The organism is Halococcus hamelinensis 100A6, from assembly GCF_000336675.1.
Taxonomy (GTDB): domain Archaea; phylum Halobacteriota; class Halobacteria; order Halobacteriales; family Halococcaceae; genus Halococcus; species Halococcus hamelinensis.
This window is the reverse complement of sequence record NZ_AOMB01000022.1, coordinates 55,820-108,468: the sequence shown is the minus strand read 5'-3', so window position 1 is coordinate 108,468 and position 52,649 is coordinate 55,820. Positions and strand designations below refer to the sequence as shown.

Genomic DNA, 52,649 nt, shown 5'->3' with positions numbered 1-52,649 from the left:
TCGGCGAGTTCGCCGACGCGACGGTGGTCGCCACCCCCGAGCTCGCGGCCTACGTCGAGGCGGAGTTCGGGGTCGCCGAGACGATCGGCATGAACATCGGCGGCACCGTCGAGTGCGACGACGCCTACGTCACGATGCATCGCGCCGACCACACCAACGGCATCGGAATGGACTACGAGTACGAACTCGGGATGCCGACGGGTGTCCTCGTGAGTGACGACCAGCCGGGCCCCGACGGCACCGGCACGTCGTTCTACCACGCCGGCGACACCGGTCTGATGCCCGAGATGCGTGACGTAATCAGCCCGTTCCTCCAGCCCGACGCGGTCGCGCTCCCGATGGGCGACCACTTCACGATGGGGATCTGGCAGGCCTCGATCGCGGCCGACTGGCTCGACGCGCCGCACGTCTTCCCGATGCACTACGACACGATGCCGCCGCTCGAAGCCGACCCCGAGGCGTTCGCCGACGCGGTCGACGAACGCGCCGCCGACAGCGAGGTCCACGTCCTCGACGACGACGGCTCGTTCACCCTCGACTGAACCGCTTTCGACCGCCCCACCCTCGACCGTCCCGGTCCTCCGTGGGACAGGGACCGCCACGCACACGAGTGGGACAGGCTTACGTCGCCGGCAACCCAACCCGCGAGCGCAATGGCAGACATCACCGTCAGCAGTACGTCCGAAGAAGGGTTCTCGACCACCAGCCGCGTCGGCGAGTTCGAACTCACCATCGACGCCACCAACGAGAACGGCCCCGACCCGAACCAGACGCTCGTGGCCGACTACGCCTCGTGTTACATCCCGGCGTTCCGCGTCGGTGCCCAGCAGAACGACTACGACGACCTCGGGAAGGTCGAGATCGACGCCGAGGCCGACCTCGACGACGACGACGACCTCTCCGCCATCCGCTTCGACATGCGCGTCGAGGCCGACATCGACGGCGACGAGGACACGCTCGTCGAGACCGGCGAGGAGATCTGTCACGTCCACTCCGCACTCAAAGAGGAGCTCCACGCCGACATCTCGGTCGACGGCGACGCGTTCTAAAGCCCACTTTTTTCTGCGTCGGGTGCGCTTCGCGCACCGCTCCTTGAAAAACCTGGACTAAAAAGGCCGCTCGTTCGGCCTGCGGCCTCACTCGCGGTACAACGACTAACGGACCCACGACCGCAAACCGCACAGCACCGACTCCGCCGAAGCCCTCACTCACCCCTCCGGGGTTCGTTCGCCCTTCATCCACCAGGAACCGCGACTACCACCGGAGGCCGCGGCAACCGCACCGCGACCGCGCCGCTCCACAACCGTGCCGCTACCATCGCCGGGCGGCAACCGATCTCGCTGCTCCTCAGACCCGTTCGGGTCGCCAGCCGCCGTCGACGGCGAGGTTCTGCCCACTCAGGTAATCGCTTCCCTCTTCGAGGAAGACCAACATCGCCTGGGACATGTCGTCGAACGACGCCGGACGGCCGCGCGGGAGGTCCTCGGGAAACACCTCGGAGTTCTGGACCACGTACGGCGAGATCGCGTTGGCTGTGATCCCGGTGTCCTGGGTGTCGGCGGCGAGCATCCGCGTGAACATCACGACCCCCGCCTTGGCGACGAAGTACGGGAAGTTCTTCGGCGCGACCAACAGCCGGTCCGCACTCGCGTAGCCCACGTTGACGATACGGCCCCAGTCGTTCTCGCGCATCCCCGGCAGCGCCCGCTTCGAACAGAGGTACGTCCCGTTGAGGTTGGTTTCGAGCACCAGGTTCCACGTCTCGAAGTCGATCGCCTCCCAGTGTGTTGGCGCGAACGCTCCCACGTTGTTGACGAGGACCTCTACGCTCCCGAGGTCGGCCTCAACCGCCGAGAACAGCTCGTCGACGGCACTGGGGTCGGTGACGTCGCCCTGCACCGTTGTGGCCTCGACGTCGTGCTCGCGCGCAGCGCTCGCGACCTCCTCGGCCGCGTCGGGGCTGGTGTGGTAGTGGACCGCGACCGACGCGCCGCGCTCGGCCAACGAGAGGAGCAGTTCGCGCCCGACACCTTTCGCGCTGCCCGTCACCAGTGCCGTCCGCCCCGAGAGGTCGGGTTCGATCATGTCACCGATCGATCCCCGAGAACCATACGTGGCCCGAACGCGGCCACCTCGTCGAACGTGCAAGCACGTGACACCCCCGGCGACGAACCGTGATGAACTAAGTCGTCGGCCCGCACGATCGAACTATGGCGAGCTACGCCGGCGTCGACCTCGGTGGCACGAATCTCCGGGTAGTCGTCGCCGACGCGGACGGGAACATCGACGGGTCCGACAGACGCGAGGCCCCGCGGGGACCGAACGGGCTCGCGGTCACCGAGGCGATCCTCGAAAGCCTCCGCGAAGCGACGGACGCGGCGGGCGTCGACCCGACGGCGATAACGGCGGTCGGCATCGCCGCCGCCGGCCGCCTCGACCTCACCGAGGGGCTCGTCGAGCCGACCAACATCCCCGTCGGCGAGGTCCCCCTCCGTGGCCCCGTCTCGAACCTCCTCGACACCGAGGAGGTCTACCTCCACAAGGACGTCGCCGCGGGCGTCATCGGCGAGCGCTACCACGCCGAGCGCAACCCCGACGACATGGTCTACCTCACGATCTCCTCGGGGATCGGCGCGGGCGTCGCGGTCGACGGCAACATTCTCGGAGGGTGGGACGGCAACGCCGGCGAGGCCGGCCACCTCACCGTCGATCCCAAAGGACGAATGGACTGCGGCTGTGGCAAGGAGGGCCACTGGGAGGCCTACTGTGCGGGCACCAACATCCCCGAGTACGCCCGCCTGCTCTGGGACGACGAGGGCCAGCCCGAGACCGCCCTCCCGATCGAGACGGAGGGGTTCACCGCGGTGGACGTCTTCGAGAACGACGACGACGAGTTCGCGAACCACGTCGTCGGCCGGCTCGCCGACTGGAACGCGCTGGGGATGGCGGACATCGTCCACGCCTACGCGCCGCTCGTGGTGTCGGTCGGCGGCGCGGTCGCGCTCAACAACGAGGCCCGGGTCGTCGACCCGATGCGCGAGCGCCTCGACGACCTCGTGATGACCAACGTCCCCGAGATCCGGCTCACCTCGCTCGGCGACGACGTGGTGGTCGAGGGCGCGCTCGCCAGCGCGCTCACCGGCGGCACGGGCGACGCGGACTACGGCCGATAACCGATAACCGACAAACGACGACCGACCCGCGACCCACGACGGTCAGTCCGGTGTGTAGCGCCGCCCGCCGACGTAGAGGTCCTCGCCGTCGAGTATCATCGACCCCGAATCGGCGTCGAACGCGGTCGGCGCGTCGACCGAGCAGCTCCCCGAGAGCCGGTGTGTTCCGGGACCGTTGGCGCGTATCGCGGCCTCGCTCGCCGTGAGGTGGCAGTTCACCAGCCCGTAGGACTCCATCAGCGTGCTCCAGATCGCATAGCGGTCGTCGGGCGAGCCGATCCGACACCGTTTGGCGAAGACGCGCCCGTTCTTCCCCGAGATCGCGGCGTCGCCGTTGCCGTGGAGGACGCAGTCCCGGAGGTCGACCGGCCCGGCGAACTGCGAGAGCCCGTCGAAGGCGACCCCCTCGATCGAGTAGTGGGACTGCTTGCCCGCGTACGTCGAGTTGATACCCGACCCGACCGCGACGCGTTCGGGGTCGTCGGGGTCACCGAGGAGACGGAGCGTCGACTGGGCCTTCTGGACGAGCGGCCCCGTGTGGATCGCCGGATCTTCGTCGGTGTACGTCCCCGGCCGGACGCGTATCGTGGTGTCGTGCTGGACGAAGACGGGAAGCCGGTTGAACGCCTCCTGAATCGTCGCGAGCGGGTCGTCCGCCGTTCCCGACCCCTCGTCGTCGCCAGCGGGGTCGACGACCAGCTCACGTTCCCGCAGGGTGGTCAGCGGTCGACTCACCAGCCCCCACTTCGGGATCGTTTCGTCGATCCGTACCCACTGGCGGTCCGCGTTGGCCCCACCCTCGACCTGGCTCACCGCAGCGCCTCGCGCGAGGCGGCGAACTGCACGCGACCGTCGACCGTCGGGCCGAGCGAGAGTTCGACCAGATCCGTCGAGAGCACGCGCCCGCCCTCGACCGGGACGCCCCAGGTCGAGAACCGGAGGTAGCCCCGGATGTCGTTCGCGTGGGTGAACAGGTCGAGGTACTCGACCTCGTGTTCGGGGAACTCCTCGGCGCTGTGGGCCTGGTCCATGTCCGAGTAGACGGTTTCGAGGTCCGCGAAGAAGGCCCCCAATTCCTCGGCGTCGTCCTCGGTCGCCTCGACGACGCGCTTCGAGGTCTCGCGGATCTCGTCGGTCGAGAGCCCCGCCTCGCGGAGCGCGCGCTGGGTGCGCTGGTCGAAGTGCATACCTGAGGTTCGGCTTCGAGAACGAAAACCCCGTGGTCAGTAGGGGAGTTCGGGTTCGTAGCCGACCGCCTCGACCGCCGCGTCGACGAGGGCCTCGATACCCTCGTCCTGCTCGACGCTGAGATAGTGGTCGGCGTCGAGGTCGTCCGAGCGGTCGGCCTTCGTACAGACGGTGAGGACGGGTACCGAGAAGCGCTCCGCGACGCGGTCGCGGAGTGCGATCTGTTGGTCGAGCGGGAAGCCGCAGGCCTCGCTGGCGTCGACGAACACCAGCACACAGTCGGCGACGTGAGCCAGCGCGCTCTCGGCCTGAAGTTCGACCTCGTTTCGGGTGCCGTCGTCGCGGTCGAGCAGTCCGGGGGTGTCGACCAGCTGGTAGCGGATGCGCTCGCGCGAGAGGTGGCCGACGCCGATCCGGGTCGTCGTGAACGGGTAGGAGGCGACCTCGCCGCGGGCGTTCGTGACGTTGTTGACGAAGGTGGACTTCCCGACGTTCGGAAAGCCCGCGACCACGATCGTCGGTTCGTCGGGGAGGATGGTGGGGAGGGTTCGAAGCTCGTCGCGTGCGGCTCCCAGCCGTTCGAGGTCGGGTTCGACCTCCTCTACCACGTCCGCGAGCCGCGCGAACGCCTGCTTTCTGAGTTTCCGCGCCGTCTCGACGTCGCCACGGAGCCGGCCCTGGTACTCGCTTTTGAGTTCGGCGGTCTTCTGGCTGGCCCACCGGACCTCCGAGAGGCTCTTTCGGAGCTCGTCGACCTCGACGAGCGCGTCGGCGAGTTCGTAGTAGAACGGGTCGACGGTGTCGAAATCCGGCCAGCTCGTCACGACGTGTTCGAGGTTGTCCGAGAGGACGTTCGCCGCGGTCTGGAGCATCGATTGCTGGCCGTCGGTGCCCGACTGCGCCCGCCCGGCCCGCGCCGCCCGCGAGAACGCCCGGTCGATGAGTTCCTCCGCGGTCGGCGTGGTGGGGAGGTCTTCGAAAATCATGCGCTCCGTACAGCAGGGATACGTAAAAACGCGTTCGTCGGTGCGCGCGAGCCCGCACCCGGGAACGGGCAGTCGATATGAATATACCATCCCGCCGACTACTCACGGGTATGACCAACTGGCGGGCGGTCGGGGTCGGATTTCTCATCGAACTGGTGTTGAGCATCGTCGGCGCGATCATCCCGGTGATCGGACAGCTGTTCGCGGCGCTTGTCGGCGGGTTCGCCGCCGGTTACATCGCCGGCGGGGGGCTCGGCCGCGGGTTCTGGCACGGCCTGCTCGCGGGTGCGCTCGGCGGCATCATCGTCGCGGTTCTCGTCGGCCTGCTCGTCGCCGTGTTCGACGTCGCGCTCGGGTTCGGCGGGCTGCTCGGCGGGAGCGTCCTCGTCATCGGTGTCGCCCTCGCGTTCGTCATGGCCATCCCGAGCGCGATAGCGGGAGCCGTCGGCAGCCTCCTCGCGTAACCGAACGGGGACCGAGCATCCGATTCCTTTTGCACACCGGCCGCGTAGCCCGCGCATGGCACAGATCCAACCCGGCGACCTCCTCCCGAACGAACACCTCGAACGCCTCGTCGCCGACGGCACCGTCACCCAGCTCCACCGCGGCCACCAGTACGCCGAGGAGGGCGACACCTTCGAGGTCGGCGGCGAGATGTTCGAGGTGCTCGACGTCGAGGCCAGAACGCTCGGTGACCTCACCGACGAGGACGCGCGGGCGGAGGGCTCGGCGGACCTCGACGCCTACCGCGAGCGCCTCGACGCCGTCCACGACGAGTTCGAGTGGGACGACGACAGCGAGGTCGTCCGCCACCGCTTCGCGCCGCGATAGTTCGCCCCGCCTACCGCCGGGTTTCGAGTTCGGCCCTGAGTTCGTCGAGGCTCACGTCGTTCATCGAGAGCGTCACCAGCAGGTGGTAGACCAGGTCCGCGCTCTCGGCGACCAGGTCCTCGCGGTCGTCGTCCTTCGCCGCGAGGATCACTTCCGTGGCCTCCTCGCCTACCTTTTCGAGCACCGCGTTCTCGCCCTTCTCGTGGGTGAACAGCGAGGCGGTGTAGGACCCTTCGGGCAACGTCTCCTTCCGGTCCTCGATGACCGCCACGAGGTCGTCGAGCACCGGGTCGGCTGGGTGGTCGGTCCGTCGAGCGGAGCCGTCGCTCACAGGTCCGCCACCTCCCGGATGTCGTCGAGGTCGTCGAACGTCGTGCGTTCGCGACGGCCCTCGTCGTACACCCCGGGGTCGACCTCGATGTCGGCCCCCGTCCGGGCCGCGAGCGCGAGCGAATCGCTCGGCCGGGCGTCGACCACCGTGGTGCCCCGCGGCGTGTCGAGATGGAGGTCCGCGGTGTAGGTGCCGCCATCACCCTGGCTTTCGAGCGAATCGACCACCACCTTATCGACCCGACCGCCGAGCTCCTCGACCACGTCGAGCAGGAGGTCGTGGGTCAGCGGCCGGCCGATGTCGACCGCGTCGAGCCCGCGGGCGATCGCGGCGGCCTCGTCGAACCCGATGAATATCGGCAGGAGGTCGGGTTCGCCGTCGGGGGCCAACAACACCACCGGCACCGGGCCCGACGGCGTCCCCGCGACCCGCACCGCGTCGATGTGGGCGTTCATACCCCACCGACGACGCCGATGCGCAAAAGGCTGTCACCGGCGAGGTCACTCGGGAGCCTCGAAGAACGCCAGCCCGTGGATCCGGGCGTCGTCGGTGAGTTCGGGGTGGAACGCGGTGCCGACCACCGGGCCGTCGCGCACCGCGACCGGGTGGCCGTCGAACGTCGCGAGCACCTCGCACTCGCCGACGCTCGCGACCTGCGGCGCGCGGATGAACACGGCGGGGAACGGCTCGTCGAGGCCCTCGACGTCGAGCCGGGTCTCGAAGCTGTCGCGCTGGCGGCCGAACGCGTTCCGCGCGACCGTGGCGTCGACGAGGTCCAGACAATCCACGCGGTCGTCGCCCGCGTCGGTACACGCCACGATGAGGCCGGCACACGTCGCGAGCAGCGGTTTGCCCGCCGCGACGTGCTCGCGGATCTCTTCGGCGAGACCCTGGCGCTGGAGGTGAGCCGAGATCGCCGTCGACTCGCCGCCCGGCAGGAGGAGCAGGTCGCAGTCGGGGACGGTCCCCGAGGTACGGACCTCGACCGGCTCCGCACGCTCACCGTGGGCGCGGGCCGCACGCTCGATGGCGCTCGCGTGTTCCCTGAAATCACCCTGAACGGCTATCACGCCGGCGGTGAGGCTCATAGTGGATCGAGACGACCGACGGAAAAGAACCCCTGGTTACAGCATGACCGACAGCGCCATCACGAACAGCCCGAACGCGACGCCGAAGGCCACGACCGACTCCGGACTGATCCGGATCGCGTTCTGGTCCTCGGCGTCGAAGTACCGCACGAGTCCCGCGCTCGACATCAGCCCGCCGGAGTTCTGTCCGCTGCTCATACCTCCGCTGGAGCGGGGAGACGCCTAAGCCTTTCGTCGGGCGATGGGCGGTGAACAACGCTTATCAGTGACGATGACGTAACCAGAGGTGAACAATGAGCGTCACACTGAAGGATTTCTACGCCGACTGGTGCGGCCCCTGCAAGACACAGGACCCGATCCTCGAGGAGATCGAGGCCGACCGGGATGGCAGCGTGGAGTTCGAGAAGATCGACGTCGACGAGAACCAGGAGACCGCGAACGAGTATCAGGTCCGGTCGATCCCCACTCTCGTCGTCGAGAACGACGACGGCGTCGTCGAACGGTTCATCGGCGTGACCCAGCGCGAGGAGATCGAGTCCGCGCTCGACGAAGCCGGCGCGTAGGTCGACGACCGCGAAACGAAGCCGCTTTCTCCCGTTTATCGGATCCGCTGGTAGGCCCGGATCAGGATCTCGGCGATAGCGCCGACGATGCTCGATCGGTACGCGAGGACGGCCGCGCCGAGATACAGTGCGGCGACGTCTTTTTTACCCTTGTAGAGCGCGATGGCGGCCTCGACGAGCATCGAGAGCGCGCTGAGCTGCCCGGACCGTTTCGAGGTGAGGAGGCTGATGAGTCCCATGTCCCCGTTTGCGTCGCCGGGGGCATAAGCCTGCGCCCGGCGCGGTCAACGCCCGGCCCGGTCGACCGCTGAGCGGTCAGTCGGCGTCGGCGTGACCGTCGAGTTCGTCGAGCCCTTCTTCGACGACCCACTCGATGAACGCGGTGACCCCCTCGGGGTCGGCGAGTCGGTAGGTCGCCGCGGTCTCGTCGTCGCCGACGTGAACGCTGATGTCCTCGTCCGAGAGCGCCCGGAAGGCGGCCTCGTCGGTCGTGTCGTCGCCGATATAGACCGCGAGGGAGTCGGGGTAGTCCTCCATCAACTGTGAGACCACGCGCCCCTTGTCCCACGCCACGGCGGGCGTGAGCTCGATTATCTCCTTGCCGGTCGAGATCTCGAACCCGTCGGGCGCGACCCGTTCGACGGCGGTCTCGACCGCGTCGTGGACCGCCTCTTTTCGTTCGGGGTCGTTCCGGTAGTGGATCGTCGCGCTCACGGTCTTGTTCTCGACGAAACAGTCGGTGCCGGCGAGGTCGTCCTCGACCATCTCGACGATGCGTTCGAGGTCGCGTTCGCGCTCGGCGGCCTCCGGGTGGACGGACGTCTCCTCGCCCTGGTAGAGTTCGAGCCCGTGGTTGCCGGCGTAGTCGACGCCCGCGATCCCGACACGCTCGCGGAGGTCGTCGAGTTCGCGCCCGCTGATCACCGCGACGCGGACTCCGGGGTGGTCGCGGAGGGTTTCGAGCGCGTCGCGGTTCGCGGTGCCGATCGCCGGCGCGTCGGGGTCGGTCTCGATGCCCGCGAGCGTACCGTCGAAGTCGGTACAGAAGAGGAGGCCGTCGGCCTCGCGGAGCCGTGCGGCCATCGCCGACCGGAGGTCGGAGTCGTCGCCCGTGGTCGAGTCGGAACCGGACCCGCCGGAGTCCTCACCCGTCATTGGCGACCTTCTTCTCCCTGAGTTCGTCCGCCGTCGCGAAGATGTCGTCCATCCACGCGAAGAGGTCCTGGGATCCGACCTGCTCGCGGAGCGCCGCCATGCGGTCCCCACGGTCGTCGGGGTCCATCGTCAGCGCGGTCTCGATCGTCTCGGCGAACGCGTCGGTGTCGTAGGGGTTGATCGTCAGCGCCCACTCGCCGAGTTCCTCGTACGCGCCCGCCTGGTCCGAGAGCACGAGCACGCCGTCGTCGTCGACCTGTGCGGCGACGTACTCCTTCGAGACGAGGTTCATGCCGTCGCGCACCGCGCTCACGAGCATCACGTCGGAGTAGCGATAGAGCCCGCAGAGTTCGTCCTGGGCGATGAACTCGTTGATGTAGACCACGGGCTGCCAGTCGTCGGTCCCGAACCGCTCGTTGATACGCTCGATCGACTCCTGAACTTCGGTCTGGAGGTCCTGATAGTCGGGGATCAGCGACCGGCTCTCGTTGGCCTTCTGGACGTAACACACCTCCTCACGCCACTCGGGTCGGGTTTCGAGCAGCCGTTCGAACGCGTCGAGGCGCTCGACGATGCCCTTGGTGTAGTCAAGCCGGTCGACGCCCACGACGACCCTGGTGTCGGGCTCGATACCGTGGTCGGTCTTGAACTCGCTCCAGAACGCCTCGTCGGCCGATTCGCTGTGTTCGCGGATCGAATCGGCGTCGATACCCATCGGGAACGCGCGGACGGTGGTCGTGTGGCCGTCGTAGTTGACGCGGTTGCCGTCGTAGTCGATGAACGCGTCCTCCAGGGCCTCGTCCACGCAGTCGAGGAAGTTCTTGCAGTAGCGCTCGACGTGGAACCCGAGCAGGTCGTTGCCGAGCAGCCCCTTGAGCAGCGCCTCCTGATTCGGACACGACCGGAAGGTGTCCCAGCCGGGCCACGTGATGTGCCAGAAGTGCATCAGGAACGTGGAGTCGGGGACCGCCTCGCGGACCTGTCGGGGCGCGAGCGTGAAGTGATAGTCCTGGAACCAGACCAGCGAATCCTCGCTCGCGGCCTCGATGGTGGCGTCGGCGAACGTCCGGTTGACCTGCTGGTAGCGCTGCCAGTAGCGCTCGACGTACTCGGCCTTCATCGTGCCGCCGTGACACAGCGGCCAGAGCACGCGGTTCGAGTAGCCGTAGTAGTAGCCCTCGACCTCCTCGTCGGTGAGCCAGAGACGTCTGAGGGTGTACGCCTCGCTCTCGGGCGGCATTCGAACCTCGTCGTTCTCGTCGGTGACGTCGGCGTCGGCCTCCCCGTCGCCCCAGGCGATCCAGGTGCCGTCGGTCTCCTGCATCACCGGGTCGAGCCCCGCGGTCAGCCCGCCGGCGGGCCGACTCACCGTGATCTCGCGTCCGTCGTCGGTCGCCTCGTAGCTGTGGGTGTACGGCTGGCGATTCGACACCACGACGAGGTCGCCGACCGACGACACGATACCCCCGTCGGTTTCGCGGTCGTCGTTACCCATGTAGTTTGGCCACTCCTGTTCGTCTCCCTATCGCCCCATTCAGTCGCATCGGTTATAGGTCCGTTGTCTTCCTGGATGGTGGCTTCGTGGCTTGCGAATGCATGGGATACGTCCGACCCGACCGAAAACCCTCGCGGGACGTTCCCGAACGACCGACGAACCGACTCGGGACACCGTAATGTTCAGTATGGATCGACACGGATCCGGGGTATGGACACGACCGACGCCGATGCGCCGGTGAGCCGACGTGGGTTCCTCAGGGCTGCAGGGGGGACGGCGGCCGTCGCCGGCGCGACCGGCACGGCCGCGGCACAGGAGGGGAACAGTTCGGGCGGCGGGGAGACGGTGGCGGTGGGTTCGGGTTCGGGGCTGTCGTTCGACCCCGAGGAGCTTACCATCGCGCCCGGGACCACCGTCACCTGGGAGTGGACCGGCCAGGGTGGCGCGCACAACGTCGTCGCCGACGACGGGGCCTTCGACTCCGGCGACCCCGAGGACGGCGACGACATCACGTTCAGCCACACCTTCCCGGAGGCCGGCGAGTTCCCCTATCACTGCGCACCCCACGAGGAGGTCGGCATGGTCGGTACCGTCATCGTCCAGGAGGGCGGGGGGTCGAGCGGCGGTGGCGGCCCCGGGTTGACGGTCCCGAACAGCGCGAAGAACCTCGGGATCGCCGCGATGAGCCTCATGCTCTCGACGCTGGGGCTCGCGTACTTCTTCATCCGCTACGGTGGCGACTACGAAACCGGCCCCGAGAGCTGAACCGCGCTCAGACCTCGTCCTGCTGGTTGAGCGAGAACAACACGCTCTCGCCGAGCGCCGTGAGGCTGAACACCCGAAGTTCGTCCGTTTCGAGGAGCTCGACCAGCCCCCTCTCCTGGAGCTGTTCGGCCGCCGATTCGGCGCTCGACGTGCTCGTACTGCTCGTGCTCGCCGTGTTGCCGTCGATGGTCACCGAGCGGTCCTCGGCGATCTCCCCGGGCGTGGCCGGGCCGCTGACGAGCTGGGTGAGCACCGCCGTTCGGGTCGACGACTGCTTGACGAACTCCGCGAGTTCCTCTTCCGTCGCCGACTCGGTATCCATCGTCGGGTCGTCCGTTTCGGATCCGCTCATGAGTATCTGTGTCCAGACTCAGACGGGATGTATATAACTCTATCTCCGTTCATTTGAGAGGTGCTCCGGGCAGGAATTTAGTCGTAGCCTCGAATCGATATCGCTCGGGTGGATCACTGGTAGTCGACTTCGCCGTCGCCGTCACCGATTCGGGCCCCACGGTCGGGTTCACGGGATTCGAGCGGGTCGATGTCCTCGCGATCCCACCTTTTTCCCGTTCGGGATCTCTCGCTCGCGTCCGCTCGCTTCGAAACCGCTCACGGCAAAAACGTGGATGAAAAAGACCGCCTCCCTTCGTTTGGACGGTGAAACGACTCGGGTGCTCACGGGTCTGGAGCCCGTTCGCATCGAGGTCTTGGTCAGTTCGAGTCCGCAGTGTCCGCCGAGGGCTACTGGTAATCGACTTCGCCGTCGCCGTCGCCGATCCAGACCCCACGGTCCGGTTCGCGGGATTCGAGCGGGTCGATGTCCTTGTACCACGGCACGTTCTTCAGTTGCTCCTTGTTGAGCGCGAGGTCGTCCTTGGTGTCCCCGGTGAACTCGAAGTTCTGGGTCAGGATGATCGCGTCGACGGGACAGACCTCCTCACAGAGCCGGCAGTAGATGCACTGGCCGATGTGGAGGTTGTACTGCTCGCCGTTTCGCTGGTCGTCTTGGACGATCTGGATCGTGTCGTTGGGACAGACCTTCTCGCACTGGCGACACCAGATACACCGTTCCTGACTGAACTTGTGGATCCCGCGAAAGCGCGGGCTGACCTCGGGCGGGACGTCCGGGTACTCGACGGTGAAGGTCTCGCCGTCGAGCGCGTGTTTCATCGTCGTTGCCATCGATTTGAGGACTCCTATCATGTGTTGGTCTCCGGGTTAGGCGATCAGTCCCACGATAACGGCCGTGAGCACGAGGTTGGCGAAACTCATCACGAGCAGTCCCTTCCAGCCGATCTGGATCAGCTGGTCGATCCGGATCCGGGGGATGGCCGAGCGCATCCACTGGGTGAACAGATAGACCGCGAGGATCTTGATCAGCATCCAGACGATGCCCGGCAGCACCGGCCCGGCGGGTCCACCGAGGAACAGCGTCGCCACGATGGCCCCGCCGAGGAAGATGTGGAGGAACTCGCCGAGGTAGAGCAGGACGAAGTACGCGCCCGAGTACTCCGTCATGAACCCCGCGACGAGCTCGCCGGGCGCTTCCGGCGTGTCGAAGGGGTTCCGGCCGACTTCGGCGAGGTTCGAGATCATGAACAGCACGAACGCGAAGGGGTTCACGAACGCGAACCACGACGGGATCGAGACCCCGGCGACCGTGAACAGCGGCTCGGCCTGTGCGGCGACCACCTCGCTCATCTGGAGGGTGCCGGCGAACAGCACCACCGAGGCCGCCGTCACCACGAGCGGGATCTCGTAGGCGAGGTTCTGGGCGAGCGCGCGGAGGCCGCCGAGAAGCGAGTACTTGTTGTTCGAGGAGTAGCCCGAGAGCAGGAGGCCGAGCGAGGCGAGCGACGAGGCGGCGAAGACGAAGACGAAGCCCGTCTCGGGGTCGGCGAGCTGGAGGTTGGTGCCGAGCGGGATCACCGCGAAGCCGAGGATCGCCGAGAACGGCACGATCATCGGCCCGATGTCGAACCCCGGTCGGTCGGCGTCGTCGGGGATGATGACCTCCTTCGAGAGGAGTCGGACCGCGTCGGCGACCACGATCAGGAGGCCGAACGGACCCACTCGGTTGACCGCGATCCGGTCGGTGAACGCCGCGGTGATCTTCCGTTTGCCCCAGATCCCCGCGACCGCGACGATCGAGAGGAAGAGCACCGAGATCAGCGCTGCGCCGACCAGCCCGAAGAGGAACTGGAGACCGGGGTCGGGGTTGGGACCGAAACCCAGGGTCTGACTCAGGAGTTCGGGGAACGTCGTGCCGCCACCGCTCGCGCCCGCGGAGGCGTTCGTCGCGTTCGTGGCGTTGGTCGCGTTGCCCTGCTGGAGGAGTACACCGGATCTCATCTATCGACCTCGCCGAGCACGACGTCGATGCTCGCCAGCGCCGCGATCAGGTCGGGGACGTAGCCGCCCTCGGCCATCGCGGGCAGGGTCTGGAGGTTCGAAAAGCACGGACTCCGGATCTTGAATCGAGCGGGTTTGTCGGTGCCATCCGCGCGGATGTAGATCCCGAGTTCGCCCTTCGCGCCCTCGACCGAGCGGTAGATCTCGGTGTCCTCGTCGGGCCGGAGGGTTCGCGGCACGTTCGATTGAACCTCGCGGTCGTCCTCGGGCCAGTCTTCGAGGAGGCTGACACACTGTCCGATGATCCGCGCCGACTGCTCGACCTCCTGCATCCGACAGAGCACGCGGGCGTAGTTGTCGCCCTCGGTGGCGGTGATGACGTCCCAGTCGAGTTCGGGGTAGTAGCCGTAGGGGTCGTCACGTCGGACGTCGAAGTCCACACCCGAGGCGCGGCCCACCGGCCCGGTCGCGCCGTACTGTTTCGCGGTCTCGGTGTCGAGCACCCCGGTGTCGACACACCGGAGCTGGAACAGCTCGTTCGAGGTGATGAGGTCGTGGTACTCGTCGAGCTTCGCGGGCATCCCGTCGAGGAAGTCCCGGACCTTCTCGAAGAACTCCTCGCGGGGTTCGGGGAGGTCCCACGCGACCCCGCCGAGCCGGAAGTAGTTGAACATCAGGCGCTGTCCCGTGAGGTCCTCGAGGATCCCCTCGACGACCTCGCGGTCGCGGAAGGCGTACATGAAGGTCGCGGTGAACTCCCCGTAGACGTCGAGTGCGAACGTCCCGAGCGCGAGGAGGTGGGCCGCGATCCGACAGAGCTCCGCGCCCATCGTCCGGATGACCTGGGCGTACTCCGGGACCTCCAGACCGGCGAGGTCCTCGGCGGTTCGCGCGTAAGCCCACTCGTTGAGGAGCCCGGCGGAGACGTAGTCCCACCGGTCGGGGTAGGGCATTATCTGGTGGCGGTAGGTGCCGTTCTGACACATCTGTTCCTCACAGCGGTGGAGGTAGCCGATGTCGGGCTCGACGTGGGCGACCTGCTCGCCCGAGAGAACGGTTTTGATGTGGAGCACGCCGTGGGTCGCGGGGTGGTGGGGCCCGATGTTGAGGAACATCGTGTCCGCGCCGTCCTCGCGATGGTCCTCCTCCAGCGGGTTGGCGTGGGATTCGAGGGTGACGACCTGGGGTTCGTCCTGGTCGTAATCGAGTCCCAGCGGGTGACCCTGCCAGGTTTCGGGGAGCAGGATCCGCCGGAGGTCGGGGTGGCCCTCGTAGCGGATACCTACGAGGTCGTAGGCCTCGCGCTCGTGCCAGTCCGCGCCCGCGTAGACCGGCACCGCGGTCTGACTCACGGGGTCGTCCTTCGCCGCGGGCACCACCACCGAGACCTCCTGGGTGGGGTCGGCGAACTTCTTCAGGTGGTAGATGCTCTCGTAGCGGTCGGCGTACTCCTGGGCCGTGACGTTCGAGAGGTGGTCGAAGCCCGCCTCGTCCCGGAGCGCGAACAGCGCGCTCTGGACCTCGTCGGGTCGGATCACGAACGCGTCCGCGTTCAGGTGGCTCTCTCGACTGACGACCGTGTCGCCGAGGAGGTCCGCGAGCGCGTCGTAATCGAGGCCGTCCTCGGTCGCGCCGACGTGGCTCGACTGTTTTGGCTTCTCCAAGCTCATGGCGAATCAGCCCAGTTGTACCGCATGACGAGGGTCTCCTCGTCGATGTCGTCCGCGAGCTTCTGGATGAGCTCGTCGCGTTCGAGGTCGCCGAACCGTTCGAGCTCGTAGGGTTTCACCGTCACCGGCGCGGACTCGCCGTTCGTGATGCGTTCCTGGAGCTTGGCGACGCCGTAGACCAGCGCTTCCGGGCGCGGCGGGCAGCCGGGAACGTGGATGTCCACGGGAATGACCTGTTCTGCGCCCTTGACGACGTTGTAGCCCTGCTGGAACGGGCCACCCGAGATCGTACACGAGCCCATCGAGACCACGAACTTGGGTTCGGGCATCTGGTCGTAGACCCGCTTCATCCGGGGGGCGAACTTCGAGACGATCGTCCCGGGGACGATGATGACGTCGGCCTGGCGCGGCGAGGCCCGCGGCACGCCCGAGCCGAACCGGTCGAGGTCGTGTTTCACGGCGTAGGTGTGCATCATCTCGATGCTACAGCAGGCGATGCCGAACTGGAGCATGAACATCGAGGAGCCGCGCACCCAGTTCATGAACGAGTCGAACTTCGTGAGGATGAACGGCGAGGCACCGAACGTCTCGCGGAGTTTGGAGTTGAATCGGTCGTCGGTGCCGCCACCCATCCGCGCCTCCTGGGTCGTCTGTGCGTCCGGCGTCGAGGTCTGGTTGTCGCTACTCATTGTCGTGTCCGTTGGGTGTTCGGCTGCTCGTTACGGACCCACTCGACCGCGCCGTTGCGCCACGCCCACGCGAGCCCGAGCACGAGCACCGCGATGAACACCAGCATCGGGCCGAGCGCCGAGGCCAGCCCGAACTCCGCGACCGCGTCGCGGTAGATGACGGTCCAGGGGAAGATCAGGACCGTCTCGATGTCGAAGACGAGGAACAACAACGCGACCATGTAGTACTGGATGTTGAACCGGATCCGGGTGTCGCCGGTCGGGACCTCGCCCGACTCGTAGACCGCGGTCTTTCCTTGTTCGGGAACGCTTGGTCGCAACAGGCTCGAGATCGCGATGAACGACAGCGGGATGGCGATCGCGACCAGCGCCAGCGCCCCGACGGCTATCCATTGATTCATGTGGTCTGTCTCGTGTTCGGGCTTGGGAACCCACTCATATAAGGATTGATTCTTTCCCACCGATGTCGGCCCGAAACCCGGTCGCATCCCACGTTCGACCGGCTATCCGTCGCGCTCGCGGAACCCCTCGATCCCCCGGTCGTGGAGCGCCCGCGAGACGTCCGCGACCCCGCTCACGAGCCCGTCGTGGTACTCGACCAGGCGTTCGGCCAACTCGTCGTGTTCGCTCGCGAGGATCTGGACCGCCGAGAGGCCCGCGTTGTAGGACTTCCCGGCGTCGACCGCGACGATCGGCGCGCCGGTCGGCATCCCGATCACCGAATCGACGGACTTCTCCTGGACCGGGACTCCGATCACGGGCACCGGAAACGCGATCGAGGCGGTCATGTTCGGGAGGTCCGCGGATTTCCCACCCGCGCCCGCGATGATGACCGAGAGCCCGCGGTCGGCGGCGGTCTCGCCGTAGGCGTACATCAGTTCAGGCGTTCGATGGGCCGAGACCACGTAGCTCTCGAAGGTGAATCGGCCCTCGGGGGAGCCATCGACGGTGACTTCCTCGAACCCAAGCTCCGAGAGCGCCTCGTAGGCCCCGGCCATCGTATCGAGGTCCGAATCGGAACCCATCACGATGCCCACGTCGGGCGTCTCCGCGTCGGAGCGGTCCTCGTCGGCTTCGGCGTGTAGCTCGTCGATCAGCGAATCGATGTCGTCGGCCATGCGAGGGGATGCGGTCGGTGGCCCTTCGCCGTTGTGGTCGCGGGACGTCCGACGGTACGTTACTCCGTTCGCCAGCCGTCGAGCAACCGTCGTGTCGAGGGCGACAGCCGTTCCGGTTCCGGCGGGTCGGCGAACCACACCGCGCCGTTCAGTTCGCCGGGCTGGATCGCTATCGACCCGTCGACGTAGTCGGCTCGAAAGAACACCCGGAGGACGTGAAGTCGTTCGTCGTACCCCTCACACGTGCTGACCTCGTGGCGCATGTGACCGATCCCGGTGAGGGAGATGTCGATACCGACCTCCTCCGCGACTTCCCGCCGGACGGTTTCCGCCATCGTCTCGTCGTCCTCCTGGCCGCCACCCGGAACGCCCCAGTCCGATCCGCCGCGACCGAGTATCAACAGCACGCGCTCTTCCTCCTCGCCGTCCACCGCCATCGATTCCGTGAGCGAGGGGAGCCTCTCGGGCGGTCGCCTGACGAGGGCGTACGCGCTCCCGATGTAGCCGGTCTCGGATAGTTCGATCCACTCTTCGAACACGTCGGCCGCCGGCGTGTCGCGACGCTCGATCACGGGTGCGTCGCCGAACCGCTCGGTGAGGCGGTCGCACCGACGCTCGATCTCGTCGCGGTTCACGTCTCGCCGGGCCATACGACGCACTCGTCGCGATGCGGGATTAACCCTTGCGCGACTCAGCGAAACGTCGTCGAGCCCACGAGGTCGCGGGCGTGGGCCAGCAGGTCGTCGGGCGAGCGCTCGCCGTCGGTCAGCGTGACGTGCCCCATCTTCCGGAGCGGGCGCGCCTCGCGTTTCCCGTACCAGTGGACGTTCGCGGCGGGGTCTTCGAGCACTGCCTCGATCCCGTCGAGTTCGGCGGGTTGGGGCTCCTCGACGTCCCCCAGGAAGTTCTTCATGACCGTCGTCTCGCGGCGGTCGGTCGCGCCGAGCGGCCAGCCGAGCACGGCCCTGACGTGCTGTTCGAACTGGGAGGTCCGCGCGCCCTCGATCGTCCAGTGTCCGGAGTTGTGCGGGCGGGGCGCGATCTCGTTGACCGAGATCTCCCCGTCCGTCTCGAAGAGTTCGATACCGAACACGCCGCGTCCGTCGAGGAAGTCGAGCACGTCGCGCGCGACCGACTTCGCGCGCTCGCGGACCTCGTCGGAGACCCGCGCCGGGATCACCGTCTCGCGGAGGATCTCCTCCTCGTGGACGTTCTCGCCCGGGGTGAACACCCGGTGCTCGTCTTCCCCTCGAACCCCGATCACCGAGAGTTCGCGGTCGAACGGGACGTGTTCCTCTATCATCGCCGGGCCGTCGATCGCCACGAACGACTCGTCCACGTCCTCGGGCGAGTCGACGGGGACGTTTCCACGTCCATCGTAGCCTCCCTCGCGGGCCTTGAGCATCCCCGGGTAGCCGAGGTCGTCGAGGGCCGCCCGGAGGTCGTCGGCGCTCTCGACGGCACGGAACTCGGGCACTGGAATACCGGCCTCGCCGAGCCGTCGTTTCTGGGCGAGTTTGTCCTGGATCGTCCGGAGGGTCTCGGGTGCGGGGTGGACAGGTATATCGTACTTTTCGCTCGCGCGTTCGAGTCGGTCGGGGTCGGCGAGTTCGATCTCGTAGGTCAGGACGTCGGCGCGTTCGGCGAGTCCGTCGATGGTGTCGGGGTCGTCGAAATCCCCCTCGACGGTCTCGCTCACCGCGGGGCTCGCGGGCGGGTCGGGCGTCGGGTCGCTCGCGATCAGTTCCACGCCGAGCGGGCCGGCGGCCTCGCCGAGCATCCGTCCGAGCTGCCCGCCGCCGACGACGCCGACCACCGGACCGGGGGTGCTGAGTTTCATGGCTCCGGGTTCCGCCGCGCGGGATTAAGGCGTATCGCTCGCGTTCGACGCCGTGGATCCGTCGACGAAGACCGTAACGTTGGTCCGGCTCGTGTCCTGGGTCCGGATGACCGCGGGATAGGCCTCGTAGCCAGCGAGCCGGGGTTCGAGCGAGTCGGCGTCCGAGCTGAGGCTCACCACGACCGGCGGTGCGTCCCCGTCCATCGTCGACTCGAACGCCGCGTCGTCCCGAGCGCACGCCACGCTCACGTCCTCGGCCTCGAAGTACCACGGCAGCGGGAGGACGTTGAACCACTCGGCACAGCCGGGATCGCGGGTTCCGGTGGTGTTGGCCACGAGGAAGTCGCCGTAGAGCAGGACGTCGGTTCCCGAGTGCGTGGCGCTCACCGACGCCATCTCGCGGAGTGCGGGATGGAGGTCGTCGGCGGGCTGGGCGTACTGCACCAGGGGATTGGCGTCGGACTGGTCGTCGAGGTAGACGTTCGTGGTGGCGACGAATCCGATCTGGGCCACGACGAGGAGTCCGACGACCGCGACCGCGGCGACGGCGGGGCGGTTCTCGGTCGCGAGCGCGGCGTAGCCCCGGCGATAGAGCGCGCCCGCCCCGACCGCCGCCGGCACCGCGAGCGGGACCACGGCGTGAAGGACGGTCCAGGGCGCGGCGATGTCGGCGATGATGGGGTAGCCGAGCACGCTGACGAACCCCCAGTAGAAGCAGAAGGCCACGAGGTCGCGCGGGCCATCGTCCGCGTAGCGGTCGACGAGGAAACCGACGACCGAGAGGACCGCCAGCGCGCCCGAGCCGACGAAGAGGGTCTCGGCGGCGCTGCCGAGGAACGGGAGGTAGGCGTGGTCCTGATGGCCGCCCCCGACCCAGAGCGAGACGAACGCGTTCCAGGATCCCAGGGTGGCCTCGCCGACGACCGCCGGCAGCACCGTCGGATCGGCGAGGAGGTCGTCGAAGCCCGGCCCGGCGTTCGGGCCGGTCCGCGGGGCGTAGAAGGAGACCACGACGACGAGAAACGCCACGAGGCTCGCGAGGAGGTGGGGAAGCCAGCGCCGGAGCGCCGGTCGAACCGTTCGAGTTCGGGTGCGGAGCCGCCCTCGCCAGTCGTCGGGGAGGCCGCGAGCGAACAGTCGGTGGTCGACGAGGAGGGCGAGCGCGCCGAGCCACGTCACGACGTAGACGAGGACGTACTCCTTGGTCGTGACCGCGAGCGCGAACGCGAGCACGCCGGCGTGGAGGTAGCGCGGCTTTCGGGTGTCGAGCGCGCGGACGAAGCAGCCGAGCGCGAGGAGCGCGAAAGCCGCGAGCGGGAGGTCGCTCCGCATGAACCGCGAGTAGTAGAGCACGAGCGGGTCGAACGCGAGGAAGCCGGCGAGCGCGACGGTTTCGACCCCCGAGAGGCGTTCACGGAAACAGAGCGCGACGAGCGGAAGGCCGGCCCCGAGGAGCGCGACGACCAGTCGCATCGTGAAGTCGTTCGGGCCGAGAACCGCGAACACGACCCGGTTGACCTGCTGGAGGAACGGCCCGTGGATGATGGGCCGGTACTCGAACAGTCCCGTATCGAGGTAGTGGAGCGTCCAGTAGGCGACGCGGGCCTCGTCCCAGTGAGCGGTTCGGTCGCCGAGGAAGGCGAGCCGTGCGAGGAGGCCGAGGAGGGCGATGGCGACGACGGCCGAAGCGACGCGACGACCGGACCGGCGAGCGGCGGTGCCGTCGGTCGGTGCCATGCCCGTTCGACCTCGGGGACGGAATAGGAGTGTTTCGTTCGACGGCGGGGATACTGGCGTGGAGCGGTAGGTCTTTGAGGGGCGCTCGCCACCCGGCGAGTATGCCCAGTTTGGGATTGGTTATCGCGCAGTTTTACGACGAACTCGCCGCGGAGATGGAACGGAGCGCACGCGGGGCCGCCGCCGACCGCGGGGCCGAGATCGGGGAGACGATCCCGGTACCGGGCGCGTACGACACCCCGCTCGCCGCCGACCGCCTCGCCCGGAAGGACGCCATCGAGGCCGTCTGCGTTCTCGGCCCGGTGGTCTCCGGCGACACCGACCACGACGACGTGATCGTCCGCACGGCCGCGCGGGCGCTGACGGACGTGAGCCTCGACCGCGACACCCCCGTCTCGCTCGGGGTCTTGGGCCCCGGCATGAGCATGGCGGAGGCGCGCGAACGGATCGGCAAGGGTGCCGAAGCCGTCGACAGCGCGCTCGACCAACTGGAGGCCCTGGCATGAACTTCGCCGACCGGGTCGAACGGGTCGAGCCGAGTGCCACCCTCGCGATCAGCGACGCCGCGAGCGAGCTCGAAGCCGACGGGGTCGACGTGGTCGACCTCAGCGTCGGCGAGCCCGACTTCCCCACCCCCGAGAACGTCGTCGAGGCCGGAAAGGACGCGATGGACGCGGGTTATACGGGCTACGCACCCACGAACGGCGTGCCCGAACTCCGCGAGGCGATCGCCGAGAAGCTTCAGGACGACGACCTCGACTACACGGCCGACGACGTCATCGTCACGCCGGGCGGCAAGCAGGCGCTCTTCGAGACCTTCCAGAGCCTCATCGACGACGGGGACGAGGTTTGTCTCCTCGACCCTGCGTGGGTCTCCTACGAGGCGATGGTGAAGCTCGCCGGCGGGTCGCTCTCGCGAGTCGACCTCGCGGCCCACGACTTCCAGCTCGAACCCGCGCTCCCCGAACTCGCCGAGACGGTCTCGGACGGGACGGAACTCCTCGTGGTGAACTCGCCGTCGAACCCCTCGGGTGCGGTGTTCTCGGACGAGGCGCTCCGCGGCGTCCGCGACCTCGCGGTCGAACACGACATCACCGTGATCTCCGACGAGATATACAAGGAGATCACCTACGGCGTCGACCCCGTGAGCCTGGGAAGTCTCGACGGGATGAGTAGCCGTACAGTGACGATAAACGGCTTCTCGAAGGCCTACTCGATGACCGGCTGGCGGCTCGGCTACCTCGCCGCGCCCGAGGGCCTGGTCTCCCAGGCGGGCAAAGTTCAGTCGCACTCGGTCTCCTCGGCCGCGAACTTCACCCAGCGTGCCGGGGTCGAGGCCATCCGGAACACCGACGACGCCGTCGTCGAGATGGCCGAGGCCTTCGAGGAACGCCGCGACCTCCTCGTGGACCTGCTCGCCGACCACGGGGTCGAGGTTTCGGCCCCCGAGGGGGCGTTCTACATGATGGTGCCGGTCGGCGAGGACGACTCCGCGTGGTGTGAGGCGGCGATCGACGACGCCCACGTCGCCACGGTGCCCGGCAGCGCGTTCGGGACGCCAGGCTACGCGCGGTTCTCGTACGCGAACAGCGAGGAACGGCTTCGAGAAGCGGTCGATCGGCTCGTCGCGGAAGACCTGTTCTGACCGGGCTCAATCCTGGCTCGCCGGCTGCGCGCCGCCCGGAGTTTCGGCGGCGGTCGCGTGGGTCTCCTCGACCTGTGAGTAGACGAGGAGCGCGCCGAGCGCCGAGAGGACGGCCCCGAAGGCGAACGGGACGACGTAGCCGAAGCTGATGAGGTAGCCCGCGAGCAACGGGCCGATGGCGGTCCCCAACGTGAAGGCCATCGTCAACACCGAGAAGGTGGTCCCGGAGTTCCCGTCCTGGGCGATGTCGCCGGCGAGCGCGAAGCCGGGCGCGAAGGCGGTCGCGGCCGCCGCACCCTGGACGAGTCGCGTGGCGATCATCCCGATCGGGGTCGTCACGAGCCCCTGGGCGAGCATCGCCGGCACGAGCACGATCAGCCCGCCGAGGATGAACGGTCGGCGGCCGTAGCGGTCGCTCGCGGTGCCGATCGGCGTCTGGAGGAACACCTGCGCCACGATGAACGCCGAGAACTCGATGCTGAATAGCTGTGCGCCCTGGTCGAGGTGGTTGTTGATGTCCGTCTGGAGCGGCTCGATCAGCGCGATACCGATCGCCACGGTGAGGAGCGCGAGCCCGAGCGCGAAGACGGGGTCGATCAGCGTATCGTGGTCGTGGTCGAAGACCGCGAACCCGATGTCACTGCCCGCCTCCGCGTCCTGTTCGTCGGGGTGTGGGTCCTCGACGAACAGCATGATGAGCACCGCGCCGATCAACGAGCCGAGGGCGGCGATGTAGAAGGCGGTCTCGAAGCCCGTCATCGCGAGGCCGGCGACCCGGTAGGGGCCGCCGTTGACGACGCTCCCGGCGAGGATCGGTCCGGCGGCGAAGCCAACGAACCGGAAGGTGTTGAAGATCCCCATGTCCCCGCCGCGCGAGTCGTCCGTTGTGACCTCGTTGACCAGCGCGACCGTCGACGGGATCGTGATCGCGACACCGATACCCTGGAGGCCGCGGATCGCGAGCATCAGGGCGTAACTATCGACGAGCGAGTAGACGAAGTTCGCGACCGTGAGGATCAACAACCCGACCACGATGAAGATCCGGCGGCTCCCGGTACGGTCGGAGAGATAGCCCGCGATCGGCTGGAGGGCCGTGCTGAAGAAGCCGAACGCCGAGAGGATGATCCCCGTGACCAGCGCGACACCCAGGCCGAACGTCTGGCCGGTGACGACGCCGCTCCCGATGTAGAGCGGCAGAACGATGATCAGAAACGAGTTCCCGATCGAGTCCGCCATCCGCGCGAACGCGAGGGTGAGCACCCGTCGGTCGGTATCGAACAATCTCATTCGACCACTCCCCTTTCGGGCGGGCGGTCGGTCTCAGTGAACGGCTTCGTCGGTTCGGCAGTCATCGTTGACTATTCAGTCAGTCAGCCGTTTAAACGTGTGGGTATCGACGCGAACGACGGTGTCGGCGCGAACGGTCCGGCGGGTCGCCGAACGGTCGTGAGCCAGGTGGGGACGGTCTCAGTCGCCGGGAACCGGAGTCCTCGCGGGTGTGGGGTCGACGCTGTAGAGCGCGACGAAGACGCCGGTGGCGAGGACGATGAGGCCGGCGGCGACGAAGAAGGCGACGAACACCGAGGTGGCGTCCCAGAGCACCCCGACGGTGAAGGGGCCGACGACCTCGCCGACCTTCCAGGCGACCGAGCGCAGCGAGAGGCTGGCGGCGACCGCGCCGAAGTGCTCGCCCTCCTCGACGAACAGCGCCATGCTCGCGGGGAGCCGGAGGCTGTCGGCCACGCCGATCACGGCGTAGGCGGCGAACAACACGAAGAAGGCCGGCGCGAGCCGGACCGATTCGCCGAGCGCCGTGAACGAAATACCGGGAAGTACCCCTGCTGCGCTCCCCGCGAAGGGTATCATCGCGGTCCCGACCGCGTAGACCAGCGCGCCCGCCACGACGAAGTGGTGTTTATGACCCACGCGATCGGTGTAGCCACCGACGACGCCCTGGAAGAGCGTCTTGGTGAGCTTGCCGCCGGCGAGGATCGCCGCGACGAACAGCGGGTTCATCCCGAACTCGGTGTGGGCGTAGATCGGGAGGAAGGTGATGACGGCCATCTTACCGAAGCCAAAGCCCAGTCGGAAGACCACGAGCGCGCGGACCGCGGTCCGGTCGAGGAGGGTGCGGAGGGTTTCGATCCCGGTGGCTTCCTCGGGGTCGGTTTTCCCTCCTGGATTGTCCCGGAGGTAGGCGAAGACGCTGAGGGTCGCGAGGACCGTGACCGCCGAGAGCACCGCGTAGGTGAGCGTGAAGCCGTAGGCGTAGAGCAAGAATCCGCCGACGACGTCGCCCGCGAGGCTCGAAAACGCCGCGACCTGGTTGTAGGTCCCGAGCCACCGGCCGCGCTCGGCGTCGGGGCTGAGTTCGCCCACGACCGCCGAGCCGGTGATCCAGAGGAGGCTCGCGCCCGCTCCTTGGAGGATCCGGACGAGAATTACGTCGGTCGCGTTGCCGACGAGCGCGAACCCGACGAACGCGAGGACGTTGACCCCGAGCCCGGCCACGAGGAAGTGCTTCGCGTTGTGGGTGTCGACCAGCCGGCCGAGCGGGAGGACGACGACGAGCTGGATCAGCGCGAACGCCGTCCCGAACAGCCCCTCGACGGTGCCCGAGGTCTGGAAGATATCCGCATAGAGCGCGAGCGCGATCAGGATGGTGGAGTAGGCCTGGCTCCGCGCGAACGCGGTGCTTGCGAGCGCAACGAATTCCCTGTTTTTGAAGAGACTCAGCGACCCTCCTCCTGGTTTCGTCACTGGAAAGAGGTCGCCGTTGGAGATTCAAAAACCCGACTTTCCGCGGGCGTTTTGCCGGGGGGTATCACGCCAGCACCCGTCACGGTGAGCTCCGGTCGAGGGTCCCCGGTACGAGGTGAACCGGCCGCGGTGCGGCGACGCGGCGGAGCGGTGCGGCGCGGTGCCGGTGCCGTTGCGAGAGCGGTGCGGGCCTGGAGGGCGAGCACGACCGAAGGGAGTGCGAGGGCTTCTACGGTGCTGTGCGATTGCGGTGCTGTGCGGTAGGGGTAGTGATTGTACCGCGAGCGACTGAAAGGAGCGAGCGGGCCGACGACTGACCACCGGGAAGGAGGAGGCTTTTGATCCACATTTTGCCAGCGAGCGAGCGGCGCGAGGTTCGACCGAAGGGAGAACCTCGGATGTGAACGGGGAACGAAGTGACCCGTGAGCGAAGTGAGCGAGCGCAGCAAAAGGTGGGGCCTCAAAAGGTGGGGCCTCAAAAGGTGGGGCCCCAAAAGGTGGGTTCCGCAACCCTTTTTCGCTGCGACAGGTTGCCGACGGTATGGAGGCGGGAGCCGTGATGAGCTGGGTACTGTCGGCGGTGATGCAGACGGGGCTCCCGACGTCGGTCACCAACGCCACCGACGAGAACAACTCGAGCAGCCTCGAGCAGGGTTCCGAGCAGACCGTCCACTTCTTCCGGGAGCTGCTGCCGGGCTGGGTTCCCCCGTGGACGATCCAACTCGCGCTCGCGATCCTCGTGCTCATCCTCGCGTGGTACGGCTCGAAACGGCTCGTCGAACTGCTGGGCCGACGCGTCGCTCGCCAGTTCCGCCGACCCAGCGTGAGTCGGGCGGTCCTGCGGACGATACGCGCCATCGTGATGTTCTTCGCGCTCCTGATCGCGGCGGGCTTTCTCGGCGTGGGCCTCGACAACATCTTCCTCTCGGTGACGGTGCTCACGGCCGCGGTCGCGGTCGTGATCTCGCCGATCCTGGGTGGGTTCGTCAGCGGGCTGTTCGTCCTCACCGACCAGTCCTACGAGATCGGCGATATGATCGAGATCGTCGACACCGACGAGGGGACGAGGGGGTTCGTCGAGGACATCACCTTCCAGTACACCAAGATCTTCACGCTCGACAACACCTTCCTCGTGATCCCGAACGGCACGATCCGCGAGCGCGACGTGATCAACTACTCGGCCGAGGACCCGCGAACCAGGCTCTCGCTCGACATCCTCGTGACCTACGAGGGCGACCTCGACGTGGCGCGCGACCTGATCGAACGCTCGGCCCGCGACGTCGACAGCGTGATCCGCGGCGGGCCGGACATCCGGATCGGGAGCGCACGCTATCCCGCCGCGCCGACGTGCTACATCAACGAGTTCGCCGACAACGGCGTGCTGTTGACCCTCCGCTACTGGGTCAAGGAGCCCTACAAGCTCCTGACGGTGCGCTCGGGGGTTCAAGAGAACGTCTGGGAGGCGTTCGACGGTGCGGGTCTGGAGTTCCCCTACCCGCACACCCACGTGGTGTTCGACGAGGACGACGACCCGCGGTTCCGCGATGGGGGACGCGACCCCGGCAACGCCGGCGGCCCCGGCGGGCTACAGTAGCCCGCGCACCCTCGATCACTCCTCGCGCGGGGCGGTGACGACGTCGCAGTCGAGCTGATTCCGGAGGAACCGGGCGACATCGGGTTCGTCGGTGACCCGCCGTATCATCCGCCGCCACCGGCTGGTCTGCTTTCGCCCGATCACCACGACGTCGGCCCCCTCGGTGGCGACGTCGTCGAGGATCGTCTCCTCGACGAGAAAGCCCGTCCGAACCGCGTAGCGTGCGTTCGGGAGCCGGCCGAACTCGCGTTCGACCGCGTGCTTCAGCTCGGCCTGGGTGACCCGCTGGCTCGACTGGTAGAGGTCGATGTGGAGGACGCTGAGGTTGGCGTCGCGCTCCTCGGCGACGTCGATCGCGGTCCGGAGCGTCCGGCGGGAGTGCTCGCTCAACGGATACCGAACCGGCACGACGACCAGACTCATCCCCCGAACCGAGTGGGGCCGGACGCCTCAATCTTTCTATCCGGCGAACGGACGAACCCACCAGTCACTTGAACGTCGGGGCCCGGGTCGAGACATGGACGCGACGACGACCGCCGACGGGCGGACCCTCTACGTCGACCGCACGGAGGCCGAACGGGGGTCGAAGGGGCCGTTCCTCGCCGCGTACGCCGACGAAGCCGGCGAGAGCCGGTGGGGCTACTTCTGTAGCAACTGCGCCAGCTTCGACAACGCGATGGACGCGATGGGACGGATCAAGTGCAACGGCTGTGCCAACATCAAGAAACCCGACGAGTGGGACGCCGCCCACGAGTAACCGCCCGATCCCCACCCTACGCGAACACTTATTACGATCGCTATCGTAGCGTAGTCGCATGGGGACTGTTACCACGACCCCGTCCGAGGAGGCCCGGTCGATCTTCGCCGACCTCGGCTACACCGTCTCGAAGAGCGACGACGGCCTGCGGGCCGAACGCAAGTGGCGCGTCGTCCACGTGACCGCCGCCGACGACTCGACGACGCTTCCCGACTCCGGCGACCTCCGGTGTTTCGTCGCGTGGAAGGAGAGCGCCGCCGCCCTCCGTGAACGCCTCCTCGATGCGACTCCCGACTACGACTGGGCGGTGATCGGGGTCGACACCGGTGGGGACTACGAGGTACTCCACCCCTCGTTCGGGCCGAGCCTCGCCGCCTGACGAGGGTCGCCCACACGCGATTCGACTCGTCGAGAGCCTCGGATCACGCGTGTACCGATCGAACGTACCGCACGCGTGATTTATCTCCTCGAACCCCCTCCGGAGAGCTATGTTCGTCGGTCACGCAGCCCTCGCGTTCGCCCTCGCCGCAGGCGGCGCGCGGCTGTTCGGCTGTTCGCGAGGCCGGGCGCTCGCTCTCGGCGCGTCGGCCGGTGCGTTCGCTACCCTCCCCGACGTCGACATCCTCTACGCACCGGTGGGAGTCCTCGGGAGTTCGGGCGGACTGATGGGTGCAGCCGAGGGGTTCTGGTCGGCGAGTACGCTCGTCCACCGCGCCGTCACCCACTCGCTGGTCGTGGGAGTCGTCGCGGCGTTCGCGTTCTGGTGCTGGAGCTACGCAGGCGGGTCGACCGCCGACCGAGCGCGCGGTGAGCACGCCGTTTCGGTGGCCGTCCTCGGGGGGCTGGTCGCGGTGGCGACCCTGGTGAGCGGGGCGCTCGGCGGGTTCGTGATGGGTGTGTTCGTGCTCGCGGGGCTCGTGGTCACCGAAGCCACGATGCGCTACGGTGGGCTCGCGCCGCGGGCGTTGACCCTCACCGCGCTCGTCGGGCTTCTCAGCCACCCCTTCGGCGACCTCCTCACCGGCGAGCCGCCGGCGATGCTCTACCCGTTCGACGTCACGCTGTTCGCCCACCGGGTCGCGTTCACCGCCGACCCGACCCTCAATCTGTTGGGCGCGTTCTGGGTCGAGGTCGCGGCGCTCTGGCTCGCGGTCTCGGTCTACTGCTGGCTCACGCGGCGCTCGGTGCGGCGGGCCGTCCACGGTCGGGCGGCGCTCGGGTTCGCGTACGCCGGCGCGGTGCTCGCCGTGCCCGCCCCGACGATCGATTCCTCGCACGCGTTCGTGTTCAGCGTGCTCGCGGTCGGCGTCGTCGGTCCCGCACCCCTCGCGAACCGCCTGCCCGCGGTCGCGAACCGGCGGTCGACGGGCGTCGGTCGGGACGACGACCAGCGGCTCGCCGCCGTCGTGACCGGGCTGGCGGCGGTAACGCTGGCGTCGGTCGCGTACGCCGTCGGCTACGTCGTGACGTGACCGATGGGAGACCCTTTATCCCCGGGCGGTGAACCCCGACCATGTCGCGGGCGGACCTCGGTCGAGTCATCGAGAGCGAACGGACGAACGCGTGGCTCGCCTGGGGAGTCGTGGTCGCGGTCGGCGCGAGCGCGGTGGCAGCGACGGTGCGCGGCAACCTGCTGGGGGCGCTGTTCGCGGCGAGTATCGTCGTCGTCGCGGTGCTCCCGCCGGCCTCCTTTCGAAGCCGATGGACGATGGTTCCGTGGGAGATCCTCGCCATCGCCGCCTTCCCGACGCTCGGTCGGGCGGTCGCGCCCGCGGTCGTGGGTGACGTCGCGACCTACGTCTCGGTGGCGGCGCTCGCGCTGGTCGTCGCCGTCGAACTCCACCTCTTCACCGCGATCGAGATGAGCTACCGGTTCGCGGTGGCGTTCGTCGTCCTCACCACGATGGCGACCGCGGGGGTGTGGGCACTGGTCCGATGGGTCGCCGACGGCTATCTCGGCACCGGCTTTCTCACCACCGAGACTGCGTTGATGTGGGAGTTCGTGGCCTCGACCGTCGCGGGCGTCGGAGCCGGGATCGTCTTCGAGGGCTACGTCCGCCGGCGGGTCCACACGGATCGGTTCCCGGGAGCGAAGCGATGAGACTCCGCGACCGCTTCGGGGTCTCGACACGCCGTCAGCGCCAGGTCACCCGGGCGATGGAGGTCGGTCTGGCCGGGATGTTCCTGGTCGGCGTCGTCGAGGGGAACACGAAGGTGATCGTCAACACCCTCGTCGCGATCGGGGTGACGCGCCTCCCCAGCCTCCTCCAGCGGGACCTCGGGCTTCCGATGGACGCGGGGCTCACGCTCTGGATAACGAGTGCGGTGTTCCTCCACGCCTTCGGCTCGGTGGGGTTGCCGGGCACCGCGCTCTCGCCCTACCAGTCGTTCTGGTGGTACGACCACCTCACCCACGCGCTCTCGGCGTCGGTGGTGGCCGCCGCCGGCTACGCCACCGTGCGGGCGCTCGACGTCCACAGCGACGACGTCCACTTCCCCCGGGGATTCATGGTGCTCTTCATCTTCCTGTTCGTGCTCGCCTTCGGCGTTCTCTGGGAGGTGATCGAGTTCGCCGTCAGCGGGCTCTCGGGGGCGTTCGGCTCGGGAAGCGTCCTCACCCAGTACGGCCTCGAGGACACCATGCTCGACCTCGTGTTCGATACCGTCGGCGCGGCGGTGGTCGCGGTCTGGGGCGGCGCGCGGCTCTCCGGGGTCGCCCAGGCGCTCGCCGCCCGGCTCGACACGTTCGGCCGGAGCCCCGAATAAGGCTCGTCTTTCGCCACCGTTCGATCAGTCATAGAAGAGATATTTTCTGGGATACATCTTTATCGTCGTTCGTGACGACTAGGGCTGTGACCTCGAATGGGGTGAACGACAATGAGCACGACAGCGACCATCCTCGACGAATCGATCGTAACCGACCTCCGAGCGGCCGTCTCGGGCGACGTCATCACGGCCGACGACGCGGGCTACGAGAAAGCCCGCCAACTCTGGAATGGGGCGGTCGACCGTCGTCCCGCCGTCTTCGTTCGTGTCACCTCGACCGACGACGTGGCGACGGCGATAGCGGCCGCCCGCGACCACGACCTTCCGCTGTCGGTGCTTGGCGGCGGCCACCACGTCACTGGGTCGGCGCTCGTCGACGACGGGCTCGTGGTCGACATGTGCGAGATGAACGACGTCACGATCGACCCGGAGAGCCGTACCGCGCGGGTCGGTCCCGGCGCGCGCGTCGCCGACGTGCTCACCCCCGCCCAGGAGCACGGCCTCTCGCCGGTCGTCGGGTCGGCGGCGCAGACCGGTATCGCCGGTTCGACGCTCGCGGGCGGCATCGGCTGGCTCCGCCGGAAACACGGTCTCGGGATCGACAACCTCCGCTCGGTCGAACTCGTGACCACCGATGGAACCGTGCTGACCGCGAGCGCGGACGAGAACCCCGGCCTGTTCTGGGCGGTCCGCGGCAGCGGCGCAGCCGTGGGGGTGGTGACGAGCTTCGAACTCGAACTCGTCGAAGTCGGTCCCGAAGTGTCGATCGCCCAGCTCATCTACCCGGTCGAGCGCGCGGGCGACGTCCTCCGAGCCTACCGGACGCACGCCGCCGAGGCACCCGACGAACTGACCACGCTGGTCGCGCTGATGCGGATCCCGCCGATCCCGATGGTGCCGCCGGAGGCCATCGGCGCGCCCGTGGTAATGGTCTACGGCGTCTACGCCGGCCCGATCGAGGAGGGCGAGCAGGTCGTGGCGTCCCTCCGTGACCTCGGCGAGCCGTTGATGGACATGAGCGGCCCACAGCCCCTCGCGAGCGTCCACGAGGTCGCGCGCCTGCTGTTCCCGAACGCCCGGCGCTACTCGTGGCACTCGATGTACGCCACGGACCTCGCCGACGACGACCTCGACGCCGTGGCCGACGCGCTGCTCGCGGCGCCCACGAACGAGTGCGAACTCGGGATCTGGCACCTCGGCGGCGCGGTCAGCGAGGTCGCCCCGGACGCCACCGCCTACCCTCACCGGAACGCCGAGTTCCTCCTGAACGTCAGCGCGGGGTGGGACGACCCCGAGAACGACGAGGCGTGCGAATCGTGGGCCTACGATACTTGGGACCACCTCTGGGCGAGTTCGTCGACCATCGAGGGCTTCTACGCGGGGTTCCCCGGGTTCGTCGACCCAGACGAACGCCTCCGGATGGTCTACGGCGACAACTACGACCGCCTCGCGTCCGTCGTCGAGGAGTACGACCCCGAGAACCGACTCGGGAGCGGGCTGGTCGTCGAACCGACCCCCTGAGTCGATACGGTCGTCCGATGGCGGAGCCGCCGCCCGTCAGTGGGTCGTGTCTTCGACGAGCACCGTCTCGCCGGCCCGCACCGTCTCACCCTTCTCGACCACGAGGTCCTCGATCTCGACGTGCGGGGGCAGGACTACGTCGACGCGGCTCCCGAAACTGATGTGCCCGATCCGCTGGCCGCGGGCGACCTCGTCGCCCGCCGCCACGTCGGGGTGGATCCGGCGGGCGAACGCGCCCGCGATCTGCACCACCGTGAACGCCCCGCAGTCGATCCGCACCTTCTCGTTTCTGTCCGAGTCCTTCGAGAACGCCGGTCGGTTCGCGCCCGGCGAGTGGGTCACCGACTCGACGCGGCCCGCGAGCGGCGCGCGGTTGACGTGGACGTCCAGTACGTTCATGTAGACCCCGACGCGCAGGCGGTCGCCCTCGCGCCGGACCACCGAGACGCGGCCGTCGGCGGGCGCGACGACCCCGGACGGCGGGGTCGTGCGCTCGGGGTCGCGGTGGAAGACGAGCGCGAGCGCGCCGGCCGCCAGAGCTACCAGCGCCGCGAGGGGCGAGAGGAGCCACGCGACCGGCGCGAGGACGAGCGCCGGCGTGGCGTAGCGCCACGCGTGGGATGCGATCCGCATTCGATAGCGGGTATTCCCATTCGCTACCTGTGTCTTCCGGTCTCGCCCGACCACCGCACTTATTCGCCTCGCTGGAGTACGGCCCGCGAATGGAGCGCCGCCACGCCACCTACCCGTTCCTCGATGCGGCACGCGAGGCCGTCGCGGAGCTCGACCCCGACCTCCGCGCGCTCGCCGACGAAGAGCGGGTGGTCGCGCGCGCGACCGAGCGCGTCGAGCGCGCGCTCACCGACGGCGACATCGGCGAGCCCCACCGCGACGTCCGCACCGAACTCCTGTCGTACCCGCTGGCACGGGTCCTGGTCTCGCTCGTCGACGAACACATCCTGACGCGCCGCTACGCACGGAGCGAGGCCGGGGCCGCCCACGAACGCTTCACCGCCGCCGAGGGCTCGAAGCTCAAGAGCGCGCGCGAACAGCCGCTCACGGCCGACGACCTCCTCGCGGAGTTCGACCTCGCGCGCCACGTCCACCCCGCCGAAAGCGACCTCGACGACCACCTCGTCGAGGTCGGCGCGTACCTCCCGCTCGCGGCCGACATGCGTGGCGAGGGCTGGCGACTGGTCAACCGCGCGCTCGCCGACGGGATGGTGCCGGTCTCGACCGCCGAGCGCGACGACCTCCTCCGGAAAGCGGTCGAGCGCCGCGTCGCCGACGGGCTTCCTCTCGCCGTGCCGACCGCCGTCGGCGACGCGCTCGACGGCCCCGTGGCCGACCTCCGCGAGACGCTCGCCGACCTCGACCTCACCCGCGACATCGACACCGTGGTGCCCGAGCGCTTCCCGCCGTGCATGAAGGCGCTGCTCGATGGCGTCCAGAAGGGCGACCACCTCGCTCACCACTCGCGCTTTGCGATCACCGCCTTCCTCGCCTCGATCGGGATGACCACCGACGAGATCGTCGACCTCTACACCGTGAACCCCGGCTTCGCCGAGGACATCACGCGCTACCAGACCGACCACATCCGCGGCGAGACCGGCCCGACCGAGTACTCGCCGCCCTCGTGCGCCACGATGCAGTCCTACGGCGACTGCATCAACAAGGACGAACGGTGTGAGACCATCTCGCACCCGCTAGCCTACTACGAGGAGGCGCTCGACGACGCCGACGAGGAGGAACTCACCGACTGGCGCGAGGCGAACGAAGAAGCCGACGACGAGGGCGAAGCCGAAGCCTGAAGCGTTCTACTGGCCGGCGAGGAAGTAGCCCGCGATCGACATCGCTACGATGAAGAAGGCGACGCTGCCGATCAGCGCGAACGGACCGAGGCCGACGAGCTGGTGGTTCGTCCCCTCGAAGAGAACGCCGACGACGACGATCACGACGAGGAACATCGCCACGGCGACGATGGAAACCACGGCCTCGACCAGCGTCTCCCGTTCCATAGCGGGAGGTTCCGTCGGCCCTGAGAAAAGCGCTTCGAACCCCGCCGACGGGTTTAGGCCGCTCCAGCCCCTCTTTCGACTGAGGGCAGAACACGTCCGAGAGACGTTGCTGCCCGAGAAAATCCATGACGCACACCAGAAACACACCCGCGTCACGAAAGGAATCGCTCGCTCCCGATATCGGGAGCCTCCCCGCCCGCGCCGTCCGGGCGTGGACCGAACGCATGGCGGTCACGCCGCTCGGCGAGGGTCGCTACGCCGTCGAGACCCACCACGACGCGCGCTACGTCGTCGACCTCCCGCGAAGTCGGTGCTCGTGTCCCGACCACCGGCTCCGCGGCGAGCGCTGCAAACACCGCCGGCGAGTCGCCATCGAGGTCACTCGTGGACGGATCCCGGCCCCCGGGTTGCGCGCCGCCGACTGCCTCGCGTGCGGTCGAGAGACGTTCGTCCCCGAGAACACCCGATTGCCGCTGTGTGAGTACTGTACCTACCGCCCCGGCGAACGCGTCCGGGACCGCGAAACCGGCGATTACCTCGTGGTCGCCGGGACGGTCGATCGCCGAGCCGACGAGGTCGGGATCGAGAGCCTCGACACCACTGTGGCGACCCACCCGACGAACCGCGCCTACGACCCCGGCGAACCGGTGGTCGAGGTGACCTATCCCGGCAGTGACCGGCACTATTCGTTTCCACGGTCGCGGCTCGTGCGCCGGCCGCTGGACGGTCGCGACGGCGGGTCGACCGCGACGGTCTGAGTCGAACGTAATCCGTTTGTTTCGGCGGCCACGGTCGGGGGTATGACCTGGAAAGCGCTGTTCGAGCGCGCGGCCGAGTACGACGTGACGCCCGAGATGGTCAGCGAGGCGCTCGCGACGCGTCGCGATGACTGACCGGCCCGACCCCGCGCGGGTCGCCGCCGACGCCGACGTGCTCGCGGCGGACCTGCTCTGCGACGGCGCGGCCCGCGAGGCGCTCGACCTCGTGCGCGCCCACTCGTGGGTCTCGCTCGTCGCGAGCGACGCCCTCCTCGCGGACGCGACGGCCGTCGTCGAGACCCTCGCGGACGAAAACCTCGCCGACGCGTGGCGTGAGCGGATCGACGATCTGCGGGTTCGCGTCGAGCAGTCGCCGGGCGACCATCCGGCACTCGCCTCGGCCGTGGCGGGCGACGCGGCCCACCTCCTCTCGTTCGACGACGGACTCCGGACCGCGAGAACCGGCGCGGAGCTTCGCCCGTACGTCGACGTGAGCGTCAAACACCCACGGGGGTTCGCCCGCCTGTTCGACCCCGAAGCTCTCCATCCGACCGTCGTCGGCGGCGAGTATCCGGGCCCCGACCGCGACCCGCGGGCCTGATCAGAGCCCTTTCTCCATCCCGACGACGGCCAGCCCACCGGGACTTTCGCCCTCGCCGACGCGTTCGTAACCAGCACGCTCGTAGAACCCGACCGCGTTGAGCGACGACTGGAGCGAGAGATGGTCGAGCCCCCGGCCGCGGGCGTAGCCTTCGAGTTCGGCGAGCACGGCGCTCCCGACGCCGTGGCGCGCGTGGTCTGGATGGACGTAGACCGCGTGAACCTCGCCCGCGATGGGGACGAGATGGCCGAAGCCCGCGACGCTGTCCGCGCGAACCCCGACGACGACGTGCTCGTCGTCGGTATCGGGTTCGTAGTCCGCGGGCGACCGGCCCCCGGGTTTCGCCCACCGTCGAACCGCGTCGGCATCGTAGTGCTCGGGCCCGAAGGCCCGGACGGCGGCGGTGTGGACGGCGGGGAGCGCGGCGCGGTCGGCGGCGGTCGCGGGACGAACGTACATACGGAGCGCTCGATCCGGCCGGTCGTGGTTCCCGCGGTCGTGCAGTCCCGCCCGTCGGACGATGCCCGCCCGTCGAACGTAGTAGAAGATCGCTCAGTCGATCCGGAGAGTGTTCCGAATATATGACGAGTGAGCGGTGGTCGACGATATGGGTTTCAGACCACTCGTCCGGCGACTCGGACTGGGCACGCTGTGTCTCGCCCTCTTCACGATGGGGCTCGTCGCCCCAGCGGCGGCACACGGCTGTCAGCACACCACGAGCGCGAACCTCACCACGAGTACCGACACGACCGCCTCGGTGACNNGAGATGTGTATAAGAGACAGCGCTTCCCACATCGCCGATACCCAGCGATCCGAGGGTGGCGGCGCTCACGAGTCGATCCGGTGGAAGCTCACCACGGTACAGTTCCTCTCGGGTACGTCGGTGGTGCTCGCCGGCGGCGCGCTCTGGGCCGCGGTGCTGGCCTACCGCGGAACCGACTGATCCCCGAACGAAACGGTTCACTCGAACGGATCGTTTCACTACAATCAGTTGTCAATTGAAGACGGTCGGCGTCGAATCGCGGGCGTGGTGAGAAAACGGATGTCACTGACACGACGGAACTTCTTGCAAACGGGCGGCGCGGCGGCGGTCGCCGCGGTCGGCGTTCCGACGGTCGGGGTCGCATCGAAGCGGTCCTCGAACACCGAGTGGACGAAGGCCGACTCGCCGACGACGAAGACGCTGTACGGCGTCGTCGACACCGTCGAGGGGCCGTTCGCGGTCGGCGCGGGCGGCGACGTGCTCGCGCGCCGAAAGAGCGGCTGGCAGACGGTCGTCGACTACGGCCCGCAGGCGCGAAGCCGGCCGTTGCGAGCGGTCGACGCGACCAGCGACGGCGAGGCGATCTGGTTCGTCGGCGGGTCGGGCGTGATCGGCGAGTACAACGTCGTCACGGAGACCCTGACGAACTACTCCGCACCGAAGGGCAAGACCAGCACCTGGGAGGGCTGTTCGGTGGTCGGAAAGACCGGGGCCAACGAGCGGCTCTTCTTCGTCAACGGCTCGGGCGAGCTGCTCGTCGGCACCCGCCGGAAGAACGGCGCGATCGAGTACGAGAAGGTGACCAAACCCGGCGGCGGGTCGACGATCCCGGCCATCGATTTCCACGGTCGGACGGCGGGACACGTCTGCTCGACCAGCCAGTTCGTCGCCGGGAGCACCGACGGGGGCGCGAACTGGACGCGTATCGGGATCGGCTTCGCGGGCGAGGGGTTCTTCGACATCGCCAGCGTCGGTCCGAAGGACGTGAACGTCGCCGCCGGCAACGGCCTCGTCTACCGCTACGACGGCTTCCGGTGGACCCCGCACGTGATCGACGACGGCCGGCAGGCGATCCGGGCCCTCGACCGCGACGGGGCGAAGGGACTCGCCGCGGGAAGCGGCGGCAAGGTCTACGAACGTCAGTCGGCCGGCCAGTGGAATCGGCTGCAAACACCGGCCAAAGCCAAACTCAAGGGCGTCGCCCGCGGGAAGACCCACGACGTCGTGGTCGGTGCCGGGGGAACCATCGTCGAACGTACCGTCGAGCGGTCGTCATCGAAGCTCCCGGACGGGAACAAGTCCGTCAAGCGGTACGTCGAGGGCACCGTCGAGATGGCGCTGGAGTAGCCGCCGTTTCGGTGGGCACGAGTTCCGAGTGCTGTCGACGGGCGGACACCGTGCCCGACCCCATCCGTTGTTCGGGACATCACCCCTCGCAGTCCCGACCCCCGACAGGTATAACGGTTCGATGGTCGTAGTGGATCGTCCGAATGTTCAGAGCGACGAACGGAACGACCCGCCGCGACGCGGCATCGGAGCGAAAGCCCGAGCGACCCGTCGGGGGGCGATAGAATGCCGTGGGGCGTCCACTCGGAGTTCACCGAGGAGGAGGGGCCGGAGGTCGAGATCGACGAGGAGCAGGAGGGCGTCGACCGAACCGAGGAGGGGACCGAGAGCACCGAGGCGTTCGACGTCGACGACGCGATCGCGAACCTCGATCGGGACTGAGCCGGGTTCTCCGGCCTCCGATACGTTCCGTCGGCGCTGGGTTCAGTCCGACCGGGCGGTCTCGACGGCGCGGACGAACTCCGCTGCCCGTTCGCGAACCGCGTCCATGTCGCCGTTCTCGATGGCCTCGTAGTCGACGAGCGCCGACCCGGCACCCACGGCCATGGCACCCGCATCGAAGAACGCGGCGGCGTTCTCCACCGAAACCCCTCCCGTGGGCATCAGCGGGATGTCGCCCAGCGGACCCCGGAGCGCGCTGACGTGGCCCGGCCCGACCGTCGCCGCCGGGAACACCTTCAGAACGTCCGCGCCGGCGTTCATCGCGTCGACGGCCTCCGTCGGCGTCATGATCCCCGGAACGCAGACGACCTCCGCCTCGTTGCAGGCCGCGACCACCTCGGGTTCGAAGTTCGGCGCGAGCACGAACTCCGCACCCGCGTCGATAACTTCGCGGGCGGTCTCGGCGTCCATGACGGTTCCAGCCCCGACGAGCGCGTCGGTCCCCTCGAGGTCCTCGTCGATGGCGGCGATCATCTCGGCGGGGCGCTCGGCGTCCGCGGTGACTTCGAGCGCCGTCACGCCGCCCGCGTGGATCGCGTTCGCCACCTCGACGATGACGTCCTCGGGGATCGAACGGAGGACCGCGACGACGCCGCTGTCGGCGAGCCGCTGTTGGACGACTGCTTTCTCCATGGGTCGGCTACCAACGGTATCGGAAAAAGCACTCCGGTAGGGACGGCGCGGCGGGTCGTCACCGGAACCGTAAAGACTGTTGGCCGGGCCGCGGAAAGGAGCGGTATGTCGCCCGCTCGTTCGTGCCCCCTCCCACGCATCGGGGTCGAACCGTCTCGCGGTGGAGTCGACCCACGTCACGGTGTCGGCTCCGGTCGGGAGGTCGTCGCGCCGTGACCATCCCGCCCGAGCGGCGAACGAACGCGATCCAGACGCGGTCGTCGACCCTCGGCAAGGCGTTCGCGAGCGAGCGGGTCCGGGCGCTCGTCGAGGGGGTGGTCCTGGCGGCGATCGGACTCGGGGTCTATCTCGCTGTGGTCTACCCGGTTTCGGTGACCGCGACACCCATCGGGGCCGGTTCACCCCTGAACCTGCTCGTACTGGTCGCGACGGTACTGGTACTCAGCGGTGTCTACGACCTGCTCAGACGGGTCGTTCGGTGAGGGTCAGATGACATCGTGGTGCTCGTAGAAACGCCGTACCCGTGGGTCGGCGAGCAGCGGACGGTGAACCTGGAACACGCGAACCCCGCTACACGTGTTGCCCTCGATCACGGTGAACTCGCCGGGGTCGGTCACGACGATATCCCACCCGACGTAGGGGATCTGGGGAAACCGCCCCGCCAGCGCCGTCAGCTTCTCCTTCACTGCCTCCCAGCCAGGGACCTCGCTGCCGGCTATCGCGTTCCCCGTCTCCGGGTGGGTCGAGTGCCATTCGAGGGAGCCGTCGTACGGGTACTGGACCCCCTCGCCCAGTCGCCCCGTCGAGCGGTCGATCGCCGCCGAGAGCCCCCCACGCGACCAGTTGTCGCGGGGAGCGGACCGTTCCGTCCCGATCCGGTGGACCGCGTCGGCGATGAACGGTTCGTCGGTATCGGGGTCCCACATCGTGAGCACGCGGATCGTGTTCGAGGAGTCCCGAAAGAGGTCGTCCGCGTAGTCGGCCTGTTCGACGTATTCACAGACGAGATAGCCGTCGAGCGAGGCCACCAGCTCCTCGAACTCCCGCTCGGATCGTTCCTCGCCGTTGACGGAGTAGCTCCCGTCGGTCACCGAACAGATCAGGACGCGGTTGCCGCTCACCCCGTAGATCGGTTTCAGGACGAGCCGGTTCGCCGACGTCAGATACTCCTTGACCCGCGCTACCGAGTCGGTAGTGCGGTCGTTCGCGTTCTTCGCCTCGCCGTTCGAATCGCTCTCCGGGGCGTCCACGGCGGTGAACTGTCCCCGATGGAGGTGGCCGTGGACCGTCGAGCGGTGGGCGTCGAACGGCTGGAGGAGTCGGTGGAAGAGCAACTTGTTCTGGAGGGCGGTCCGCCACTGGCCGTTGATCGGTCGGGTGAGTTCGCGCTGATAGCTCGAGAGGTAGCGGTGGCGGGTCCGCTCGTCGACGTCGTAGAGCACGTCGGCCTGGCTTATGAACCCGTGCCGCCAGAGCCACACCCGCCGGCCGAGCGGCATCTCGAAGCGCGACCACGCCGTCGCCTCCTCGTGAACGACCAGTTCCAAAAACGGCTTCACACCGCGCTGGGAGAGCCGCTGCAGTTCGTCGTCCGACCGCCAGTAGAGTTTGCTCAACAAGCGCTGGATCGGACTCATAATCACTTCGGTAGGGGAAACGCACACGGGTAGCCCTTCTGAATGAGATCGAGGGGGTGGATCAGGGAGACGGACCGGGTGATGCCACGCAACGGGCTCGGTTTCCCTGACCCTGTTCGCAATCGTTCCCCGCGAGGATAACCACCGGACCGGGGAGTCCAAGGGTATGAGGAAAGCTACCGAGAACTCGTCTTCGTCGAAAGCGGGAGGGTGGACCAGAGGGAAGGTGAGGACGGAGTGATGCCACGCAACGGTGCCCTTCCCCGGTCTGAATGAACGTTTAGTACAAGGCGGGATAAGTCTTGTGGGAACTCTCGTTACTGACGGGAGCGAGAGAAACCTGGTCATCGTTCGATGGAACGGTATTTCTTCTCCCTCGTCCGCCTAGGAACGCCTCCAGTCGCTTTCGCGGGAGCTTCGTTGGTTCTGTTCGATGGACAGCGGTGGACCGCGAAGGAGGGTCCGGTCATCCTGGGCGGTAACTCGGCGGAGTCGTCTCACGCGTCACTCCGTGCCTCGGACGGGAGGAAGGAGACCGAAAACGGAGTAGCGGCCGCTATCCGCAGGGGAAATCCCTCGTACGGCCGCGAAACGGCCAGTAGTTATTTGTCAACGACGTGTATCGAGTTAGGCGGGGAAGTTACGGGTGATGCCACGCGACGGGTCCCCTCCCGACGCGGCGAGAAGGTGTGCAGTAGTCGAGAATCGGTTTCCCAGTCGTAGTGACGACGGCTTTTGGTGGGCTCTCACTCCCTGGTAAGTCGGTCGATATCCATCGAGTCGGACGTCGGTCGCATATCCGAACTCGTGCGACGTCGAGACGCGGTCGCGTCTACGAACGACCCCTGCCGTGCCGAGCGGTGGACGGCGCCCAGAGTCGCGTCCAGAGGTCGAGCTGCATCGCCGTGACGTGCAGACCGGTCGAGACGGCCAGGTGGGGAAACGTCGTTCCCGGCAGCATCGGGGCGGGCGTTTCCCGTCCGTGCTCCGTGCCCGGATCGCTCCGCCGGGTCGCGAGGCGCGTCCGACACTCGGGACAGACGAGGTCGATCCGGCTCTCCCGGTCCGTGGACTCTCGGTCCCAATCACCCGTAGCGAGCGCTTCGCGCCCACACCCGGGGCAGACGAGAACCGACTTTCGTCGCTGCGAGGCTCGCTCCGCCCCAGCGCAGCCGGAACCGCCATCGGGACGCGGGTTGGTTCGGTCCACGACGCGGGCTACCGGCCGTCCAGTTGTATGCTTGTTGGCGATACGTGTGGTCGATGATGTGGGTATTTGACGTCGAGCGAGGGACTCGACGCGTCCCGGTCGTGCGGTCCGTTCGTGGAACGCTTATCGAGCTCTGTCCACAACCGCCCGGTATGGAGTCCGCCGTCCACGTCGAGATATCGGTAGCGGGGATCGACCGCTGTCCCGCAGCCCTGCTGAGCACCGATTTCGAGGTCGAATCGATCACGACCGACGGGCGGTCTACCGACGGCGACGAGAGCCGGATCGGTGAGCTGACGCTCCGGAACACCGAATCCCCGCCGGAGGACGAACGCGCAGAACGGATAGCCGGCGACGAGGATCGGTCGGTCTATCGCTTCCGGAACGAGGAGGGGGACTGCCCGTGTGGGACGCTCTCCGACCACGGCTGCCCCGCGCGGGAGATCCGTGCGAACGCCGGGACGCTCACGCTGTCGTTCCTCGCGCCCGGTCTACGGACGGTCCGCTCGGTCGTCGAGGACGTCCGTTCGTGCGCCCGAGACGTTCGTGTACGGCGTCTCACGCGCGCGCTGCCCGACGGGGACGACGCGTTCGTGCCGATAAACCGGGCCGCCTTCACCGACCGCCAGTACGAGGTGCTCCGGACGGCCCACGAGATGGGCTATTTCGACCGTCCGAAGCGGACGAAGGCCGCGGACGTCGCCGACTCGCTCGGCATCTCGGTGGCGACCTTCAGCGAACACCTGGCGGTCGCCCAGGAGAAGCTTCTCGACCAGCTCCTCACGGCGTCGTAGGTCGAGCGCCCGGTGCACAGCCTCCGGAAAAAGACCCGATGTCGTTCGGGCGAACCGATACCCGGGGCGGGCCGTTAGGGTCCCCGTCGATGACCGATTCAGTCTACGAGGAGATAGGTGGCAAAGCGGCGGTCGAAGCGGTCGTCGAGGACTTCTACGACCGCGTGCTGTCCGACGACCGACTCGTCGGGTTCTTCGACGGGACGGACATGGCCGAACTGCGCGCCCACCAGGTCCAGTTCATCAGCGCGGTCGCCGGTGGCCCCATGACGTACTCCGGCGACGAGATGCGGGACGCACATCGCCATCTGGACATCCGCGAGGCGGACTTCGAGGCGGTCGGTACCCACCTCGAACGGGCGCTCCGCGAGAACGGTGTCGACGAGGCGAACATCGCCGCCATCATGGACGAGGTGAGCGCGCTCGAAGACCCGATCCTCGGTCGGTAGGGCTTGCCGATGGGGCGATCGATCGAATGAGAAGGTTCAATAGCCTTCCACAACGAGTACCGAGCTACCTATGGTCGAAATCTCGGATCGATTGGAGTGTCTCTTTAGTGGCTCTATCGAGGAGGACGGCGACTCGTATCGGATCGAGATCCCGCGCAACGAGGTCGAGAACGGTTCGATCGTTCCCGAGGAGACCTACCGCGTCGCGGTGCTTCCGACGGGGTCGACCGAGGAGGAGAACGGTGTCCGCCCCCAATCGAGCTCCGGTCGCACGAACGACGACTCTCGGTCGCCGCCGGTCGAAAACGGCGAGCGACGCACGCTGACGATCGAATCGGTCGGCGACCAGGGCGACGGTATCGCGAAGGTCGAGCGGGGGTACGTCGTCATCGTCCCGGGGGCCCGTCCCGGCGACGAGGTCGAAGTCGAGATCCAGAACGCCCGCGACAACGTCGCGTTCGCGGAGGTCACCGGGACCGCCCAGCCGGCAACCGACGAAACGGAACCCGCCGATGGGACGGGACTCGCCGACGAGCCGGATCGGATGGAGTAAACGGGCCGGAGAACGGATCCGACACCGGTATCTCTCGGGTCCACTGCCGGGACCTGCTCGAACGCGGAGGACGGTGTGGCCAGGACCGTCATCGGGGTTGACCCCGTCCGAAACCCCGACGACTACGACGAGACGACCGAACCCGGGTGAAGCGGGGGTGGGCGAGGCTGTACGCCGTGACCCCCGACCACCACCCGGTCATCGAAGAGGTGCTCCCGGGTTTCGCCGTCGCCGCCGGCTTCTCGGGCCACGGGTTCCAGCACGCCCCCGCGGCGGACCGGGTCGTCGCCCACTCAGGACGACCAGTCCGCGTCGAGCAACGTCCGCTGGACGGCTTCCTCGCCGACGGCGGCCGCGAGGGCCTCGAACCCCGCGCGCTCGCTCCGGTCGGTCGCGTTCGCGACCAGTCGCGAGACGATGAACTCCGGCGTCGACCGACCCACGGTCCCGAACTGCGGCTGGTAGTCGACGTCCAGCGTGAGGTCGTCGCGCAACCCGCGTGCGGAGATCCCGTCGATCCGCGCCCGGTCGGGCAGCGGTTCGAGGTCGTCGGCGAGGTGGGTCACGTAGACGCCGACCGCGCCCGCGTCGACCGCGAGCCGAACCAGCCCGTAGAGGAGGTCGGCGGCGCTTCCCGGCTCGGTGATCGCCTCGAACTCGTCGACGAGCATCAGCGTTCGCGTGCGCTCGGTGAGCGGGGGCACGACCGTTTTGAGCGTCGATTCGAGCACCCCCGCGTTGAAGCTCGCGTGCCGACGGTGGAAGACGACCGCGTCGACGTGACTCACTTCCGCCGCCGCCGCTGGGACGGGCAGTCCCATGTGCGCGAGCACCACCACCTGACACAGGGTTTCGAGCAGCGTGGTCTTGCCGCCGCTGTTCGCTCCGGTCAACACCGCCACGTCCTCGTCCGGAACCTCGGGCGCACAGCCGTGGTCGCCGACCGCGTACGTGACGGGCTGGACGGCATCGCCCATCGACGCCACCAGCGACAGGTTACGTGCGTCCTCCACCGCGACACAGCCCGACTCCACGAACGTGGGTCGGGTGAGGTCGTAGGCGTGGACGAAGCGGGCGAGCGAGACCCGGAAGGCGGTCTCGTTCACCGCGGTGGCGGCCGCCTCGATCGCCGACCGACTGCGTTCGAGCCTGCCCTCCAGTTCGCTCCGTACCTCCTGTTCGCGGGTCTCGACCTCCGTTCGGACGCTCGCGAGGAGGTCCCGGAGCCCCTGCGTGATGAAATCCGTCGCGTCGGCCGCTTCGGTGGGGGTCGCCTCCCTGACCCGCGTCGCCGGGATCGGCGTCTCGTCGGCGACGTAGCTGACGAACGCCTCGCGGAAGGCCTCGCTCGACCGGACCCCCTCGGACTGGATCGCCTCGACGACGTCGATGCCACGTGATTCGAGCCCCTCGGCCGCTTCGAGATGGCGGCGCGACGTATCGAGGTCGTCGTCGACGCCCTCACGAACGGTGGGGTCGCCGCCCGTGGTGTCGAGGGCACCGAGCGCTTCGCGGGCGTCGTCGAGCGCCTCGGCGTCGATCGACCCGACCGAGGCGAACGTCCCGTCGTCGACACCGAGCTCCTGGAGGTCGAGGACGGTCTCGACCGCGGCACGATCGCCGCCGCCCATTCCGTCGAAGCGCTCGAAGACGTCGAGGATCGCCTCGCGGGTGGGCTCGTCGTGCTCGCGCCACGTCTCGGCCGCGAGGGTGACGTCGTCGAGGCGCTCCGTCATGGCCTCGCGGGAGGTCAGCGGCGTGAGGACACGAATGCGGTCGCTGGCGGCCGCGGTCACGGCGTAGGCCTCGGCCCGTTCGAGGAGGTCCTTGTAGACGGTCCGTGTGTCCGACGTGGCGAGGATCGCCATCCCCTGTTCGCCGTGTGCGTGGCGGAGGATACGGGTCGCCCGACCGCGCGGAAGACCGGCATCCGTGAGAGTGGCGATATCGACCGACTCGATCGCGCGAACCGCCCGCTCGACCCCGAGCTGGTCGGTGAGCCGGGTGGCTGTCTTCGGCCCGATACCCCAGTAGTCCTGTAGACGCATGGCTCTCGATTCGACGGCGGGCGTTCAAATAGGTGTGTGACTCGCGGCCCCCGCGGGAGCGCCGGCGAGCGAACCCGGCCCGGAACCCATTAATAATACTTACTCGATTTACTCAACCATACCAGTGCGTGTTCACTCGCTCTCCACGCCTGTCGTCTTTCCGGGATGCCCGCGGTTCAAACGGCCCGATCCCCATCTCCCGTTCGCTATCCGGATTTTTTATGTTTTTGGGAAGTGAGAAGAGGCACCCATTCCCCGATGACTCCCTCTCGTTCACGGAACTGGATCCGTGGCACCCTCGATATGAACGGGAACGGTTCGTCCGCACCGTCGTGTCGATATCCACTAATTCGTCGATTCGTTCGAATATTAAACAATTTATCCGGGTTGGCTGGCAACTATTCGGAAACGTCGAACCGATCGATGATCGAGGTCGGATTCAACGGTCATCCTGCCCACGTAGATGGCAACTCCCTCGACGATGTTTGGCGGTCGTACCGATTCGAGTTATTTTTATTGACGTATTCGAGCGAGGGTGATGCAACCGGACCTTAGATATCCCGATTGCTCGTCTCGTCGATACGGTCTCCGGACTATGCGGTCGCAGTTCGTCGGCTACTAGGCGTTCCCTCCTGTTCGAGTAGCGAGCAAAACCGTCTAGGCTGAATGTCGATCCTCGACGGCTACTCTCGGCGCGGCCGTGTATCGACGCTAGCGCGGGTGGAAACGGTCGATGGGAGATCGTACCGACTAGAACTCGTAGCCGGTCGTGATCCCCTGGATGAACCGCTCCTGGGTGAGCGCGAAGAGCACCAGAACCGGGATCGTCGTCAGCACGCTCATCGCCATCAGCCGGTTCATCGCGATCTGTCCCTGGGTTCCCTCGAAGATGGTCAGTCCGATACTGATAGTGTACATCTCCTGTTCGTTCAAGAACACGAGCGCCCAGAAGAACTCGTTCCACGCGAAGATGAACACGAAGATCGCGGCGATCCCGATCGCGGGTTTCGCGAGCGGGAGCACGATCCGGACGAAGATCTTCCACTCGGGTATCCCCGCGATCCGTGCCGCGTCCTCGACGTCGCTCGGCAGGGTCTGGAAGAACCCGCTCAACAGGAACGTCACGAACGCCGAGAACAACAGCGTGTAGGCGACGATCAGACCGACGAAGGTCTCCAGAAGCTGGAGCTGTGCGAACTGGATGAAGATCGGGAGCACCAGGATCTGCGGCGGGATCATCAAGAACGCGACGATCGAGACGTACACCAGCCGGTCCCCGAGGAACTCCCGGCGCGCGAGCGCGTACGCAGCCGGCACCGCGACGACGAGCTCCAGTATGACCGCGCCGATCACGACCAAGAACGTGTTGAGGAACCACTGTGCCCACGGGCCGGTCGTCAGCGCTTCGATCGTGGGTTCGAGGCTGGGGTTCTCCGGGACGAGCGTCGGCGGGAACGCGGTGAGGTCGGAGCCCGTCTTGAGCGCTGTCGAGACCATCCAGAGCAGCGGAAAGGCGACGAGCGCGCTCGTCACCAGCAGTATCGTGTACCGGGCCGCCAGGTCCGCGTCCAGTCGACCCCGCCACCCGTTCGACTCGCCGCCAGTTTCCGTTTCGGTTGCCATTGTTAGCTCCTCCGTGCGTACAGGAGAACCGCACCGCTGAACACTATCGAGATGACGAACATGATGACGCCGATCGCCGCGCCGGTGCTGAAGTCACCGGAGGCGAACGCCGACCGATAGAAGTACACCCCAAGCGTTTCGCTGGCCCCACCCGGTCCACCCTCGGTCATGACCCATATCGCATCGAACCCACGGATCGCGTTGATCATGCCCAGAACCGTCGTGATGATCAGCGGGGTCTTCAACAACGGAAGCGTCACGTGTCTGAACGTCGCCCACCGCGATTTCCCGGCGACCCGCGCCGCCTCGTAGATCTCGTCGGGGATCGACTGGACCCCGGCCATGAAGATCAGCATGTTGAACCCGAGGTTCTTCCAGACCGTGACCGTGATCACCGTCGGCAGCGCGAGCGTCGGCGAACTCAGCCAGCCGATCGGCTGGTCGATGACCCCGATCGAGATAAGGGTCGAGTTGACGACGCCGAACTGGGTGAACATCCAGCCGAAGAGAACGGACGCCACGACGATGGGGAGGACGTACGGGAGGAAGATGATGCTCTGGAAGATGGCCTTCCCGCGGATCCGGTCGGTGTTCAACACCAGCGCGAGGAGCAACCCGATCGCTATCGAGACGACCGTTCCAAGGGAGAAGACCGCCGAGTTGACGACCGCCTGCCAGAAGTCGGGCTCCGAGAAGATCTGGACGTAGTTCGAGAGGCCGACCCACTCGACCTGGTCGACCGTCACGAAGTCGGTGAAGCTCATCCAGAACGAGTATCCGACGGGATAGACGACGAATATCGCGTACAGGAGGAGTATCGGTAGCAAGTAGAGGTACGGTTTCAGGTCGAGGGACGACCCACCGAAGAGGCTCCCTCGCACTCCGGAGGCCGGCGTACTCGATTCGGTCTGGGTGCTGTCGGCCACGTTTATTTCTCCGGTATGGGGCGATCGATGTGCATGGTAATACCCTTTGTGATCATTTCGGCGGTTGGACGGGCCCAGGATGGCCCGGCGCTCTCGTGTCGATTCGACATGGATTCACGCATCGAGGACGGTCGTGTTCGCTTCCCGTGCCGCGCTTCGAAGCGCCTGGGACGGGCTCGCACTCCCGCTAAGCGCCCTCGACCACGCGTTGGTGATGATCAGGTCGACCTCCTCGTAGTTCGCGTAGATGGGCGTGTTTCCGTTCTCGAGCGTCTTCTGATACGCTTCGAGAAGCCGTGGATAGGGCTCCTGTGTCGCGAGACCGACTTCGAACCCCCGCTTCCGACCGGGGAGGAATCCGAGTTCGAGGGTCGTCTGCATGCCCTGATCGGTGTTCGCCCACCGGACGAAGTCCCGGGCGACGTCCAGCTCCTCGTCCGTGGCGGAGGTCGTGATCGTGAGGCTGTCGCCGCCCAGGAAACTGGTACGGGTTCCACCGGCCGGCTTCGGAAAGAGCGCCGTTCCGAGCCTGTTCTCGAAGAGGTCCTCGTTGCCCTGTTGGACGGTGCTGAGTCCGAGTCCACCGGTGAACATTATGGGTATCTGTTCATTCATGAACATGTTGTGCCAGTCCTCCCAGTTCGTCGCGAGCGGGTCGGTCATCAGCCCGGCGTCGTTAATGTCGACCCAGTATTCGAGCGCCTCGATGGACGGGCGCTCGTCGAAGAGAACGCGCGTCTCGTCGTCGTTCACGATGCGGCCGCCGTTCGCCCAGATGAACGGGTAGCCGAGAAAGCCGACGAGACCGGTCGTGAAGGCGGCACCGAGCGGGGGGCGCTGGAGGTCGAGTTCGCTGTCGAGCTGTTCCAGCGCCTGCCTGAACTCGGCCCACGTCGCCGGCGGCGACTCCGGGTCCAGACCCGCCCGTCTGAAGAGTCGCTTGTTGTAGAAGTACAGGCTGGAGTCGATCCAGTACGGCACCCCACGCCTCGCACCGTCCCGCATCGAGAAGATCTCGCCGACGCTCCCCAGGAAGTCGTCGGTGTACGGGAGGTCGTCGTAGAGGTCGGTGATGTCCCGGAGGACTTCGAGCTCGCTGAAGTACGCGAACCGAACGATGTCGAGCCCGAGAAGCGGTTGGACGTTCGCCCCGGCCTTGACCTTCGTGATGATGTCCCGATATCGACCGTCGGTGAGCGTGAAGTCGACCGGCGTCCCGTCGGTCTGCTGGTTGTAGACCGTCGCATATCGGTCCGCCGTGTCCTCCCGGTCGCCGTAGACGACGGCGTTCGACTCGGAGCCGAGCGCGCTGCTCGTACAGCCGGCGGTGGCGAGCATCGCCCCGGTGCCGGCGGCCTGGATGAACCGACGACGGGTCAGGCGGTCCCGTCGTGTATCTTCGATCATTGAGGTAGACTGGACGACAACCGATAATAAGCTTTGGGACTCCACCGATCTCGGGTGTCGTCCCCCGCCGGGAGAACGACGAAACGACCGGCGTGGCCCGAGGACAAGATACATATACGATAATGCATATCTTCGGGTATGACGGTCGAACTGTCGAATATAAGCAAGCGATTCGGGTCGATCGTTGCCGTCGACGACGTCTCGCTCACGATCGAGAACGGGGAGTTCCTCATCCTCGTCGGTCCAAGCGGGTGTGGCAAAACGACGACCCTCCGGATGATCGCGGGGCTGGAGAAACCGTCCAGCGGGCGGATCTACTTCGACGGCGATGACGTCACGCAGTTCTCCCCACAGCAACGTCACATCGCGTTCGTGTTCCAGAACTACGCGCTCTATCCACACATGACGACCCGGAAGAACATGTCGTTCGCGCTGGAAGACCAGGACATTCCGAGCGACGAGGTAGCCCAGCGCGTCACGAGCACGGCCGACAAACTTGGGATCACCGACCAGCTCGACCAGCGCCCGGGTGAGCTCTCCGGCGGCCAGCAACAGCGCGTCGCGCTCGGGCGAAGCATCGTCCGGAACCCGAGCGTGTTCCTCCTCGACGAGCCGCTCTCGAACCTCGACGCCAAACTCCGGACGAACATGCGAGCGGAGCTCCAGGAGCTCCACCAGGACCTGGAGACGACGATGGTGTACGTCACCCACGACCAGGAGGAGGCGATGACGATGGGCGACCGGATCGCGGTCATGGACGAGGGGACGATCCAGCAGGTCGCCCCGCCCAACGAGGCGTACAACCAGCCCGCAAACCGGTTCGTCGCCGGGTTCATCGGGAGCCCGTCGATGAACTTCTTCGACGCCAGCCTCGACGACGGTCGGGTTCGTGCGGGGCCGTTCACGCTTCCCACCCCTGACCGTGTTTCGGGGCCCCTCTCCGAACTCGGTATCCGACCGGAGGACGTCTCGGTGACGCCGACCGCGACCGGCGAGGACGTGTCCGCAACCGTCACGGTCTTCGAACAGGTCGGTTCCTCGAACATCATCTACCTCGAGATCGATGGCGAGACGATGATCGCCGAGACGGACGCGTCGGTACAGCTCGCCCCCGGGGACGACGTCGGCGTCTCGCTCGATACGGAGCGGGTCCATCTGTTCGACCGAGGGGGCGACGCGGTTCACAGTCCGTCGCTCTACCAGCGAACGGTCGAGCAGCGCGCGTAGACATGTATCTCGTAGATATTACGACCCCGCGCCGGAAGTGAACGGCCTCTACACCGCCGGCCACGAACCGAAGGTCGACTCAGCGCGCGGGTGAAACGACGAACGAACCGCTCTCGACGTCAGCCCTGCATCGACGCCACGGCCCGGGATCCGGACGACGGAGCCCCGTTTTCGATCGTCGGATGAAGGTCCTCCGGTGAGACCGGAAAGCACATACCCCACGACGACCGAAGCGAAAGGTATGGTCGAACGATCCGCTCCGGTGCAAACGACGGAGACGACGATAGCGGTCATCGGGGCGCTGGTGGAACTCGAACCGGCCGGCGTCTCGGCGGTAGCCGACCGCGTCGGCATCCCGACCAGCACGGCCTTCGACCACCTCAAGACGCTCGAACACCACGAGTTCGTCGTCGGCAACGACAGGAAGTATCGGCTCGGCACGCGGTTTCTCAGTATCGGCGGTCGCCATCGGAGCACCGACGAACTCTACCGTGTCGCGGAGCCGGAGATAGCGAAGATGGCGTACAAGACCGGCGAACACGCCAACCTGGTCGTCGAGGAGTTCGGCAAGGGCGTGTTCCTCGCGAAGGTCAAGGGCGAGGACGCCTTCCGGCTCGACACCTACATCGGTAAACGGGTGAACCTCCAGACCACGTCCGCGGGGAAGGCGATCCTGTCGTGTCTCCCGGACGAACGTATCGAAGAGATAATCGACAGGCATGGTCTTCCGGCGGTCACACCCACGACCATCACCGACCGTGGACGGCTGTTCGAGGAGATAGACCGGGTCCGAGAGCGGGGGTTCGCGACGGACGACGAGGAACGGATTCAGGGCGTCCGGTGTGTCGCAGCACCGCTTCGCGATGGCGAGGGCGGCGTCATCGGGGCAGTGAGCATCTCCGGCCCCAAGAGCGGCATGCGGCGGGACCGATTCGAGGAGACGATCCCCGACCTCGTCCTCCGGACGGCGAACGTCATCGAAGTGAACATGAAGTACCAGTAGTCGTCCGGCACCACCGGATTCGAGGGTGCGACCGACCGGACGACGAGAACAGGAGAACGGCAGCCACGTGGGGGACGTGGCCCGTGTTCGTCGCCCCCGGTCCTCGGTTGAACCCAATATAGAACAATCATATCCCTGTTACACACCAACGAACTGAAATACCGATCGTTTTCTCCCCCTAAAATTGTATGGTAAACGAAACGAATCACGCAAAGTATTCCGGTAGCACCGGAATATTTGAGTGGTAAAAGGAGCCCGAGAGTGAACGACGTCGGTAGTCGATCCGCGTGGAACCGTCCGCTTCGAGCGGGTCGGACTCAGGGTCAGAGGGAAGTATCGGCGAAAAAAGTCGAGAACGAGTCGTTCGGCGGCCGGCGGGCTCCGACGAACTCCCCCGAGCACTGATTTCAGCGCATCGAGTTATGCTCCCTCGGGAGCGTCCGGTCACAGGAGGGACAGTTTTATTAGCTTGCTAATGGAATGAGGCTCATGCATCCGGCCGTCTTCGCGCTCAAACGTGCACACCAGGCGACACGAAACCGGCTCGACGAGCGGCTGGCTCGGTACGACCTCACCGCCGCTCAGACCGACGTTCTCGTCGCCTTGTACTACCGCTCCGAGGTCGAACAGCACGCTCTCGCGGAAACGCTCGGCGTCTCGGGTCCCACGCTGGCTCGGATCCTCGACGCCGTCGAGGAACGCGGTCTGGTCACGCGTACGGAGAGCCCGACGGACGCCCGCATCAACCTCGTTTCGCTCTCGGAACGGGGTACGACGGTGGTTCGAGACCTGACCGAAGCGGAGGGTGAGGCCTTCACCGAAGCGTTTCTCGACGGGTTCAGCCACACGGACGTCGCCGACCTCGTGCGGATGCTCGACCGTATCGCGGAGAACATGGGCGATACGAGTCAGAACATCTATCGGTAGGCACATCGCTTCGTTAGTGTGCTAACGATCCGGAGACTGGGACAGTACAGCACGAACCGGCGGTCAGAGCGTGCGCGTGAGCACGTAGACGAGCAACGCGAGCAACAGTGCACCGAGCAGCGACTCCACGCTGGCGAGCGCGCGGGCCGCGGTACCGACCGGCTGAATGTCCCCGTAGCCGAGCGTGCCGAACGTGATCACGCTGAAGTAGAGGCTCGTAAACAACGTCGCGAACAGCTCCCCGGCGGCCATACCGGCC

63 protein-coding genes and 2 pseudogenes (2 of these 65 running past the window's edge) are annotated in these 52,649 nt (G+C 67.2%); 30 read left to right on the top strand and 35 right to left on the bottom strand.

The window, feature by feature from the left end; all coding sequences use genetic code 11:
* Both C447_RS07925 and C447_RS07920 read left to right on the top strand, forming a co-directional pair.
* Nucleotides 1–542: the 3' portion of a metal-dependent hydrolase gene (locus C447_RS07925; protein ID WP_007692664.1), read on the top strand. 169 nt of this gene lie to the left of the window's left edge; 542 of the gene's 711 nt are visible here — the last part of the coding sequence; the start codon falls outside the window, past its left edge; the stop codon is at nt 540–542.
* A 111-nt stretch (nt 543–653) separates the two neighbouring features.
* Nucleotides 654–1,049, top strand: coding sequence for an OsmC family protein (locus C447_RS07920; protein ID WP_007692663.1), 396 nt, complete (start codon nt 654–656; stop codon nt 1,047–1,049).
* Between the two features lie 298 nt (nt 1,050–1,347).
* On the opposite strand, the gene C447_RS07915 is transcribed toward C447_RS07920, so the two are convergent.
* Complete coding sequence (locus C447_RS07915; RefSeq protein ID WP_007692662.1) at nt 1,348–2,085, bottom strand: SDR family NAD(P)-dependent oxidoreductase; 738 nt, start codon at nt 2,083–2,085, stop codon at nt 1,348–1,350.
* 125 nt (nt 2,086–2,210) lie between these two features.
* On the opposite strand from C447_RS07915, the gene C447_RS07910 reads away from it, so the two are divergent.
* Nucleotides 2,211–3,173, top strand: coding sequence for an ROK family protein (locus tag C447_RS07910; protein WP_007692661.1), 963 nt, complete (start codon nt 2,211–2,213; stop codon nt 3,171–3,173).
* A 42-nt stretch (nt 3,174–3,215) separates the two neighbouring features.
* Here C447_RS07910 and C447_RS07905 read toward each other — a convergent pair whose 3' ends face one another.
* The 3 genes from C447_RS07905 to C447_RS07895 are packed head-to-tail and all read right to left on the bottom strand — an operon-like array spanning nt 3,216 to nt 5,347.
* Nucleotides 3,216–3,986, bottom strand: coding sequence for a PemB family protein (locus tag C447_RS07905; protein ID WP_007692660.1), 771 nt, complete (start codon nt 3,984–3,986; stop codon nt 3,216–3,218).
* Nucleotides 3,983–4,360 carry a DUF7532 family protein gene (locus tag C447_RS07900; RefSeq protein WP_007692658.1) on the bottom strand — a complete coding sequence of 126 codons (378 nt, stop codon included), beginning with the start codon at nt 4,358–4,360 and terminating at the stop codon, nt 3,983–3,985. Before C447_RS07900 ends, C447_RS07905 begins: the two co-directional genes overlap by 4 nt.
* A gap of 36 nt (nt 4,361–4,396) precedes the next feature.
* Nucleotides 4,397–5,347 (bottom strand): NOG1 family protein, encoded by a 951-nt coding sequence (locus C447_RS07895; RefSeq protein WP_007692656.1) that lies wholly within the window; start codon nt 5,345–5,347, stop codon nt 4,397–4,399.
* 110 nt (nt 5,348–5,457) lie between these two features.
* Here C447_RS07895 and C447_RS07890 point away from each other — a divergent pair, with 110 nt between their 5' ends.
* Entirely contained in the window at nt 5,458–5,811 is a 354-nt protein-coding gene (locus C447_RS07890; protein WP_007692654.1) for a DUF5518 domain-containing protein, read from the top strand.
* A gap of 55 nt (nt 5,812–5,866) precedes the next feature.
* Nucleotides 5,867–6,178, top strand: a complete 312-nt coding sequence (locus C447_RS07885) for an ASCH domain-containing protein (protein ID WP_007692652.1) — start codon at nt 5,867–5,869, stop codon at nt 6,176–6,178.
* A 10-nt stretch (nt 6,179–6,188) separates the two neighbouring features.
* Here the strand turns inward: C447_RS07885 and hisE are convergent, their stop codons facing one another.
* Genes hisE through C447_RS07865 form a run of 4 tightly spaced genes read right to left on the bottom strand, consistent with a single transcriptional unit; the run spans nt 6,189 to nt 7,795 of the window.
* Complete coding sequence (hisE, locus tag C447_RS07880; RefSeq protein WP_007692649.1) at nt 6,189–6,509, bottom strand: phosphoribosyl-ATP diphosphatase; 321 nt, start codon at nt 6,507–6,509, stop codon at nt 6,189–6,191.
* Entirely contained in the window at nt 6,506–6,964 is a 459-nt protein-coding gene (locus tag C447_RS07875; RefSeq protein WP_007692647.1) for a bifunctional nuclease family protein, read from the bottom strand. The genes hisE and C447_RS07875 overlap by 4 nt, the downstream gene beginning before the upstream one ends.
* Before the next feature lie 45 nt (nt 6,965–7,009).
* On the bottom strand, nt 7,010–7,597 hold the full coding sequence (pdxT, locus tag C447_RS07870) for a pyridoxal 5'-phosphate synthase glutaminase subunit PdxT (RefSeq protein ID WP_007692645.1): 588 nt from the start codon (nt 7,595–7,597) through the stop codon (nt 7,010–7,012).
* A 36-nt stretch (nt 7,598–7,633) separates the two neighbouring features.
* The gene (locus tag C447_RS07865; RefSeq protein ID WP_007692638.1) at nt 7,634–7,795 is read right to left on the bottom strand and encodes a preprotein translocase subunit Sec61beta; all 162 of its coding nucleotides are present in this window, start codon (nt 7,793–7,795) and stop codon (nt 7,634–7,636) included.
* Between the two features lie 95 nt (nt 7,796–7,890).
* On the opposite strand from C447_RS07865, the gene trxA reads away from it, so the two are divergent.
* A complete protein-coding gene (trxA, locus tag C447_RS07860; RefSeq protein WP_007692637.1) occupies nt 7,891–8,160 on the top strand; it encodes a thioredoxin in 270 nt (89 codons plus the stop codon).
* 35 nt (nt 8,161–8,195) lie between these two features.
* Here the strand turns inward: trxA and C447_RS07855 are convergent, their stop codons facing one another.
* The 3 genes from C447_RS07855 to C447_RS07845 form a co-directional block, all read right to left on the bottom strand.
* Nucleotides 8,196–8,399, bottom strand: a complete 204-nt coding sequence (locus C447_RS07855; protein WP_007692636.1) for a hypothetical protein — start codon at nt 8,397–8,399, stop codon at nt 8,196–8,198.
* A 76-nt stretch (nt 8,400–8,475) separates the two neighbouring features.
* On the bottom strand, nt 8,476–9,315 hold the full coding sequence (gene otsB, locus C447_RS07850) for a trehalose-phosphatase (protein ID WP_007692634.1): 840 nt from the start codon (nt 9,313–9,315) through the stop codon (nt 8,476–8,478).
* Complete coding sequence (locus tag C447_RS07845) at nt 9,305–10,810, bottom strand: alpha,alpha-trehalose-phosphate synthase (UDP-forming) (protein ID WP_007692632.1); 1,506 nt, start codon at nt 10,808–10,810, stop codon at nt 9,305–9,307. The genes otsB and C447_RS07845 overlap by 11 nt, the downstream gene beginning before the upstream one ends.
* Before the next feature lie 210 nt (nt 10,811–11,020).
* Between C447_RS07845 and C447_RS07840 the strand changes: the two genes are divergently transcribed.
* Entirely contained in the window at nt 11,021–11,575 is a 555-nt protein-coding gene (locus C447_RS07840) for a plastocyanin/azurin family copper-binding protein (protein ID WP_007692630.1), read from the top strand.
* 7 nt (nt 11,576–11,582) lie between these two features.
* Here the strand turns inward: C447_RS07840 and C447_RS07835 are convergent, their stop codons facing one another.
* The 11 genes and pseudogenes from C447_RS07835 to C447_RS07790 form a co-directional block, all read right to left on the bottom strand.
* On the bottom strand, nt 11,583–11,927 hold the full coding sequence (locus C447_RS07835) for a hypothetical protein (protein WP_007692628.1): 345 nt from the start codon (nt 11,925–11,927) through the stop codon (nt 11,583–11,585).
* Nucleotides 11,928–12,040: 113 nt separating this feature from the next.
* Nucleotides 12,041–12,124: pseudogene (locus C447_RS17645) on the bottom strand (NuoI/complex I 23 kDa subunit family protein); the annotation flags it as partial.
* A 192-nt stretch (nt 12,125–12,316) separates the two neighbouring features.
* Nucleotides 12,317–12,778, bottom strand: a complete 462-nt coding sequence (locus tag C447_RS07830) for a NuoI/complex I 23 kDa subunit family protein (RefSeq protein WP_007692626.1) — start codon at nt 12,776–12,778, stop codon at nt 12,317–12,319.
* 15 nt (nt 12,779–12,793) lie between these two features.
* A complete protein-coding gene (locus tag C447_RS07825; RefSeq protein ID WP_007692614.1) occupies nt 12,794–13,927 on the bottom strand; it encodes a complex I subunit 1/NuoH family protein in 1,134 nt (377 codons plus the stop codon).
* Nucleotides 13,924–15,597, bottom strand: coding sequence for an NADH-quinone oxidoreductase subunit D (locus C447_RS07820; RefSeq protein ID WP_007692612.1), 1,674 nt, complete (start codon nt 15,595–15,597; stop codon nt 13,924–13,926). The genes C447_RS07825 and C447_RS07820 overlap by 4 nt, the downstream gene beginning before the upstream one ends.
* Nucleotides 15,594–16,286, bottom strand: coding sequence for an NADH-quinone oxidoreductase subunit B (locus C447_RS07815; protein ID WP_007692610.1), 693 nt, complete (start codon nt 16,284–16,286; stop codon nt 15,594–15,596). The genes C447_RS07820 and C447_RS07815 overlap by 4 nt, the downstream gene beginning before the upstream one ends.
* On the bottom strand, nt 16,283–16,687 hold the full coding sequence (locus tag C447_RS07810) for an NADH-quinone oxidoreductase subunit A (RefSeq protein WP_007692609.1): 405 nt from the start codon (nt 16,685–16,687) through the stop codon (nt 16,283–16,285). The genes C447_RS07815 and C447_RS07810 overlap by 4 nt, the downstream gene beginning before the upstream one ends.
* 102 nt (nt 16,688–16,789) lie before the next feature.
* The gene (purE, locus tag C447_RS07805) at nt 16,790–17,404 is read right to left on the bottom strand and encodes a 5-(carboxyamino)imidazole ribonucleotide mutase (protein ID WP_007692607.1); all 615 of its coding nucleotides are present in this window, start codon (nt 17,402–17,404) and stop codon (nt 16,790–16,792) included.
* Between the two features lie 59 nt (nt 17,405–17,463).
* Complete coding sequence (locus C447_RS07800; protein ID WP_007692606.1) at nt 17,464–18,054, bottom strand: NUDIX hydrolase; 591 nt, start codon at nt 18,052–18,054, stop codon at nt 17,464–17,466.
* A gap of 41 nt (nt 18,055–18,095) precedes the next feature.
* Nucleotides 18,096–19,244 carry a 5-(carboxyamino)imidazole ribonucleotide synthase gene (locus tag C447_RS07795; protein WP_007692605.1) on the bottom strand — a complete coding sequence of 383 codons (1,149 nt, stop codon included), beginning with the start codon at nt 19,242–19,244 and terminating at the stop codon, nt 18,096–18,098.
* Nucleotides 19,245–19,268: 24 nt separating this feature from the next.
* Nucleotides 19,269–20,981 (bottom strand): flippase activity-associated protein Agl23, encoded by a 1,713-nt coding sequence (locus C447_RS07790; protein ID WP_007692604.1) that lies wholly within the window; start codon nt 20,979–20,981, stop codon nt 19,269–19,271.
* 101 nt (nt 20,982–21,082) lie between these two features.
* On the opposite strand from C447_RS07790, the gene ribH reads away from it, so the two are divergent.
* Complete coding sequence (ribH, locus tag C447_RS07785; RefSeq protein ID WP_010612047.1) at nt 21,083–21,487, top strand: 6,7-dimethyl-8-ribityllumazine synthase; 405 nt, start codon at nt 21,083–21,085, stop codon at nt 21,485–21,487.
* Nucleotides 21,484–22,626 carry a pyridoxal phosphate-dependent aminotransferase gene (locus C447_RS07780; protein ID WP_007692602.1) on the top strand — a complete coding sequence of 381 codons (1,143 nt, stop codon included), beginning with the start codon at nt 21,484–21,486 and terminating at the stop codon, nt 22,624–22,626. The genes ribH and C447_RS07780 overlap by 4 nt, the downstream gene beginning before the upstream one ends.
* A gap of 6 nt (nt 22,627–22,632) precedes the next feature.
* Here C447_RS07780 and C447_RS07775 read toward each other — a convergent pair whose 3' ends face one another.
* The gene (locus C447_RS07775; protein ID WP_007692601.1) at nt 22,633–23,913 is read right to left on the bottom strand and encodes an MFS transporter; all 1,281 of its coding nucleotides are present in this window, start codon (nt 23,911–23,913) and stop codon (nt 22,633–22,635) included.
* A 180-nt stretch (nt 23,914–24,093) separates the two neighbouring features.
* Entirely contained in the window at nt 24,094–25,386 is a 1,293-nt protein-coding gene (locus C447_RS07770; RefSeq protein ID WP_007692599.1) for an MFS transporter, read from the bottom strand.
* Between the two features lie 541 nt (nt 25,387–25,927).
* On the opposite strand from C447_RS07770, the gene C447_RS07765 reads away from it, so the two are divergent.
* Entirely contained in the window at nt 25,928–26,980 is a 1,053-nt protein-coding gene (locus C447_RS07765; RefSeq protein WP_007692597.1) for a mechanosensitive ion channel family protein, read from the top strand.
* A gap of 15 nt (nt 26,981–26,995) precedes the next feature.
* Here the strand turns inward: C447_RS07765 and C447_RS07760 are convergent, their stop codons facing one another.
* Nucleotides 26,996–27,403, bottom strand: a complete 408-nt coding sequence (locus C447_RS07760; protein ID WP_007692595.1) for a universal stress protein — start codon at nt 27,401–27,403, stop codon at nt 26,996–26,998.
* Between the two features lie 94 nt (nt 27,404–27,497).
* Here C447_RS07760 and C447_RS07755 point away from each other — a divergent pair, with 94 nt between their 5' ends.
* The 6 genes from C447_RS07755 to C447_RS07730 all read left to right on the top strand — a co-directional run bounded on the left by C447_RS07755 (nt 27,498) and on the right by C447_RS07730 (nt 32,024).
* Nucleotides 27,498–27,737, top strand: a complete 240-nt coding sequence (locus tag C447_RS07755) for a DUF5816 domain-containing protein (RefSeq protein ID WP_007692594.1) — start codon at nt 27,498–27,500, stop codon at nt 27,735–27,737.
* Between the two features lie 58 nt (nt 27,738–27,795).
* Nucleotides 27,796–28,116 carry a DUF7116 family protein gene (locus C447_RS07750; protein WP_007692592.1) on the top strand — a complete coding sequence of 107 codons (321 nt, stop codon included), beginning with the start codon at nt 27,796–27,798 and terminating at the stop codon, nt 28,114–28,116.
* A 109-nt stretch (nt 28,117–28,225) separates the two neighbouring features.
* The gene (locus tag C447_RS07745) at nt 28,226–29,209 is read left to right on the top strand and encodes a metal-dependent hydrolase (protein ID WP_007692590.1); all 984 of its coding nucleotides are present in this window, start codon (nt 28,226–28,228) and stop codon (nt 29,207–29,209) included.
* 41 nt (nt 29,210–29,250) lie between these two features.
* Nucleotides 29,251–29,838 carry a hypothetical protein gene (locus tag C447_RS07740; protein ID WP_007692589.1) on the top strand — a complete coding sequence of 196 codons (588 nt, stop codon included), beginning with the start codon at nt 29,251–29,253 and terminating at the stop codon, nt 29,836–29,838.
* The gene (locus C447_RS07735) at nt 29,835–30,503 is read left to right on the top strand and encodes a hypothetical protein (protein ID WP_007692588.1); all 669 of its coding nucleotides are present in this window, start codon (nt 29,835–29,837) and stop codon (nt 30,501–30,503) included. Before C447_RS07740 ends, C447_RS07735 begins: the two co-directional genes overlap by 4 nt.
* Before the next feature lie 111 nt (nt 30,504–30,614).
* Complete coding sequence (locus tag C447_RS07730; RefSeq protein ID WP_007692587.1) at nt 30,615–32,024, top strand: FAD-binding oxidoreductase; 1,410 nt, start codon at nt 30,615–30,617, stop codon at nt 32,022–32,024.
* A 36-nt stretch (nt 32,025–32,060) separates the two neighbouring features.
* Here C447_RS07730 and C447_RS07725 read toward each other — a convergent pair whose 3' ends face one another.
* Nucleotides 32,061–32,657 (bottom strand): protein sorting system archaetidylserine decarboxylase, encoded by a 597-nt coding sequence (locus C447_RS07725; RefSeq protein ID WP_007692586.1) that lies wholly within the window; start codon nt 32,655–32,657, stop codon nt 32,061–32,063.
* Nucleotides 32,658–32,746: 89 nt separating this feature from the next.
* On the opposite strand from C447_RS07725, the gene priL reads away from it, so the two are divergent.
* Nucleotides 32,747–33,835, top strand: coding sequence for a DNA primase regulatory subunit PriL (gene priL, locus C447_RS07720; RefSeq protein ID WP_007692585.1), 1,089 nt, complete (start codon nt 32,747–32,749; stop codon nt 33,833–33,835).
* A gap of 6 nt (nt 33,836–33,841) precedes the next feature.
* On the opposite strand, the gene C447_RS07715 is transcribed toward priL, so the two are convergent.
* Complete coding sequence (locus tag C447_RS07715) at nt 33,842–34,042, bottom strand: DUF7472 family protein (protein WP_007692584.1); 201 nt, start codon at nt 34,040–34,042, stop codon at nt 33,842–33,844.
* A gap of 125 nt (nt 34,043–34,167) precedes the next feature.
* Between C447_RS07715 and C447_RS07710 the strand changes: the two genes are divergently transcribed.
* Nucleotides 34,168–34,800 (top strand): hypothetical protein, encoded by a 633-nt coding sequence (locus C447_RS07710; RefSeq protein ID WP_007692583.1) that lies wholly within the window; start codon nt 34,168–34,170, stop codon nt 34,798–34,800.
* 127 nt (nt 34,801–34,927) lie between these two features.
* On the top strand, nt 34,928–35,401 hold the full coding sequence (locus tag C447_RS07705) for a DUF7384 family protein (protein ID WP_007692582.1): 474 nt from the start codon (nt 34,928–34,930) through the stop codon (nt 35,399–35,401).
* Here C447_RS07705 and C447_RS07700 read toward each other — a convergent pair whose 3' ends face one another.
* The gene (locus C447_RS07700) at nt 35,402–35,860 is read right to left on the bottom strand and encodes a GNAT family N-acetyltransferase (RefSeq protein ID WP_007692581.1); all 459 of its coding nucleotides are present in this window, start codon (nt 35,858–35,860) and stop codon (nt 35,402–35,404) included.
* 308 nt (nt 35,861–36,168) lie between these two features.
* Here C447_RS07700 and C447_RS17915 point away from each other — a divergent pair, with 308 nt between their 5' ends.
* From C447_RS17915 to C447_RS17910, 3 genes are all read left to right on the top strand, one after another.
* The gene (locus C447_RS17915; protein WP_160162923.1) at nt 36,169–36,345 is read left to right on the top strand and encodes a hypothetical protein; all 177 of its coding nucleotides are present in this window, start codon (nt 36,169–36,171) and stop codon (nt 36,343–36,345) included.
* 99 nt (nt 36,346–36,444) lie between these two features.
* Nucleotides 36,445–37,512 carry a WD40/YVTN/BNR-like repeat-containing protein gene (locus C447_RS07695; protein ID WP_237713328.1) on the top strand — a complete coding sequence of 356 codons (1,068 nt, stop codon included), beginning with the start codon at nt 36,445–36,447 and terminating at the stop codon, nt 37,510–37,512.
* A 225-nt stretch (nt 37,513–37,737) separates the two neighbouring features.
* Nucleotides 37,738–37,893 carry a hypothetical protein gene (locus C447_RS17910; protein WP_153300668.1) on the top strand — a complete coding sequence of 52 codons (156 nt, stop codon included), beginning with the start codon at nt 37,738–37,740 and terminating at the stop codon, nt 37,891–37,893.
* 42 nt (nt 37,894–37,935) lie between these two features.
* Here C447_RS17910 and C447_RS07690 read toward each other — a convergent pair whose 3' ends face one another.
* Entirely contained in the window at nt 37,936–38,586 is a 651-nt protein-coding gene (locus C447_RS07690) for a bifunctional 4-hydroxy-2-oxoglutarate aldolase/2-dehydro-3-deoxy-phosphogluconate aldolase (RefSeq protein ID WP_007692579.1), read from the bottom strand.
* A gap of 212 nt (nt 38,587–38,798) precedes the next feature.
* On the opposite strand from C447_RS07690, the gene C447_RS07685 reads away from it, so the two are divergent.
* Nucleotides 38,799–39,068 carry a hypothetical protein gene (locus tag C447_RS07685; RefSeq protein WP_007692577.1) on the top strand — a complete coding sequence of 90 codons (270 nt, stop codon included), beginning with the start codon at nt 38,799–38,801 and terminating at the stop codon, nt 39,066–39,068.
* Between the two features lie 3 nt (nt 39,069–39,071).
* Here C447_RS07685 and C447_RS07680 read toward each other — a convergent pair whose 3' ends face one another.
* On the bottom strand, nt 39,072–40,223 hold the full coding sequence (locus tag C447_RS07680) for a sugar-transfer associated ATP-grasp domain-containing protein (protein ID WP_007692575.1): 1,152 nt from the start codon (nt 40,221–40,223) through the stop codon (nt 39,072–39,074).
* 1,362 nt (nt 40,224–41,585) lie between these two features.
* Here C447_RS07680 and C447_RS07670 point away from each other — a divergent pair.
* From C447_RS07670 to C447_RS18760, 4 genes and pseudogenes are all read left to right on the top strand, one after another.
* Nucleotides 41,586–42,227 carry a helix-turn-helix domain-containing protein gene (locus tag C447_RS07670; RefSeq protein ID WP_007692572.1) on the top strand — a complete coding sequence of 214 codons (642 nt, stop codon included), beginning with the start codon at nt 41,586–41,588 and terminating at the stop codon, nt 42,225–42,227.
* A gap of 89 nt (nt 42,228–42,316) precedes the next feature.
* Nucleotides 42,317–42,676, top strand: coding sequence for a group I truncated hemoglobin (locus tag C447_RS07665; RefSeq protein WP_007692570.1), 360 nt, complete (start codon nt 42,317–42,319; stop codon nt 42,674–42,676).
* A gap of 70 nt (nt 42,677–42,746) precedes the next feature.
* Entirely contained in the window at nt 42,747–43,229 is a 483-nt protein-coding gene (locus C447_RS07660) for a TRAM domain-containing protein (RefSeq protein ID WP_007692568.1), read from the top strand.
* 140 nt (nt 43,230–43,369) lie between these two features.
* A pseudogene (locus C447_RS18760) lies at nt 43,370–43,519 on the top strand (FAD-dependent oxidoreductase); the annotation flags it as partial.
* A gap of 3 nt (nt 43,520–43,522) precedes the next feature.
* Here C447_RS18760 and C447_RS18425 read toward each other — a convergent pair.
* The 4 genes from C447_RS18425 to C447_RS07640 form a co-directional block, all read right to left on the bottom strand.
* Entirely contained in the window at nt 43,523–45,277 is a 1,755-nt protein-coding gene (locus C447_RS18425) for a MutS-related protein (protein ID WP_007692564.1), read from the bottom strand.
* Between the two features lie 750 nt (nt 45,278–46,027).
* A complete protein-coding gene (locus tag C447_RS07650; RefSeq protein WP_007692562.1) occupies nt 46,028–46,900 on the bottom strand; it encodes a carbohydrate ABC transporter permease in 873 nt (290 codons plus the stop codon).
* A 2-nt stretch (nt 46,901–46,902) separates the two neighbouring features.
* Complete coding sequence (locus C447_RS07645; RefSeq protein WP_237713327.1) at nt 46,903–47,826, bottom strand: carbohydrate ABC transporter permease; 924 nt, start codon at nt 47,824–47,826, stop codon at nt 46,903–46,905.
* A gap of 114 nt (nt 47,827–47,940) precedes the next feature.
* Nucleotides 47,941–49,233: an extracellular solute-binding protein gene (locus C447_RS07640; RefSeq protein WP_007692557.1), complete on the bottom strand. Its 1,293-nt coding sequence runs from the start codon at nt 49,231–49,233 to the stop codon at nt 47,941–47,943.
* A gap of 138 nt (nt 49,234–49,371) precedes the next feature.
* Here C447_RS07640 and C447_RS07635 point away from each other — a divergent pair, with 138 nt between their 5' ends.
* From C447_RS07635 to C447_RS07625, 3 genes are all read left to right on the top strand, one after another.
* The gene (locus C447_RS07635; protein WP_007692556.1) at nt 49,372–50,460 is read left to right on the top strand and encodes an ABC transporter ATP-binding protein; all 1,089 of its coding nucleotides are present in this window, start codon (nt 49,372–49,374) and stop codon (nt 50,458–50,460) included.
* A 241-nt stretch (nt 50,461–50,701) separates the two neighbouring features.
* Nucleotides 50,702–51,463: an IclR family transcriptional regulator gene (locus C447_RS07630; protein WP_007692554.1), complete on the top strand. Its 762-nt coding sequence runs from the start codon at nt 50,702–50,704 to the stop codon at nt 51,461–51,463.
* 489 nt (nt 51,464–51,952) lie between these two features.
* The gene (locus C447_RS07625) at nt 51,953–52,390 is read left to right on the top strand and encodes a MarR family winged helix-turn-helix transcriptional regulator (protein WP_007692553.1); all 438 of its coding nucleotides are present in this window, start codon (nt 51,953–51,955) and stop codon (nt 52,388–52,390) included.
* Nucleotides 52,391–52,453: 63 nt separating this feature from the next.
* Here C447_RS07625 and C447_RS07620 read toward each other — a convergent pair whose 3' ends face one another.
* Nucleotides 52,454–52,649: the 3' end of a pentapeptide repeat-containing protein gene (locus C447_RS07620; RefSeq protein WP_007692552.1), read on the bottom strand. 848 nt of this gene lie beyond the right edge of the window; only the last 196 of its 1,044 coding nucleotides appear in the window; the start codon falls outside the window, past its right edge — the gene reads right to left on this strand; the stop codon is at nt 52,454–52,456.

Excerpts from the sequence above, each read along its gene's own strand:
- C447_RS07920 (WP_007692663.1), top strand. The coding sequence starts at position 654 with ATGGCAGACATCACCGTCAGCAGTACGTCCGAAGAAGGGTTCTCGACC.
- C447_RS07915 (WP_007692662.1), bottom strand. The coding sequence starts at position 2,085 with ATGATCGAACCCGACCTCTCGGGGCGGACGGCACTGGTGACGGGCAGC.
- C447_RS07910 (WP_007692661.1), top strand. The coding sequence starts at position 2,211 with ATGGCGAGCTACGCCGGCGTCGACCTCGGTGGCACGAATCTCCGGGTA.
- C447_RS07900 (WP_007692658.1), bottom strand. The coding sequence starts at position 4,360 with ATGCACTTCGACCAGCGCACCCAGCGCGCGCTCCGCGAGGCGGGGCTC.
- C447_RS07895 (WP_007692656.1), bottom strand. The coding sequence starts at position 5,347 with ATGATTTTCGAAGACCTCCCCACCACGCCGACCGCGGAGGAACTCATC.
- C447_RS07890 (WP_007692654.1), top strand. The coding sequence starts at position 5,458 with ATGACCAACTGGCGGGCGGTCGGGGTCGGATTTCTCATCGAACTGGTG.
- C447_RS07885 (WP_007692652.1), top strand. The coding sequence starts at position 5,867 with ATGGCACAGATCCAACCCGGCGACCTCCTCCCGAACGAACACCTCGAA.
- C447_RS07875 (WP_007692647.1), bottom strand. The coding sequence starts at position 6,964 with ATGAACGCCCACATCGACGCGGTGCGGGTCGCGGGGACGCCGTCGGGC.
- pdxT (WP_007692645.1), bottom strand. The coding sequence starts at position 7,597 with ATGAGCCTCACCGCCGGCGTGATAGCCGTTCAGGGTGATTTCAGGGAA.
- C447_RS07865 (WP_007692638.1), bottom strand. The coding sequence starts at position 7,795 with ATGAGCAGCGGACAGAACTCCGGCGGGCTGATGTCGAGCGCGGGACTC.
- trxA (WP_007692637.1), top strand. The coding sequence starts at position 7,891 with ATGAGCGTCACACTGAAGGATTTCTACGCCGACTGGTGCGGCCCCTGC.
- C447_RS07855 (WP_007692636.1), bottom strand. The coding sequence starts at position 8,399 with ATGGGACTCATCAGCCTCCTCACCTCGAAACGGTCCGGGCAGCTCAGC.
- otsB (WP_007692634.1), bottom strand. The coding sequence starts at position 9,315 with ATGACGGGTGAGGACTCCGGCGGGTCCGGTTCCGACTCGACCACGGGC.
- C447_RS07845 (WP_007692632.1), bottom strand. The coding sequence starts at position 10,810 with ATGGGTAACGACGACCGCGAAACCGACGGGGGTATCGTGTCGTCGGTC.
- C447_RS07840 (WP_007692630.1), top strand. The coding sequence starts at position 11,021 with ATGGACACGACCGACGCCGATGCGCCGGTGAGCCGACGTGGGTTCCTC.
- C447_RS07835 (WP_007692628.1), bottom strand. The coding sequence starts at position 11,927 with ATGAGCGGATCCGAAACGGACGACCCGACGATGGATACCGAGTCGGCG.
- C447_RS07830 (WP_007692626.1), bottom strand. The coding sequence starts at position 12,778 with ATGATAGGAGTCCTCAAATCGATGGCAACGACGATGAAACACGCGCTC.
- C447_RS07825 (WP_007692614.1), bottom strand. The coding sequence starts at position 13,927 with ATGAGATCCGGTGTACTCCTCCAGCAGGGCAACGCGACCAACGCCACG.
- C447_RS07820 (WP_007692612.1), bottom strand. The coding sequence starts at position 15,597 with ATGAGCTTGGAGAAGCCAAAACAGTCGAGCCACGTCGGCGCGACCGAG.
- C447_RS07815 (WP_007692610.1), bottom strand. The coding sequence starts at position 16,286 with ATGAGTAGCGACAACCAGACCTCGACGCCGGACGCACAGACGACCCAG.
- C447_RS07810 (WP_007692609.1), bottom strand. The coding sequence starts at position 16,687 with ATGAATCAATGGATAGCCGTCGGGGCGCTGGCGCTGGTCGCGATCGCC.
- purE (WP_007692607.1), bottom strand. The coding sequence starts at position 17,404 with ATGGCCGACGACATCGATTCGCTGATCGACGAGCTACACGCCGAAGCC.
- C447_RS07800 (WP_007692606.1), bottom strand. The coding sequence starts at position 18,054 with ATGGCCCGGCGAGACGTGAACCGCGACGAGATCGAGCGTCGGTGCGAC.
- C447_RS07795 (WP_007692605.1), bottom strand. The coding sequence starts at position 19,244 with ATGAAACTCAGCACCCCCGGTCCGGTGGTCGGCGTCGTCGGCGGCGGG.
- C447_RS07790 (WP_007692604.1), bottom strand. The coding sequence starts at position 20,981 with ATGGCACCGACCGACGGCACCGCCGCTCGCCGGTCCGGTCGTCGCGTC.
- ribH (WP_010612047.1), top strand. The coding sequence starts at position 21,083 with ATGCCCAGTTTGGGATTGGTTATCGCGCAGTTTTACGACGAACTCGCC.
- C447_RS07780 (WP_007692602.1), top strand. The coding sequence starts at position 21,484 with ATGAACTTCGCCGACCGGGTCGAACGGGTCGAGCCGAGTGCCACCCTC.
- C447_RS07775 (WP_007692601.1), bottom strand. The coding sequence starts at position 23,913 with ATGAGATTGTTCGATACCGACCGACGGGTGCTCACCCTCGCGTTCGCG.
- C447_RS07765 (WP_007692597.1), top strand. The coding sequence starts at position 25,928 with ATGGAGGCGGGAGCCGTGATGAGCTGGGTACTGTCGGCGGTGATGCAG.
- C447_RS07760 (WP_007692595.1), bottom strand. The coding sequence starts at position 27,403 with ATGAGTCTGGTCGTCGTGCCGGTTCGGTATCCGTTGAGCGAGCACTCC.
- C447_RS07755 (WP_007692594.1), top strand. The coding sequence starts at position 27,498 with ATGGACGCGACGACGACCGCCGACGGGCGGACCCTCTACGTCGACCGC.
- C447_RS07750 (WP_007692592.1), top strand. The coding sequence starts at position 27,796 with ATGGGGACTGTTACCACGACCCCGTCCGAGGAGGCCCGGTCGATCTTC.
- C447_RS07745 (WP_007692590.1), top strand. The coding sequence starts at position 28,226 with ATGTTCGTCGGTCACGCAGCCCTCGCGTTCGCCCTCGCCGCAGGCGGC.
- C447_RS07740 (WP_007692589.1), top strand. The coding sequence starts at position 29,251 with ATGTCGCGGGCGGACCTCGGTCGAGTCATCGAGAGCGAACGGACGAAC.
- C447_RS07735 (WP_007692588.1), top strand. The coding sequence starts at position 29,835 with ATGAGACTCCGCGACCGCTTCGGGGTCTCGACACGCCGTCAGCGCCAG.
- C447_RS07730 (WP_007692587.1), top strand. The coding sequence starts at position 30,615 with ATGAGCACGACAGCGACCATCCTCGACGAATCGATCGTAACCGACCTC.
- C447_RS07725 (WP_007692586.1), bottom strand. The coding sequence starts at position 32,657 with ATGCGGATCGCATCCCACGCGTGGCGCTACGCCACGCCGGCGCTCGTC.
- priL (WP_007692585.1), top strand. The coding sequence starts at position 32,747 with ATGGAGCGCCGCCACGCCACCTACCCGTTCCTCGATGCGGCACGCGAG.
- C447_RS07715 (WP_007692584.1), bottom strand. The coding sequence starts at position 34,042 with ATGGAACGGGAGACGCTGGTCGAGGCCGTGGTTTCCATCGTCGCCGTG.
- C447_RS07710 (WP_007692583.1), top strand. The coding sequence starts at position 34,168 with ATGACGCACACCAGAAACACACCCGCGTCACGAAAGGAATCGCTCGCT.
- C447_RS07705 (WP_007692582.1), top strand. The coding sequence starts at position 34,928 with ATGACTGACCGGCCCGACCCCGCGCGGGTCGCCGCCGACGCCGACGTG.
- C447_RS07700 (WP_007692581.1), bottom strand. The coding sequence starts at position 35,860 with ATGTACGTTCGTCCCGCGACCGCCGCCGACCGCGCCGCGCTCCCCGCC.
- C447_RS17915 (WP_160162923.1), top strand. The coding sequence starts at position 36,169 with ATGTGTATAAGAGACAGCGCTTCCCACATCGCCGATACCCAGCGATCC.
- C447_RS07695 (WP_237713328.1), top strand. The coding sequence starts at position 36,445 with ATGTCACTGACACGACGGAACTTCTTGCAAACGGGCGGCGCGGCGGCG.
- C447_RS17910 (WP_153300668.1), top strand. The coding sequence starts at position 37,738 with ATGCCGTGGGGCGTCCACTCGGAGTTCACCGAGGAGGAGGGGCCGGAG.
- C447_RS07690 (WP_007692579.1), bottom strand. The coding sequence starts at position 38,586 with ATGGAGAAAGCAGTCGTCCAACAGCGGCTCGCCGACAGCGGCGTCGTC.
- C447_RS07680 (WP_007692575.1), bottom strand. The coding sequence starts at position 40,223 with ATGAGTCCGATCCAGCGCTTGTTGAGCAAACTCTACTGGCGGTCGGAC.
- C447_RS07670 (WP_007692572.1), top strand. The coding sequence starts at position 41,586 with ATGGAGTCCGCCGTCCACGTCGAGATATCGGTAGCGGGGATCGACCGC.
- C447_RS07665 (WP_007692570.1), top strand. The coding sequence starts at position 42,317 with ATGACCGATTCAGTCTACGAGGAGATAGGTGGCAAAGCGGCGGTCGAA.
- C447_RS07660 (WP_007692568.1), top strand. The coding sequence starts at position 42,747 with ATGGTCGAAATCTCGGATCGATTGGAGTGTCTCTTTAGTGGCTCTATC.
- C447_RS18425 (WP_007692564.1), bottom strand. The coding sequence starts at position 45,277 with ATGCGTCTACAGGACTACTGGGGTATCGGGCCGAAGACAGCCACCCGG.
- C447_RS07650 (WP_007692562.1), bottom strand. The coding sequence starts at position 46,900 with ATGGCAACCGAAACGGAAACTGGCGGCGAGTCGAACGGGTGGCGGGGT.
- C447_RS07640 (WP_007692557.1), bottom strand. The coding sequence starts at position 49,233 with ATGATCGAAGATACACGACGGGACCGCCTGACCCGTCGTCGGTTCATC.
- C447_RS07635 (WP_007692556.1), top strand. The coding sequence starts at position 49,372 with ATGACGGTCGAACTGTCGAATATAAGCAAGCGATTCGGGTCGATCGTT.
- C447_RS07630 (WP_007692554.1), top strand. The coding sequence starts at position 50,702 with ATGGTCGAACGATCCGCTCCGGTGCAAACGACGGAGACGACGATAGCG.
- C447_RS07625 (WP_007692553.1), top strand. The coding sequence starts at position 51,953 with ATGCATCCGGCCGTCTTCGCGCTCAAACGTGCACACCAGGCGACACGA.